Genomic DNA, 56,288 nt, shown 5'->3' with positions numbered 1-56,288 from the left:
CTCCCTCCTGCTCGGCCTGCTGCTCGGGGTGCTGCTGGGCGTGGCCGTGACGCTCGGCGTCGTCGCGCTGCTGGCCCGCCGGCGGCCGGCCGAGTCCGGGCTCGACCCGCTGCACGAGTCGCTGGACCACCTGCACCGGCTGCTCGCCGGCATGGAGCAGGCCCGGGCCGTCGCGCACGGGGAGCTGCGCGAGCAGATGGGCACGGTCGGCCAGACCAGCGCGCAGCTGCGCCAAGAGACCGCCGCGCTGGTGACCGCGCTGCGCACCCCGCACGTGCGCGGCCGCTGGGGCGAGGTGCAACTGCGCCGGGTGGTCGAGGTCGCCGGCCTCCTCGAGCACTGCGACTTCGTCGAGCAGCCGTCCTCCACCAACGACGAGGGCGCCGGGGTGCGGCCCGACCTCGTCGTCACCCTCTCCGACGGCCGGCAGGTCGTCGTCGACGCGAAGGTGCCGTTCACCGGATACATCGAGGCGGTGCAGGCCCCCGACGAGACGGTCAAGGCGCAGCGGGTCGCCGCCCACGCCCGGCAGCTGCGCGCGCACGTCGACGCGCTGGCCGCCCGCCGCTACCCCACCGCCTTCCGCCCCGCGGCGCCGTTCACGGTGCTGTTCGTGCCCTCCGACGGGTTCCTCACCACCGCGCTGGAGGCCGAGCCCGGCCTGCTGGAGTACGGCTTCGGCCGCGACGTCGTCATCGCCACGCCGAGCACCCTGCTGGCCCTGCTGCGCACGGTGGCGCACTCGTGGCGGCAGGAGCGGCTGGCCCGCGACGCCGACCAGGTCATCGAGGTCGGCCGCCGCCTGCACGCCCGCCTGACCACCCTGTCGGGCCACCTGACCCGGCTCGGGTCGGCGCTGGGCTCGACGCTGACCCGCTACAACGAGACGGTCGGCTCCTACGAGCGCTCGGTGCTCGCCGCCGCCCGCCGCTTCGACGACCTCGGCGTCGGCGAGACGCCGGTGCCCACGCCGGCGCCGGTGGAGGCGGTGGTGCGGGCGCTGCGGCCCGTCGACGACGACGCGGTCGGCGTCGACGCCGTGGTGCCGATCGACCGGCCACCCCTGCCCGACCGGGCGCTCCCGCCGAACCGGGACCTCCGCCCCGGCCACGACCTCCGGCCGGACCGCGACCCCCCACCGGACCGCGACCTCCAGCCGCAGCCGGACCTCGCCGACGACGCCGGCCCGGGCCTGCGCTGGCGGACCGGCGGGACCGCGGACGTCTGACCGGAGCGCCCGTCCCGCCGGGCACGCCCGTCACACCACTCCCGTCCCTCACAGAGAGTTGCCAAATCGAGACGGAGACGTGTCAGGGCCCGACACCGTGAACCGGTCCCGGACGGAGCCGGTCGTCGCTACGGTGAGCACCGACAGCGGCCCGTGACGGGCCGGCCGGCGAGGACGGGGAGGTGCGCCATGGCCTCGGCGAGCACAGCCGACACCTGGCGGGACAGCGGAGTGCGCCCGGAGCGCTCCTACGCCCGCCCCCAGGTCCCGCGTCCCGACGCGACCGGTCCGGACCGCTCGATGCGCATGTCCCGCCCCCCGGTGCCGCCGCCGGCGCCGCGCGGGCGTCCCGCGGGCCCCGAGCGCGGTGCCGGCCACGGCTCCGGCCGTGGCGCCGGCCGTCCGGTCGGTGACGCCCGGTTCCCCGCCCGCTCCGGGCAGCGCGCCGCCCACCCGCCGGCCGAACGCTCCGACGACGGCCGCCGCGGCAGCCGGGCGTCCGGCCGTGCCGCCGAGCGGTCCAGCAGCCGGGTCGCACCGGCCGAGGACGTGTCCGGCAGCCGGTTGCGCGGCACTCTGGCGGTGCTCGGCGTCTTCGTGATCACCCTGGCCGGCGGCGCCGTCGACTCCTTCTTCGGCGTCGGCCTCGGCACGCTCACCCTCGTCACGCTGGTCGCGGCCACCGCCGTGGCCACGCTGCTGGTCCGCAGGCGCGACCTGCTCACCGTCGTCGTCTCACCGCCGCTGGTCTTCGTCGCGGTCGCGGCGGTCAACGTGGGCCTCGCGCCGTCGGCCAGCCTCAGCCTGCCGACGATCGCCACCGTCCTCATCCGCGGCTTCCCCACCATGGCCGTCGCCACGGTCGTCGCCCTCGTGGTGGCCGTCGTCCGTCTCGCCGCCCGGCGCTGAGGGAGGACCTGCCCCAGCAGCAGGAGCAGAAGGCCCCCTCCCGGCCGGGAGGGGGCCTTCCTGCGTGCGCCCGGGTCAGCCGGCGGCGCCGCCCCGCTTGGGGCGCAGCTCGTGCGGGAGGGCGAAGACCAGCCGCTCCTCGGCGGCCTTGACCGTCTCGACGTCGGGGTAGCCGCGCTCGGCCAGCCAGTCGAGCACCTCACCGACGAGCACCTCGGGCACCGACGCGCCGCTGGTGACGCCGACGGTCTGCACCCCCTCGAGCCAGGACGGGTCGATCTCGGTGGCGTCGTCGACCAGGTGCGCGTCGCGGGCGCCGGCCTCGAGGGCCACCTCGACCAGCCGCACTGAGTTCGACGAGTTGGTCGAGCCCACGACGACCACCAGGTCGCACTCCGCGGCCATCTGCTTGACGGCCTGCTGGCGGTTCTGGGTGGCGTAGCAGATGTCGTCGCTGGGCGGCGACTGCAGGCCGGGGAACCGGGTCCGCAGCTGGTCGACCGTGGTCAGCGTCTCGTCGACCGACAGCGTCGTCTGCGACAGCCACACGACCTTCTCGGGGTCGCGCACCTGCACGGACGCCACGTCGTCGGGACCGTCGACGAGCTGGATGTGCGACGGCGCCTCGCCGGAGGTGCCCTCGACCTCCTCGTGGCCGCGGTGGCCGATCAGCAGGATGTCGTAGTCGTCGCGGGCGAAGCGCTTGGCCTCCTGGTGCACCTTGGTCACCAGCGGGCAGGTGGCGTCGATCGTCCGCAGCTGCCGCGCCGCGGCCTCCTGGTGCACGGCCGGTGAGACGCCGTGCGCGCTGAACACGACGACCGAGCCCTCGGGCACCTCGTCGGTCTCGTCGACGAAGACCGCGCCGCGCCGCTCGAGGGTGGCGACGACGTGCTTGTTGTGGACGATCTGCTTGCGGACGTAGACCGGTGCTCCGTGGATCTCCAACGCCCGCTCGACGGCCACCACCGCCCGGTCGACGCCGGCGCAGTACCCCCGGGGATCGGCCAGCAGGACCCGTCCGCGCTGATCAGCCATGCACCCATCGTATGTGGCGCGCCGTCGGCTGCCGGGGCCGCGAGGAGACCCTCGACACGCCGTGCCGCATCTTCCCCGCTCGACCGGGTGGCCGTGCGATCGGCCACGATGCCGTTCCGGGCGGCCTGCGGCAGGCTGGGGTCCATGTCGCGTGAGATCCCCGAGCCGATCCGCGCCAGCGTCGGGCTGGCCGCCACCGTCCTCGACGACGTCCGCAGCCTCCCCCGGACGCTGCCGGGTCTCCCGGTGCGCCTCGTCGGCATCGCGCTGCAGGCGGCGATGAAGCTGCAGCAGCAGTGGTCGGGTCTGGTGGCCCGCGGCGACGAGGTGCTCACCGGGCTGCGCGGTGACCGCGAGCCCGGCATGGCGACCTTCGACGACGACGAGCAGGACGCCGGTGGCAGCGCGCTGGTGGCCGAGCCGATCGACGTCCTGCGCGCCTCGGCCTTCGACCGCGCGCCCGACATCGACACCACCGACGGCGCGATCACCGACGACGAGGTCGCGGCCCTCCCCGACGACCCGGCCGCCGACGCCGTCGTCGCCGCCGTCGAGGACACCGCCGCGGCACTCGACGACACCGACGCCCACATCGGGAACACCGAGGTCGTGCTCACCGAGGTCGACGTCATGGAGATCGACATCGACACCGACGCGGCCGGCCTGGTCGACGACGAGGCCGCCGGGCTGCCGCCGGACCCCGCCCCGGCCGCGGTCGTCGCCGCGATCGAGGACATCACCGACCAGGTCCAGGGCGCCGAGGAGGTCGAGTCGGCACTCGGCGCGGCCGACACCGCGCTGACCCCCGAGGACGCCCTCGAGAGCGCGCTGCTGGAGGCCGAGGGCACCGACACCGCGCCCGCCGCCAGCGACCCGGGCGGCTCCCCCGTCGGTGAGCTCGCCGGTGCGCCCGACGTGGGCAGCGACGACGCGACGACGCCCGACGCCGCCGACTCCGGCACGCCGGACACCGAGATCGGCACCGCCGACGCCGCCGCCGGGGACGCCGCCACCGAGGTCGACGTCGTCACCTCCGACGGCGCGGTCGCCACGGTCGAGGGCACGGTCACCGACGAGGGCGTCGCCGCTCCCGAGGACGTCCTGCCCGACACCGAGATCGGCCAGGCCGTCGCCGGCGCGCTCACCGAGGACGCCCAGTCCGGTGCGGCCGGGGACGCCGCCACCGAGGTCGACATCGTCACCTCCGACGGCGCGGTCGCCACGGTCGAGGGCACGGTCACCGACGAGGGCGTCGCCGCCCCGGAGGACGTCCTGCCCGACACCGAGATCGGCCAGGCCGTCGCCGGCGCGCTCACCGAGGACGCCCAGTCCGGTGCGGCCGGGGACGCCGCCACCGAGGTCGACATCGTCACCTCCGACGGCGCGGTCGCCACGGTCGAGGGCACGGTCACCGACGAGGGCGTCGCCGCCCCGGAGGGCACCGAGGGCACTGCGGGCGGCGCCACCGAGGACGGCAGCGCGCCGACCCAGGGCACCGACACCGGACAGGGCAGCGACGTCGTCACCGACGAGCACGCCCGCGTCGACGAGGACCTGGGCGCTGAGCCGGACCCGGACAGCGCCGGCACGGGCGGCGCGGCGACCGACCTCGCCACGACCGCCGGGCCCCAGGGCACCACCACCGACGAGAGCAGCGACGTCGTCACCGACGAGCACGCCCGCGTCGACGAGGAGCTGGGCGCCGGACCGGGCCCGGACGAGGCCGGCGACACGGCCGGCGACACCACGACCGGCGACACCGCGGTCGAGGCCACCGACGAGGGCGGGACGCCGGTCGCCGCGGCCACCGGCGGGCCCACCGATGCCGCGGGCAGCGACGAACCGTCCGGCTCCCAGGCCGCGGCCACGGCACCCATCGAGGGCTACGACTCGTTCACCATCGCCCAGCTGCGCGGCCGGCTGCGCGGCTACCAGCTCGCCACGGTGCAGGACCTGCTCTCCTACGAGGAGGCCACCGGCAACCGGCCGCAGTTCGTGACGATGCTGCGCAACCGGCTGGAGAAGCTCGAGCAGCAGGCCGTCGAGGCCAGCCCGCTGCAGCCCCGGGGGCAGTAGCCCGGCGCAGCGGCGGCGTCCAGCGGCCCGGGTCCCGTCAGGGCCCGGGCCGCTGCCGTCGGTGGCCCCTGGCACGCTCGGGGCATGACCGCCCCGTCCTCCCCCGACGCGCCCTGGCCGGTGCGCACGGTGGCCCGCAAGGTCGCCGAGTGGATCGGCCGGCTCGGCGAGGTCTGGGTCGAGGGGCAGGTCGCCCAGCTGAACCGGCGCAGCGGCGCGGCGACGGTCTTCCTCACCCTGCGCGACCCGGCCGCCGACCTCTCGGTGCCGGTCACCTGCGCCCGCGACGTCGCCGACCGGCCGGGCCTGGAGCTCACCGAGGGCGCCCGCGTGATCGTGCGGGCCCGGCCCGACTACTACGTCGCCCGCGGCTCCTTCTCGCTGCGCGCCACCGAGATCCGCGCCGTCGGGCTCGGCGAGCTGCTGGCCCGCATCGAGCGGATCCGCCGCCTGCTGGCCGCCGAGGGGCTCTTCGACGCCACCCGCAAGCGCCCGCTGCCCTTCGCTCCGGCCGTCGTCGGCCTGGTCACCGGCAAGGACTCCGCCGCCGAGCGCGACGTGCTGGTCACCGCCCGCCGGCGCTGGCCGGCGGTCCGCTTCGCCGTCCACCACAGCCTGGTGCAGGGGGTGAACGCCGCCGCGTCGGTCATCGACGGGCTGCAGCGCCTCGACCGTGACCCGGAGGTCGAGGTGATCGTCGTCGCCCGCGGCGGCGGCTCGGTCGAGGACCTGCTGCCCTTCTCCGACGAGGGACTCGTGCGCGCGATCGCCGCCTGCCGCACGCCGGTGGTCACCGCCGTCGGCCACGAGACCGACACCACGCTGGTCGACCACGTCGCCGACGTGCGCGCCGCCACCCCCACCGACGCCGCGCACCGGGTGGTGCCCGAGATCGGCGAGCAGCGGCGGCTGGTCGACGGGCTGCGCGCCCGCGCCCGGCACGTCCTCACCATGCGGCTCGACCAGCAGGACCGCTGGCTGGAGGGCGTGCGCAGCCGGCCGGTGCTCGCCGACCCCCAGCGGCTGCTGCACGGCCGGGCCGACGACGTCGCCGCGCTGCGCGACCGGGCCCGGCGCACGCTCACCCACCGGGTCGAGAGCGCCGAGCGCGACCTCGAGCACGCCCGCGCCCGGGTCTCGGCCCTCTCCCCCCAGGCCACGCTGGAGCGCGGCTACGCCCTCGTGCAGCGGGCCGACGGCGCGCTGGTCCGCGACCCGGCGGAGGTCGGCGACGACGAGCGGCTGTCGGTGCGCGTGTCCGGCGGGCGGCTGCCGGTGCGCGTCGACGGGGGTGCGGGCGCCGCCGACCCGGCCGACCCCCGCGGGCAGGATGGGCAGCCGTGAGCACGCCCGAGCCGACGCCCGAGTCGACGTCCGAGTCGACGTCCGAGGCCCAGCCGACGCAGACCTACGAGCAGGCGCGCGAGGAGCTGGCCGAGGTGGTGCGCCGGCTCGAGGCCGGCGGCCTGACCCTCGAGGAGTCACTCGGGCTGTGGGAGCGCGGCGAGGCGCTGGCGGAGCTGTGCCAGCACTGGCTCGACCGCGCCCGCGAGCGCCTGGCCGCGGCCGCCCCGGGGGACCAGCCGGGCTGAGCTCAGCCGACCGCGACCGGCGCCACGGCGCCGGCCACGGTCTCCAGCTCGTCGTCGTCGGCCGACCCGGTGACCAGCAGGGTGACCCCGCCGTCCTCCCGGGACAGGACCGTCTCACCGCGCGTGCTGGTCGCGCGGGTCCACTCCTCCCCCGCCAGCTGCACGCTGCCGTCGGCCTCGGCCCCGTCGAGCACCGCGGTGAGCGCGTCGGCTCCCGGGTCGTCGCTGACGACGTAGCCGGCGTACTGCGTCGACGGCGTCACGTAACCGATCTCGAGCGTGACCGGGGCGCCCTCGACGGCGTCCCCGGCGTCGGTGCGCGCGCTGGTCGGCCGGTAGCCGTCGGGCAGCCCCGCGGGCACCTGCACCGTGTAGCTCGCGCGCGCGGCGGCCAGCTGCACGGTGCTGGTGGGGTCGATCGGGCGGACCGGGTCCGCGCCGCTCTGCCGGAACGCGATCCAGCCGACGACCAGCAGGCAGATGACCACCAGCGGCAGCAGCGACCGGATCATGTTGGCCGCGCTCATCCGGTTGGCCCGCTCGACCGCGGACGTCGGGGGCGGCGGCTGCTCGTCGGCCGGCTGCTGCACCTGCTCGCTCGGCGGACCGGGAGTGCTCATACCCCTAGGATCGCAGCACCGCTCCCCCACCCCGCCGCGCCGGCGCCGGGGGCCGACCAGGAGGTCCCGTGACCCTTCCCGTCCCCGACGGCCCGCTGACGGCGAGCACGCACACCAGCAGCAGCTTCCGCGCCGACCGCCCCGCGCCCGACCGCAACCTCGCCCTGGAGCTGGTCCGGGTCACCGAGGCCGGGGCGATGGCCGCCGGCCGCTGGGTGGGCCGGGGCGACAAGAACGGCGGCGACGGTGCGGCGGTCGACGCCATGCGCGCCCTCATCGGCACGGTGAGCATGCGGGGCGTCGTCGTCATCGGCGAGGGCGAGAAGGACCAGGCGCCGATGCTGTTCAACGGCGAGCAGGTCGGCGACGGCAACGGCCCGGAGTGCGACGTCGCCGTCGACCCGGTCGACGGCACGACGCTGATGGCCAAGGGCATGCCCAACGCGATCGCGGTCATGGCGGTGGCCGACCGCGGCGCCATGTACGACCCGTCGGCCGTGTTCTACATGGAGAAGATCGCCACCGGGCCGGCCGCCGCCGACGTCGTCGACATCACCGCGCCGGTCGCGGAGAACATCCGCCGGGTGGCCAAGGCCAAGCGCGGCCGGGTCGACGACGTCACGGTGTGCATCCTCGACCGGCCGCGGCACGAGCAGCTCGTGCACGAGGTCCGCGAGGCCGGTGCGCGGATCAAGTTCATCACCGACGGCGACGTCGCCGGCGCGATCGCCGCCGCCCGCGAGGGCACCGGCGTCGACCTGCTCATGGGCATCGGCGGCACCCCGGAGGGGATCATCGCCGCCTGCGCGCTCAAGTGCCTGGGCGGTGCGCTGCAGGGCCGGCTGTGGCCCAAGGACGACGAGGAGCGGCAGAAGGCCCTCGACGCCGGCCACGACCTCGACCGGGTCCTGCAGATCGACGACCTCGTCCGCGGCGACGTCTTCTTCGTGGCCACCGGCATCACCGACGGCGAGCTGCTGCGCGGCGTGCAGTACCGCGCCGGCGGCTGCACCACCCAGTCGCTGGTCATGCGCTCGCGCTCGGGCACCATCCGCTCGATCGACAGCCTGCACTCGCTGGAGAAGCTGCGCGCCTACTCCGCGGTGCCCTTCGACCGCTCCGACCCCGACGCCGACGCCGAGGGCTGAGCCACCTCGACGCCGGTGTCAGGAGGCGGCCGGACCCCGGGCCGCGCACCGGACCACGTCGGTCCCGGGCGGATCACTCCGGGAAGGTGACGGTGCAGAGCTGCCCGGTCCCCTCCGGCTGCCGGCCGGCGCACGTGTCGGCGTAGCTCTCGTACGCGGAATCGACGTCGGCGGCGAAGTACAGGTCGTCGCACGCCGCCATGTCCCCGTCGTAGCAGTCCTGGGCCTGGGCATCGAGGACCGGATCCGACCCGAGACCGGTGGGCGGGATGGTCGCCGGGGGGACACCTCCGGGCGCGGAGGTGGTCGAGCCCGGGGACGGCGGGGTGCTCGACGACGGCGGGCGCGACGACGAGCTGCTCGAGGTGGACGGGTCGGCGACCGTCGTCCCACCGTCGTCGCCGCGCAGGAGGAAGAACAGGCCGACGGCGAGCCCGGCGAGCAGCAGCACGCCGCCGACGGTCAGCGCGACGACCAGGTTGCGCTTGCTGCCCGGCTGCTGCGGCGGGGCGTAGCCCGGCTGGCCGTACTGCTGCGCGTACTGCTGCTGGGCGTACTGCTGCTGCCCGTACTGCTGCGGGTCGTACCCGCCCGGCTGCCCGTACTGCGGCTGCCCGTACTGAGGTGCGTACTGCTGCTGCCCGTACTGCTGCGGGTCGTACGCGCCCGGCTGGCCGTACTGCTGCCCGTACTGGGGTTGCCCGTACTGGGGTTGCCCGTACTGGGCTTGCCCGTACTGGGGTTGCCCGTACTGCGGCTGGCCGTACGGGGACTGGCCGTACTCCGGCTGCGGGTCGTGGCCGGACCGGCCGATCGGCGCGGTCCGGTCCCGCTCCGCGCCGGGCGGGCCGTACTGGCCCGGCGGGAACGGCGAGGCGGGGGGGCGCCGGCTGGCCGGACTGCGGGGTGGGGTCGTCGGACCGGCCCCAGCCGGACTGCCCGGGCTGGCGGCCCGAGGGGTCGTCGTCGCCCTGGGGCGAGTACGGCGGCTGGGACATGACGGGCGGACTCCTCGCTGGTCGTGTGCGCAGGACAGGCTAGGTGCGGGCGGCAGCGACGAGAAGCACGGCGAGGTCACGGCGCCGCCGAGGCGCCCGCGGGCGACGGGTCGCCCCCCGGAGTCCCCGGAGGGCTCCTCAGTCGAGGTCGGCGCAGAAGGGGACGTCGTAGGCCTTGACCCGGCCGCCGCAGGTGGTGGCGTACTCCTCGTAGGCCGACAGCGGCGCGGATTCGGCGAAGAGGTCGTCGCAGGCCTGCAGGTCACCGTCGAAGCAGCTCTGCGCGTAGCCGTCGAGCACCGGGTCCGAGCCGAGGTCGCCGGGCGGCACGGGGTCGGACTGCTCGACGGGCCCCAGGGCCCCGCCCGTCGCGTACGGGTCGGTGTACCACCCCAGGTCCTCGGGAACCGACGCGCTCACGCCCTCGCCGATCGCCCGCCCCACGTCGTCGGCCGCGGTGGTGAGCACCAGCGCACCGAGGACGGCCGCCAGCACCAGGCCGGCCACCCCGATGCCGGTGGCGGCGAGGACGGTCCGCAGCGGACGGCCCGCGGGGACCGTCGGCGGCGGCACCGCCGGGGCGGGACGGGGAGCACCGGCGGTGGGGTCCCACGTCCCCCACGGCGTCCAGCCGCCGGTGGGTGCGGCACCGGCCGAGGGCGGCGCCCAGGGCGGCGCGCTCCAGGTCGGTGCGTCCCAGGTCGGCGGGACGGGAGCGGGGCCGCCCGCGGGTGACGGGTGGGACACGGGTCCTCCTCGGGACGGGGAGCGTCCGGCGCACGTTAACGGCTCGACCGGCCCCATCCCGGGTCCCGCACCGGGCTGCGGGGAGTGGGGAGGACGGGGCCCTCCTAAGGTCACGCGTGCAGCACTGATCCCACCGACACCACACGGGAGCGCAGCGTGGCCACCGAGCAGGACTACCGCATCGAGCACGACTCCATGGGGGAGGTCCGCGTTCCCGCATGGGCCAAGTGGCGGGCGCAGACGCAGCGTGCCGTCGAGAACTTCCCCATCTCCGGCACACCCATCGAGCGCGAGCTCATCGCCGCCCTGGCCGCCATCAAGGGCGCGGCCGCCCGGGTGAACGCCGACCTCGGCGTCCTCGACGGCGACGTCGCGCAGGCGGTCGCCGACGCCGCCGCCGAGGTGGCCTCCGGCACGTGGGACGAGCACTTCCCCATCGACGTCTTCCAGACCGGCTCGGGCACGTCGAGCAACATGAACACCAACGAGGTCGTCGCCAGCCTGGCCACCGAGGCGCTGGGCCGGCCGGTGCACCCGAACGACCACGTCAACGCCTCGCAGTCGTCCAACGACGTCTTCCCCTCGGCCATCCACGTCGCGGCCACCCGGGCGATCGTCCGCGACCTGGTCCCGGCGCTGCAGCACCTCGAGGCCTCGCTGTCGCGCAAGGCGGCGGAGTTCGCCGAGGTCGTGAAGAGCGGCCGCACCCACCTGATGGACGCCACCCCGGTCACCCTCGGGCAGGAGTTCGGCGGCTACGCGGCCGCCGTGCGCTACGGCGTCGAGCGGCTGCAGGCCTCGCTGCCCCGCGTCGGCGAGCTGCCGCTGGGTGGCACCGCGGTGGGCACCGGCATCAACACCCCGCCCGGGTTCGCCGCCGCCATCATCGAGCGGCTCGCCGCCGAGCTGGACCTGCCGCTGACCGAGGCGCGCGACCACTTCGAGGCGCAGAGCTCGCGCGACTCGCTCGTCGAGGGCTCGGGCCAGCTCAAGACCATCGCCGTCGGTCTGGTGAAGATCGCCAACGACCTGCGGTGGATGGGCTCGGGCCCGCGCACCGGGCTGGGCGAGATCCAGCTGCCCGACCTGCAGCCGGGCAGCTCGATCATGCCGGGCAAGGTGAACCCGGTGATCCCCGAGGCGGTCATCCAGGTGGCCGCCCAGGTGATCGGCAACGACGCCGCCGTCACGTACGCCGGCACGACCGGCGTCTTCGAGCTCAACGTGACGCTGCCGCTCATGGCCCGCAACGTGCTCGAGTCGATCCGGCTGCTGGCCAACGTCAGCCGGATCCTGGCCGACCGCTGCGTCGACGGGATCGTGGCCAACGTCGACCAGTGCCGGACCTACGCCGAGTCCTCGCCCTCGATCGTCACGCCGCTGAACAAGTACATCGGCTACGAGGAGGCGGCGAAGGTGGCCAAGCAGTCGCTGGCCGAGCAGAAGACGATCCGCCAGGTCGTGGTGGAGCGCGGTTACGTCGAGCAGGGGAAGCTCACCGAGCAGCAGCTCGACGAGGCCCTCGACGTCCTCTCCATGACCCACCCGTGACCGGTGGGGGTGGACCCGGCGCGGCCGCGGCCCCCGGGTCCACCCCTCCCGGCAGGCGGCTCCCTGTCGTCTCCACGGCCCGACGCCAGTAGCGTCGGGCCACGATGACCGAGACAGCTGGCAGCCGAGCCGACACCACCCCCGAGGTATCCCTCCGGCACCCGGGAGGTGAGCTCCCGCTGCGCGTGGTGCCGGCCACGGAGGGGTCCGCCGGCCTCGACGTCTCCAAGCTGCTGGCGACGACGGGTCAGGTGGCCCTCGACATCGGCTTCGTCAACACCGCGGCGTGCACCTCGGCGATCACCTACATCGACGGCGACGCCGGGATCCTGCGCTACCGCGGCTACCCGATCGACGCACTCGCCGGCACGGCCAGCTTCCTCGAGGTGAGCTACCTGCTCATCTACGGCGAGCTGCCCACCGCCGACCAGATGGGCGAGTTCGACGACCGGCTGCGCCGGCACACCCTGCTGCACGAGGACCTCAAGCAGTTCTTCAAGGGCTTCCCGCGCGACGCGCACCCGATGCCGGTGCTCTCCTCGGCGGTCAGTGCCCTCTCGACCTTCTACCAGGACTCCCTGGACCCCTTCGACGAGCGCCACGTGGAGATCTCCACGGTGCGGCTGCTGGCCAAGCTGCCGACCATCGCCGCCTACGCGTACAAGAAGTCCGTCGGCCAGCCGTTCCTCTACCCGGACAACTCGCTGGGCCTGGTGGAGAACTTCCTGCGGATGACCTTCGGCTTCCCCGCCGAGCCCTACGAGGTCGACCCCGAGCTCGCCGCCGCGCTCGACATGCTGTTCGTCCTGCACGCCGACCACGAGCAGAACTGCTCGACGTCGACGGTGCGGCTGGTGGGCTCCTCGCACGCCAACCTCTTCGCCTCGGTCTCGGCAGGCATCAACGCCCTGTTCGGCCCGCTGCACGGCGGGGCCAACCAGTCGGTGCTGGAGATGCTGGAGTCGATCCAGCGCGAGGGCGGCGACATCCCGGCGTTCGTCGAGCGGGTCAAGAAGAAGGAGCCCGGCGTCAAGCTCATGGGCTTCGGCCACCGGGTCTACAAGAACTACGACCCGCGCGCGGCGATCGTGAAGAAGACGGCCGACCAGGTGCTCGCCAAGCTGGGCGGCAACAACCAGCTGCTGGACCTGGCCCAGCAACTCGAGGAGATCGCGCTGTCGGACGACTACTTCGTCGAGCGCAAGCTCTACCCGAACGTCGACTTCTACACCGGGCTGATCTACCGGGCGATGGGCTTCCCGACCCGGATGTTCACCGTGCTGTTCGCCCTCGGCCGGCTGCCCGGGTGGATCGCCCAGTGGCGGGAGATGATCGACGACCCGGCCACCAAGATCGGCCGGCCGCGGCAGGTCTACACCGGCGAGACCGAGCGGGCCTTCGTCCCGCTCGCCGAGCGCTGACCCGGGCGGCGATGGGCAGCGAGCCGCCCGGCGAGGACGCCCTGGTCCTGCCACCGTTGCCGTTGGCGACCGGGCGGCTGCTGCGCGGCGACGACGACCGCCCGGTGGTTATCACCGGCGTCGAGCTCGTCGTCTCCACCGAGGACGGCGCCGAGCACCGCATCCCGCTGGTCCCCCGCCACGGCGCCTGGTGGCCCCCCGACCGCTGACCGCCCCCGTCACCTGCTCCCGCCCCGCGCACGCGGGCGGGGGCCTGCCCTCCCCCGGAGGGGTGAGACCGCCTCCCCCCTCCCTCCTCCGGGTCCCCCGCCGCGTCGATCAGACGGCTGAGCGCTCCACGGCATCCCGCCGCGGAGCCGACCACGCCCGTCGAGACGCCCCGGGGGACCCGCCGTGCCCGCACCACGCACGACCACCCTCCCGCGCACGCCGTCGGCCGGCCGCCCCGTCCCGAACCAGCAGCTGACCGCCCGCGAGGCCGAGGCGCTGCGCGCCCTGCTCGCGGCGCGCGCCGCCGCCGGCGCCGCGGGCACCGGTGCCGCCGGCCGGCCGGGCACGCCCCGTCCCGGCACGCGCACCACCCGGCCCGCCGCGCGGAAGAAGGCCGCCGGCCGCAGGCGGCCCCCCGCCCGCCGCCGTCCCGCCGCCCGCCCCGCCGCGCCGCGCCGCACCGGCGAGCGCGGGCCCTGGCGCACCCGGCTGCTCGTCGTCTGCCTGGCCGTCCTGCTCGTGCCGGTCGTCACCGGGCTGCTCGCGCCCACCACCTCCGCCCCCGGCGCGGCCACCGTGCCCGGCGACCCCTCCGGGCTCGCGCTGGCCGCCCGGAGCACGCTGCTGCAGGACGCCGACACCTACCGGCGGCTGCAGACGGAGATCGCCGCACGGCGCGCCGACCTGCAGCAGGCGCTGGCCGCCGAGCAGGCCGCACGCGCGGCCGTGGCCGCCGAGCAGGTCTCCGTCGGCGCCGCCGCGGCCGACCTCTACCGCGCCTCGGCCACCACGCGGATGCCGGTGCTCGGCCTGGACGCCACGGCGCCCGGCACGACCGCCGACGTCCTGTACCGGCAGGCGCTGGCCGACCGGGCCGCCGGCGACCGGGAGGCGTCGATCGCCCGCGCCGAGCGCGCCGCGCTCGTCGTGCGGACCGCCGCCACCCGGGTGGCCGCCGCCCAGGACGCCGTCGACGCCGCCACCGCGCAGGCCCGCGGCCTGCTGGCCGGCGTCCGCGCGACCGTCGGCGACCTCGGCCTGGACGTCGCGGGGCAGCTGGCCGCACTCGGCACCGTCCCGGCCGCGGGCGAGCAGCAGGCGCGCAACACCGCTGCGCTGCAGCGCTGGCAGGGCTACCTCACCGACCTGGCCACCGCCGGGATCGAGCCGCCGTCGGCCGCCGACCTCGCCGACCCCGCGGCGCTGCCCGAGGGCCTCTCCCCCGCGCTGGACGCCGCCGGCCAGGCCGTGCCGGGCGTCGCGTGGGCCGTCGCCGGCAACCGCCCGGTGACCGTGCTGCCGGCCGAGACCGTGGCCGCCGTCAGCAGCGCCCTGTCGCAGCTGGGCCACCCCTACGTCCCGGGTGCCGCCGGTCCCGACACCTACGACTGCGGGGGGCTCGTCGCCGCCTCCTGGCTGCTGGGCGGCTACGCGCTCCCGGCCACCGCCGCCGAGCAGTGGGCCGCCGCCACCGTCGTGCCCGCCGCGCAGCTGCAGGTCGGCGACCTGGTGGTCTCCGACGGCGGTGCCGACGTCGGCATCTGGCTCGGTGCGGGCGACGTGCTCGGCGCCTCGGCGGCCACCTACCAGGTCGGCGTCCGGTCGCTGCCGGACGACGCCCGTGCCGTCCGGGTGACCCTCCCGGCCCCGGCCGAGCCGAACGCGCCGCTGCCCGCCTCGGCGTCCGGTCGTGGTGCCTGCGGTGCGCCGCCGGCGCCGGCCGGGCCGGTCAGCCCCGCCTGGGGCGGGTACGCCAACGGGCGGATCCCCGCGTCGGCGCTGTGCCCGATCGCCCGCGGCCACGCGCTGCGCTGCGACGCGGCCGCCGGCTACGCGGCGCTGGCGCAGGCCTACCAGGCGGCCTTCGGCTCCCCGCTGTGCATCACCGACTCCTACCGGTCGATGGCCGCGCAGGTCGACGCCGCCCGCCGCAAGCCGGCGCTGGCCGCGGTGCCGGGGACGTCGAACCACGGCTGGGCGCTGGCGGTGGACCTCTGCGGTGGCGTCAACGTCGCGGGCACGCCGCAGTGGACCTGGATGACCCAGCACGCCGCCGCGTTCGGGTTCCTCAACCCCGACTGGGCCCGGCCCGGCGGCGAGAAGCCCGAGCCCTGGCACTGGGAGTACGGCACGCTCACGTGAGAAAGGACCCCTCTGCCCCCCACCGCTCGCGAGCTCGCGGCGGGACCCTGCAGAGGGGCCTCAGAGCCAGCGGAGGCCCGGGAGGGCGGACCAGGGCAGGCGGACGCAGGACTCCCCGGTCTCGCCGGCCAGCCGGGCGGCCACGGCGGCCGAAGCGCAGGCCAGCGGCCGCACCGGGGTGACCACCACGTGCGGCTCCGGCAGCCGCAGGCCGGCGTCGGCGATCCGCTCGAGCAGCCGGGCGGGATCAGCGAGGGCGGCCGAGGCGAGGACCGGAGCGCCGGGGTGCGACCACAGCGCCACCGGGCCCTCCACCCGCAGCACCCCTCCGGTGTCGGCGGCGCGGGCGGCCGCGGTGGCGCGGGTGCGGGCGACGACCGCGGCGTCGGCGCGCTCTGACGGCGTCCAGGCGACGGCGCGCTCGCCCCGGCGGACGACGACCTGCCAGCCGACGGCGGTGCAGGTGGCGTCGGTCCAGTCGAGGACGGCGACGCCGGACGCGGCGGCCGCGGCATCGGGAACCGGGCGGGCAGCGACCCAGTCGGTGAGCGCGGCGGCGACCCCGGCGGCGTCGGGCACCACGCCGGCGTCGGTCATGTCCTCGGCGAGGTCGACCAGCGCGGTGCGCACGCGGCGCTCGCCCTCGGCGAGGACCAGGACCGGGCCGCGGGAGGGGTCGCGGACGACGGCGGCGCGCAGCCCGCCGGTCGCCAGGCCCGGCAGCACCGCGGCGGCCGCGGCGTGCACCTGCGCGGCGCTGACCGGCGCGGGCCGCAGCCGCTGCAGGAGGCCGGCGCGGGACCGGCCGGCGCGCGCGGTGGTCACGGGCGGCGCCCGCCGAGGACGGCGCGCAGCGGTGCCGGCAGCGCGGCCACGGTCAGGACGCTGTCGAGCTCGGCCGCCGACAGGCGCACCGGCAGCACGTCGTCGGCCCAGCCGGTCACCCGGCGCACGCGCGCGGCCGGGGCCGGCCAGACGGCGTCCCGGGCGGCGGCGACGTGCAGCTCGGTGAGCACGTCGGCGAGGTGGACGGCGGCGACCGGGTGCACCCCGGGGTCGGTGAGGGCGGCGCGGACGACGTCGGCCAGGGCGGCGCGGTCGTCCGCCGACAGCCAGTGCGGCAGCAGGACGGCGGCGGTGGGGTCGCCCGCGGGCAGGACGCTCACCGTGCACCTCCCCCCGGACGGCTCTGCGGTCGCGGTCCCCCGGCGCCGGCGGCGCGGGCGGGTCTCGCGGTTCCACCCTCCCTATCGGCAGGTGCGGGCCGGGTTCGACCCGGCGTCGCCACACCGTCCCCGTCGGCTACTCGCTGAGCTCGGTGAGCCGGTCCTTGAGGGCCCGCTCGACCCGGTCGGCGTGCACGTTCATGTTGCGCACCGAGGTGCCCAGCTCCGTCGAGACCTGCGTCTTGGTCTGCCCGCCCCAGGTGGTCAGGTACCAGGTGGCCCAGCCGAGGACGTTGGGCTGGGCGGCCCGCTGGCCGCGGGCGGCCGTCGGGTCCGGCGCGCAGGCGGCGGTGAGCGCGTGCGACAGCAGGGTCTGCTCGGCCTCGTCCATGATCTGGTCGGGCGCCTCGTCGGAGTCGGGCAGGAGCACCTCGGTGGCGTCCGGCCCGCCGTCGAGCGACTGCAGGTTGCGCAGCGAGTTGAGGGTGGCGACGGTCTGGGAGTTGCGGCGCAGCGTGGCCACGCTCTGCCCCATGAAGGCGGCCAGCTCCCGCTCGGTCGGCCGCCGCTGGTGCTCGGCCTGGAAGGCGGCGACCGCCTTCTGCTGGCGGTTCTCCGTGTCGGCCGCCGTCCGGCCGTGGGCGTTGCGGCCCAGGTCGTGCACCCACTTGGACAGCTGGGTGGCGAGGAAGGCCCCGAACGGGACGCCCTTGGTCTCGTCGTACTGGCCGACGGCCTTGAGGATCCACTCGGCCACCTGCTGCCCCAGGTCGTCGGGGTCGGGCAGGTGCAGCCGGATGGTGCTCATGTTGCGCTGCAGCCGCTTGAGGCTGACCGGCAGGTAGTGCCGGCACAGCTCGTCGAGGAAGGCCGGCGGCAGGTCGCGCGGCGCGCGGCGGCGGACGTCGGCCTCCGCGCGCAGCCCCACGGTGGTGCAGCCCTGCTCGGCGCACCAGGCGCGGATCCAGTCGGCGAGCAGCGGGCCCTGGCCGCACGGGCCGTCGACCCGGTACAGGCCCTCGCCCTCGTCGTGGCTGACGGTGACGCCGTCGGGCAGGTCGGCGCGGAAGCGTCCCAGCGGCAGCTCGCGGTCGACCCGGAAGTGCACCCGGTCGCGGGGGGTGATCGGCGTCCGCGCGAAGCCCTCGGCCTCGGGGACGCCGCCGAAGACGAGCGGCGCGCGGACGGGGGTGGCGTCGGAGGACGGGGCGGGGGCGGGCTGGTTCACCGGGACTCCAGGACGTTCGCGGGCAGGACGACAGCCGGGCTGCTCAGGAGGCGAGGACGCGCTCGCCCGCCTGCGGACGGCGGGGCGCGGGGAGCGGGGCGGCGTCGTCGTCGGCGCCCATGAGGACCGCGGCGGCGGCGCGCTCGGCGGCACGGGGCTCGGCGGCGTAGACCGGCATGTGGTCGTAGAGGACCGTGAACAGGTCGCTGACGAAGGCGTAGGCGGCCTGGGCCTGCGGGGAGAAGCGCGCGATGGCCTCGCGGGGACCGAGCTCGACGCCCACGGTCACGCGGACGACGCGCTCGTCCTTGCCCAGTCCGCTGACGGCGAAGCCGACCTCGGGGTGCACGGCGGCCAGCGCGGCCAGCTCGGCGAGGCAGCGCCGGGTCGACCCGCGCCGCGGCCGCAGCTGGACGTGCACGACGACGGTCTCGGCCTCCGGCCCGGCAACGGCCTCGGCCAGCTGGTCCGTGCTTGCTGCAACGCTCTGTCGCATCCTGATCGCCCCCTGTGACGTGCTTGGGGACAACTCTGGCGGATGAGCGGACAGTGACGGGCACATAACTCGCCGTGCCCTGCGCAATCTCGGGGCCGACCTTCGTCAGGTCTTGCCCGAGGAGGTGTGCCGGCCGGTCGGGCGGATCCGCGCCACGGCGAGAGTTGCCGAGCCGCGGACCCGCCGTCCGTGGCGAGTCGTCAGCCCGCGGCCGCCTCCGGCGAGCCCTCGCCGGCCTGCTCCGCCGGCACGGCCGGGGCGACCGGGCTCGTGGCGTCCCCGGCGGGCGTGGCAGGGGCGGTGCCGGCCGCCGGGGCGAACGCCGCGAGCGCGCCCAGCGTGTCGGCGGTGACCTGGGCGGCGAGCAGGTTGGCCTCGGCGATCTGCCGGTAGACCTCCTCGCGGTGGATGGTCACCTCGCGGGGGGCCTTGAAGCCGAGGCGGACGGTGCCGCCGCGGACCTCGACGACGTGCACCTCGATGTCGTCGCCGATGCGGATCGTCTCGCCGACGCTGCGGGTCAGTGTGAGCACGGGTACCCCTCCATGGGTGTGTGTTCGGCCTCCGTGGCGGTGCCCGCCGGAGCGGGCGGTGGCGGCGTGTGCCGCCCTCTCCTCCCCTATCGGCGCAGCAGGCGCCGGATCGGATGACGGCTGTCGGGCAGGACCACCTGGGTGGCCCGCCAGTTGGCCGGGTTGACCACGATCGGCGCGCGCAGGTTGGCCGTCGCCGCCGACGGCCCCTCCGCCGGGACGGTCACCAGGCAGTACACCCGGGCGTCGGCGGCGTCGTCCAGGTCCAGCTCGGCGAGCACGGCGCGCGGGAGGACGGGCGCGTAGTCCGGGAAGTACCGGTCCGGGGGGACGGCCAGGAACCGCGGGCCGCCGGCGTCGAGGGACTGCAGCCAGAACAGCAGGCCGTCGCCGTCGGCGGTGACGAGCACGTAGTCCCGGAACTCCGGGAAGCCGGGCAGCGGGGTCACCATGCCGAGCAGGGGCAGCGTGGCGACCGGGGCGAGCGTCATCGGAGGAAGTCCACGAGCGAGGGCTGCACGACCTGGGAGGTCGCCTGCAGCGCGGCCTGGTAGCCGGTCTGCTGGAACTGCAGCTGCATGATCGTCTTCGGCAGGTCGACGTCCTCGACCAGGGCCAGCTGCTTGGTGAGCGACAGCTGCAGGTCGGTGTTGGTCTGGGCGGCGGTGTCCACGCGCGCGGCACGGGCACCGACCGAGGAGACGGCGGTCAGCAGCCGTGCCAGCGCGACGTCGAGGTCGCCCAGGTCGTCCCCGAGGGCCTCCGGGGCGCCGGCGACGTCCGAGGCGATCCGGCCGACCAGCGCGAACAGGTCGGTGCCGGACGGGTCGCCGAACGCCTCGGGCCCGGTGACGTCGATGCGGACGTCCTCGGCGTCGGCGATCCGGCGGGTGACGCCCACGACCGGGATGCCGTAGGCACCGCCGACGCCGGTGTACTTCCCGGTCGCGTCGTAGGCGGTGTCGCCCGGGGTGATCCCGCCGAAGAGGGGCCGGCCGTCGACGCTCTGGTTGGCCAGGCCCAGCAGGCTCTCCCGGAGGGCGGCGACCTCGGTGCCGATCGCGATCCGGCCGCTCTCGGAGAGCGCACCGCCGTTGGACGCCTGGATGGTCAGGTCCCGGACCCGGTTCACCTGCGTGACCATGCTCTGCAGCGTGGTGTCGGTGAAGTCCATCCACCCCTGGGCGTCGGAGATGTTCCGCGCCTGCTGGGCGGCGGCGGCCTGGTCCTGCCGGACCTGCATGGCCCGGTTGACGCCCGACGGCGAGTCCGACGGCTTGCTGACGATCTTCCCGGAGGTGAGCTGCTGCTGCAGCTTGCCGAGGTCGGAGAGGTTCTTGTTGAGGCCCTGCAGCGCGGTCTGCGTCACGGCCTTCTGGGTGATGCGCACTCAGGTCACCGCCCCACGAGGCCGGTGCGGCTGATCAGGGTGTCCAGCGCCTCGTCGATCGTGGTGATCATCCGGGCGGCCGCGTTGTAGGCGTGCTGGAACGAGAGCATGGTGGTCATCTCCTCGTCGAGGTTGACCCCCGAGACCGACTCGCGCGCGGCGTCCACCTGGGTGGAGAGCACCGTCTGCACCTCGAGGTTGCGGGTGGCCACCGAGGACTCCACGCCGAGGCTCACCACGAGCTTGCGGTAGACGGCGTCGGTGCCGGCGGGGTCCAGGCGAGCCGGAACAGGGCGTCGGCGTTGCGCCCGTCGGCGGACGCGACGCCACCGGTCGCGGTCGGCGAGGTCGCCGCCGCGGCGATATGCGCCGGGTCGGTCACCCGCAGGGTGAGGTTGGCGGCGGTGACCGCCGTCAGGTCGACCGGGTCGGTGCCCGAGCCGTCGTCGAACAGCGGCCCGCCCTGGGCGCCGGTCGAGTCGTACCCCGCGCCGTGGGCGGCGTTCAGGCTGCCGGCGAGCGTCCGCGCGAAGGCGTCGAGCTGCGTGCGGTAGCCGGGCACGATGGTGGTCAGGGCGGTCAGCTGCCCGGCGGCGGTCCCGCCGGGGCGCAGGGTGGTGTTCCCGGGGTCGGTGACCAGGCGCGGGGCGTCGGTGCCGACCCCGTCCGGGTTGTCGGCACCGGCCAGCCGGACCCGGGTGGCGGTGCCGCCCGAGACCAGCGTCGTCCCGCCGATGGTCACGTCGACGACGCCGTCGGCCCGCGGCACCGCCGTCGCGCCGACGGACTGCGCCAGCTGCATGACCAGCGTGTCGCGCCGGTCGGAGAGCTCGTTGACCGGCAGGCCGCTGAGCGAGGCCTGCCGGATCGAGGCGTTGAGCTCGGCGATCGTGCCGGCCGTGGAGTTCACGTCAGCGGCGAGCACCGAGAGGCTGTCGCGGGTCTGGTCCCACTGCTGGTCCAGGGCGGCCCGGGTGGTGTGCAGGCCGTCGGCCAGGGTGTCCAGGCGCTCCATCACCTGGCTGCGCGGCGCGAGCTTGAGCGGGTTGTTCGCCAGGTCGCTGAAGCCGGCCCAGACGTCGGTGAGCATGCTCTGGATGCCGCTGTCACCGGGCTCGCGGAAGTTCTCCTCGACCTGGCCGAGCGCGGCGTTCTCCGCCGTCAGCCGGGCGGTGTTCGCCGTCTCCAGCTGGCCGCGGGCCTCGAGGAACGCGTCGCGGACGCGGCGGACACCGGTGACGGCGACGCCGCCGTCGCTCCCGTTGCTCACCGAGTGGATCGCCGGGACGGCGGTGCCACCCATGGCCTGCAGGTCGACCCGCTGCCGGGAGTACCCCTCGGTGTTGACGTTGGCGACGTTCTGGCCGGTGACGTCGAGGCCGCGCTGGGCGGCCCACAGCGCCGTCGTCGCCGTGTTGAGGCTGCTGAACCCGCTCACTTGTACTCCTCGCTGGCGCTCGTCGACTGCGTTCGCAGCACGCCGGCCCCTGCTGTGACCTCGAGAGCTCGGTCACAGGGCACCGTCCAGGGTGACGGCGCGGTGCGCCGAGGACTCCGAGCGGCCGGTGGCGCCGTACGTGCCGGCCGACGGGGTCCGCACCGAGAGCAGCGCGTCCCCGATGGCCGACAGGCCACCCTCGATCAGCTCGCGGTTGGCGTCGGACAGGCTGCGCAGGTCGGTGACCAGCACGAGCAGCGCCTCGTGGTGGCGCGCCAGCAGGTCGTTCCACGGCGCCGGGGCGACCTCGGCGAGCTGGCGCAGCGAGGGGTCCACCCCGACGCCGAGCCGGGTCGCCAGCGACTCGGTGACCACGGCCCGCTCCACCTCGAGCGTGCGCAGCTGGTCGAGCACGACCTCGATCTCGTGGGCGATGCGCGCCAGCCAGCGGGTCTTGCCCGAGAGGATGAGGTACTGCTTCTCCTCCGCCTTGAACAGCAGCAGGTCGAGCAGCTCCTGCTCCCGCCACAGCAGCGTCGACAGGTGCTGGAAGTCCACGTCCGCCACCGCCTCCCTCGTCCTGCCGGCGGGCGGTCCCCGTCCGGCGTTGTTCGCGGTCAGGCCATCGGCAGCGGGCGAAGGACCCTCAAGCCGAGTTCCCGGCATCGGCAGATGTTGCCCTCCCCCGGTGGTGCGGTCCGGCCGCGCGGCAGCCGAGGAGGAGGACGTGCCAGCAGCCCGCCTCCCGGTGACCGAGCGCCCCACCCACCTGCGCCCCGCCACCCCGCGCAGCGCCCTCCTGCGCGGCGCTCCCCCGCGCGCGGACGCCCCACCCGCCGCGCCGGCGAGGTCGGAGGCCGACGTCGAGGCGATCGTCACCGAGCACCTGCCCCTGTGCTCCTTCGCCGTCAACGCGGTGGCGTCGCGCATCTCGCTGCCCGGCCACGTCAGCCGCGACGACCTGCTCTCCTGCGCCCGGCTGGCGCTGGTCGAGGTCGCCCGCCGCTTCGACCCGTCGGCCGGGGCCACCTTCGCCACCTACGCCCTCCCCCGCCTGCAGGGCGCCGTCCTCGACGAGCTGCGCTCCGGGGACTGGGCGAGCCGGTCGGTGCGGGCCGCGGCCCGGCGCACCGACGCCGCCGCCGACGCCCTGACCATCCGCCTGGGCCGGCCGCCGACGCGCGAGGAGCTCGCCGAGAGCCTGGGCATGCGCCGAGGCGAGCTCGACGCGCTGCAGGTCGACGTCCACCGGGCGGTCATGGTGAGCATCGACGCCGAGAGCGGCGACGGCGGCCCGCTCGACCTGCCCGACCCCGGGGAGTCCCCGGAGCGCGCGGTGCTCCGCGGCGAGCGCTCGCGGTACCTGCAGGACGCCATCCGGGCGCTGCCCGACCGCCTCGACGAGGTCGTGGAGCGCAACTTCTTCGGCGGTGAGTCGCTGACCGACATCGCGACCGACCTCGGCGTCACGCTCTCCCGCGTCTCGCAGATGCGCGCGCGGGCGCTGACGCTGCTGCACGCGGCGATGAGCGAGGTGTGGGACGGCCGGGCGGTGGCCGCCGACGGCGGGGTGCGCGCCCGCAACCAGCAGCGCCTCTACGTCGACCGGGTCGCCGGCCGCGGCGCTCCCGACCGCAACACGCCCCCGGCCAGCACGCCTCCCGTCGGCGCACCCCCGGTCGGTGCCCCGCTCGCCCGCCGCGCGGCCTGGCAGCGGGCTTACGGGGCGGCCCGACCCGCCTGAGTGAGAAATCCGGGAGAAGATCGCCGATTCGCCTCAAGACCCGGCCCGTCCCAGCCGTAACACCATCTGCAAGCCCCGCAGCACGGATGCAGCGGGAACAGGGAAAGACCCCGTCCAAGGAGGATCACCATGGGTCTGCGCGTCAACCAGAACATCGCGGCGATCAACGCCTACCGCAACCTGTCGGCCACCGACACGCAGATGGGCAAGTCGCTGGAGAAGCTGTCCAGCGGTCTGCGCATCAACCGTGCGGCCGACGACGCGGCGGGCCTGGCCATCTCCGAGGGCCTGCGCGCCCAGGTGGGTGGCCTGAAGGTCGCCGTCCGCAACGCCCAGGACGGCGTCAGCGTCGTCCAGACCGCTGAGGGTGCCCTCACCGAGACCCACAGCATCCTGCAGCGCATGCGTGACCTCGCGGTGCAGGCGTCCAACGACGGCTCGGTGGACAACACCGCCAAGGCCGCCGCCAACGTCGAGTTCACCGAGCTGCAGAGCGAGCTGGACCGCATCGCCAGCACCACGGCGTTCGGCTCGCAGAAGCTGCTCGACGGCTCCTACACCGGCACCTTCCAGGTCGGCTCGGCCAACACGGCCAACGACCGGATCGACGTGGACCTGTCCACGGCGACCATCACCGCCAGCGGCACCGCCGACGGCAGCACCATCACCGGTCTCAACGCCGCCGGCCTCAAGGTCGACTCGACGGCCCTCGCCAACGGCATCAAGACCGAGGCCGGCGCCAACGCCGCCATCGACGCCCTCGACAAGGCGATCAAGGGCGTCTCCTCGGTGCGCGCCAACCTCGGTGCCAAGCAGAACCGGTTCGAGCACACCATCAACAACCTCAACGTCGCCGTCGAGAACGTGTCGGCGTCGGAGAGCCGGATCCGCGACACCGACATGGCCCAGGAGATGACGCAGTTCTCCCGGAGCCAGATCCTCACCCAGGCCGGCACGGCGATGCTCGCCCAGGCCAACAGCAGCTCGCAGGGTGTCCTGCAGCTGCTCCGCGGCTGATCACCGCACCGCAGCACCTGAGCACCACCCAGTAGCACCCCGGTGAGGGGGGAGGCCCCCGGGCCTCCCCCCTCACTCCACATCCGCACCCGTTCACCCCACCCGTCCCGGCACCGAGGAGATCCGCCATGGCAGGCATGAGCGTCGACGGCCTGGTGTCCGGGCTCGACACGACCAGCCTCATCACGTCGTTGCTGCAGATCGAGGCCCAGCCGCAGACGCAGCTGAAGACCCGGCTGACCACCACCCAGAACACCGCCGCGGCCTACCGGTCGATCAACACCAGGTTCGACGCCCTGCGCACCGCGGCCGAGGCGCTGACCGCCAGCAGCCTGGCGGCCGCCCGCACCGCGACCAGCAGCAGCGCCGACGTCACCAGCAGCGCCACCAGCGCGGCGGTCGACGGCAGCAGCGCCACCTTCAAGGTGACGGCGCTGGCGGCGGCGCACACCCTCACCAGCCGCCTCGAGTGGAGCTCGGCGACCGCGGCCGTGCGCTCCCCCAGCGCCGGTGGCACCGACCCCGGGTGGCCGATGCAGGTGCTCGACTCCAGAGGTGCGGTCGTCGGCTCGATCAACGTGCCCGACGACGCCACGCTCACGGACGCCGCGGCCGCCATCAACGCCAGCAGCTACGGACTGCGAGCCACCGTCGTCCAGCTCAGCCCCCAGCAGTTCCGGCTCCAGGTGACCAGCACCAGCACCGGCGCAGCCTCGAAGTTCACGCTCCGCGGCGCCGCCGAGACCGGCACGGCCGGCTCGGCCTTCACTCCCTATCCGCCCGGCACCGACGCCGTGATCGAGTTCACCAACGGCCTGACGGCACAATCGTCGACCAACACCTTCAACAACCTGCTGTCCGGCGTGTCGGTCACCGTGTCGAAGGTCGACCCCACCACCACCACGGTGACCGTGGGCAGCGACCCCGAGAGCGTGGCCACCAAGGTCCAGGCTCTGGTCGACGCGGCCAACGCCGCGCTCGGCGAGATCACCAAGTACACCGCCAGCAGCAGCACGTCGAAGAACCTGCTCACCGGCGACAGCGCCATGGCCGACCTCACCAGCCGCGTGCTCCAGGCGGTCTCGACCGCCGTCGGACGACGGGTCCGCGGTGCGGCTGGGCCTCCAGCTGACCCGCGACGGCAAGATCACCTTCAACAAGGCGACGTTCACCAGCACGCTGACCAGCAACCCGGAACTCGTCCAGCGCATGGTCAGCGGCACCCCCGCCTCGACCGCCCCCGACGGGACGGCGGTCCCGGCCGTCGCCGGCATCGCCGACCGGCTCCTGTCGCTGGCCAAGTCGGCGACGAACTCGACCACCGGCACCGTCACCATGCTCGCCAAGGGCCGCGACGCCCTGGCCAAGGACATCCAGACGCGCATCGACGACTGGGACCTCCGGCTGGCCGCCCGCAAGGCGACCCTGTCGCGCCAGTTCACCGCCATGGAGAGCGCGCTGAGCTCCCTGAAGTCACAGTCGTCCTGGCTGTCCGGCCAGCTGTCCTCGCTGTCCTCGTGATCCCCCGCCCGCCTCCCCCGATCGAGGAGCCGCCCCGATGAGTGCCGTTTCCCTCCGCACCCGTTACCTCGGTGACGCCATCAGCACCGCCTCGCCCCAGCAGGTGCTGGTCATGCTCTACGACCGGCTGACCCTCGACCTCGAGCGCGCCCAGCTGGCGCTGCGCGACGGCCGGCGCGACGACGCGGGCGGTCAGCTGCGCCACGCGCAGGAGATCGTCTTCGAGCTGCTCAGCAGCCTGCAGGTGGACGCCTGGGAGGGTGGGCCGCGCCTGGCCGCGCTCTACAACTGGCTGGTCGCCGAGCTCAACCAGGCGATGGTCAAGCACGACGCCGGCCGGGTCGCCTCCTGCCTGCAGGTCGTCGAGCCGCTGCGTGACGCGTGGCGCCAGGCCGCCGCCAGCCTCTCGGCCGGCGCCGTCGCGAGCACCGCATGACCTCCCCGCGCTCCTCCGAGGTCGACCGCCGCGCGGAGTGGACCGTCGTCCTCGAGGAGATGGAGGGCGAGGTCATCGACGCGGAGCGCTCCATCCGCGGCAACCGCGCCGAGGAGATCGCCGCCTGGGGCCGGCGCATGGAGGACTGGGTGCCGCCCAGCTCCCTCGGCCCGCTGCCGATGGACCTGCGCGAGCGCGCCGCCCGGCTGCTGCAGCACCAGCTCGCCGTCGCCGAGGAGCTCGTCGAGCGGATCACCCAGTCGCAGCGCCAGCGCGACCTGGCCGCCCGCATGGCCTACCGCCCCCGCCCGGTCGCCGCCTTCGTCGACCGCGCCCTGTAACCCGCACGCCCCCGACCCTCCGGGCCGGGCCGCCACACGACGTGGCGGCCCGGCCGTCGTCGTTCCCGGGCCCCGTTCGCCGGGCACAGGAGGTGGGTCCCGGGAGTCACAGGGGCACCGGGGAACTCGTCCGCGTCGGCGGTCCCAGCAGTCACCCGTGTGGCGGACGGCGGTCAAGCGGCCCCGGGCGGCTGCCGAGAAGACCCCTGCACGGACAGCACCACTCTCGCCACGGATCGGCGGCCCGCCCCGCGCTCGCGCGGGTGTCCCGACGTACCCGGAGGCCAGTCGTGTCCTGCCGTCCTGCCCACCGGCGGTCCGCCCGATGATCGGCGACGTCACCACCACGACCCTGCACGCGGCCCTCAGCGGGCTGGCGCAGCGCAGCCGCGTCACCGCGGACAACATCGCCAACGTCCAGACCCCGGGCTTCCTGGCCGGCCGCACCGGCTTCGAGTCCTCGCTGCGCACCGAGCTGCGCCAGGGCAGGACGCCGACGGTCTCCGGCGGCTCGATCGCCCGTTCGCTGGAGCCCACCCGGGAGGACGGCAACAACGTGAACCTCGACAGCGAGACGGTCATCGCCACCGAGACCGGCCTGCGCTACCAGCTCGCCCTCAACGCGCTCGACGGCAAGTACGGCCTCCTGCGCTCGGCCCTGCGGACGGCGTGACGTGTTCGACAGCCTCGACATCTCCGGGTCCGGCCTCTCGGTGCACCGCCGCTGGATGGACGCCGTCTCGGACAACATCGCCAACATCAACACGGTCAGCTCGACCGACGGCGAGGCGTTCAAGGAGCGCATGGTCGTCGCGCAGGCCGTCGACTACGGCTCCGGCGAGGGCGGCGTGCGCATCGCCGGCGCCGAGTTCGGCAGCGGCGAGGGCCGGCTGGTCTACGAGCCCGACCACCCGCTGGCCGACGACGAGGGCTACGTGCGCTACCCCGACATCGACCTGGGTGACCAGATGACCCAGCTGATGATGGCCCAGCGCGGCTACCAGGCGAACCTGGCGTCCATGGAGCGGGCGACCAACGCCTACCAGGCCGCCCTCCAGCTCGGGAAGGGCTGACCGTGACCTCTCCCATCGGCGGCGTCTCGCTGCCCAGCTTCCCCACCGTCGGCGGCATCGACGGCATCGGTGCGATGGCCGGCGTGGCCGACGTCGCCGGCAGCAGCGCCGCGGCCCCCGTGGGGAGCGCGTCGGACAACGGCTTCGCCGCCACCCTGGCCGGCGCGGTCGACCAGCTGCAGGGCCTGCAGTCGACGTCGGACGGCCTGGCCACCGCGGCCGCCACCGGCGACCTCAAGGACGTGCACGACTACATGATCGCGGCGCAGGAGGCCTCCCTGTCGACCGAGATGGTCGTGACCCTCAAGAACAAGGCCGTTGAGGCCTTCACCGAGATCATGAGGATGCCCATCTGATGCCCGCCGCACTCGCCGGGCCGCTGGGGAAGCTGCGCTCCGCCCTGGCCACGATCAGCCTCGGCCAGAAGGTCGTCATCGGCCTGCTCGTCGCCGCGCTGGGCCTGGGCGGCTTCTCCTTCTACAGCTGGATCACCACGCCGACGATGGCGCCGCTGTTCTCCAACCTGGCCTCGACCGACGCCTCGGCGATCGTCGACGAGCTCAACGCCGGCGGCGTCGCCTACGAGCTGGCCGACGGCGGCGCCACGATCATGGTCGCCAACGACCAGGTCTACGACCTGCGCCTGCAGATGAGCGGCAAGGGCCTGCCGGCCGGCTCCGACACCGGCTACGCCCTGCTCGACGAGTAGGCCATCACCACCAGCGAGTTCCAGCAGCAGGTGCAGTACCAGCGCGCCGTCGAGGGCGAGCTGGCCAACACCCTCGAGGCGATCGACGGCGTGCAGACCGCCGTCGTGCACGTCGTCCTCCCCAAGGACGAGGTCTTCGCCACCGACGAGAGCGACCCCACCGCCTCGGTGCTGCTCGACCTGGCGCCGGGCACCGAGCTCTCCGGCGAGCAGGTCCAGTCGATCACCAACCTGGTGTCCTCGAGCATCGAGGGGATGGACCCCGAGCAGGTCACCGTCTCCGACTCCCAGGGCCAGCTGCTCGCCGCCGCGGGCCAGGGCGCGACCGCCGCGTCGGGCGACGCGCGCTCGCAGATGGAGACCGACTACGAGACCCGGCTGGCCGCCAACGCGCGGTCGATCCTCGACACCGTCCTCGGCCCGGGCAACGCGCGGGTCTCCGTGCGCGCCGACCTGGACATGTCGCAGCGCGACAGCACCGCCACGACCTACGGCTACACCCAGGGCACCCCGCCGATCAACTCGCAGACGTCGAAGGAGACCTACACCGGCGACGGCACCGCCGTCGGCGGCGTGCTGGGCCCGGAGAACACCGCCGACGCGGCCAACGGCGGCACGGGCTCGGGTCAGGCCAACTACTCGACCGAGTCCGCGACGGACAACAACGCCGTCGACCAGACGGTCACCAACACCGTCTCCGCCCCGGGCGAGGTCAAGCGGCTCACCGTCGCCGTCGTCCTCAACGACACCGTGGCCGGCAGCCTCAACCAGAACCAGGTGCAGGACCTCGTCGGCAACGCGGTCGGCCTGGACCAGGCGCGCGGTGACGGCATCAGCGTCGCCTCGCTGGCCTTCGACACCAGCGCCGCCGACGAGGCGGCCGCCGAGATGGCCGCGGCCCGCGAGGCCGAGCAGCAGGCGCAGATGTGGTCGCTGATCAAGACCGGCGGCATCGCCCTCGGCATCGTGCTGCTGGTGCTCGTCGTGTGGCTGCGCTCGCGCCGCCGCGGCGAGGACGAGGAGGAGGAGGACGAGGACTACCCGCTCGAGCTGGACGAGGGCGTCATGGCCGAGCTGGAGCGGCTGCGGGTGGCCAGCGCGCGGGACGACACCGCCGTCCTGGACAGCCGGGCGCTGGAACTGGAGGCCGCGGAGCGGCAGCGGGTGCGGGGGGAGATCTCGACCATGGTCAGCGAGCGTCCGGACGAGGTGGCGCAGATGCTGCGCGGTTGGCTCAGTGATGTGAAGTGACACTCGCATCGGTCGAGCAGCTGGTGGGTGCGGGCGGGACCAACCTCCCCGCGCTGCCGCCGGCTCCCCCGCGCCCCGAGCTGCCGGGCCTGCGCAAGGCCGCGGTCTTCCTCGCCCAGATGACCAAGGAGGAGGCCGGCGTCCTGCTGGCCAAGCTGCGGCCCCGCGAGGTCGAGGCCCTCACCCGCGAGATCATGCGGCTCGGCTCGCTGGAGCCCGAGGACGTCGACGGCGTGCTCACCGAGTTCCACCAGATGATGAGCGCGCAGCGCTACGTCGGCCGCGGTGGCGTCGACTTCGCCCGCGAGATCCTGGCCGCGGGCCTGGGCGAGGACAAGGCCGAGGGCATCCTGGCCCGGCTCAACGTCGTCTACACCGAGGTCCCGTTCGCCTCGCTGCGCAACGCCGACGTCCGCCAGCTGGTCACCTTCCTCAAGGACGAGCACCCGCAGGTCATCGCGCTGGTCCTGGCGCACCTCAGCGCCGCGCAGTCGGCGGAGGTGCTCTCGGGCTTCAACCCCGAGCAGCAGGCCGAGGTGGCCCACCGGATCGCCACCATGGACCGCACCTCGCCGGAGATGGTCCGCCTGGTCGAGGAGGAGCTGGGCCGCCGCATGGGCTCGCTGCTCGCCCACCAGGACATGTCGACCGTCGGCGGCGTGGAGACCCTGGTGGAGATCATCAACCGCTCGCCGCGGCCGACCGAGCGCTCGATCCTCGAGTGGCTCGACAGCTCCGACCCGGAGCTGGCCGAGCAGGTGCGCGCGCAGATGTTCGTGTTCGAGGACATCGTCACGATCGACGACCGCTCCATGCAGCTGGTGCTGCGCGAGGTCGCGGGCAACGACCTGGCCACCGCGCTCAAGGGCGTGCGCCCCGACGTCCGGGACAAGGTCGTCCGCAACCTCTCCGAGCGTGCCGCCGAGAACCTCGCCGAGGAGATCGAGCTGCTGGGCCCGGTCCGTGCCCGCACGGTCGAGGAGGCCCAGGGCAAAGTCGTCGCGGTCATCCGGACGCTCGAGGAGCAGGGCGTGCTGACCATCTCGCGCGGTGGGGACGATGAGTTCGTCGCGTGAGTCGGTGCTGCTGCGCGGGGCCTCGGCCAGCGCGGCGGCCCCGTACCGGTCGGTCGCGGGAACGACGGTGCCGCCGGCGCCGCCGCGCCCGGCCCCCGTCGCCTCGCCGGTCGCCTCGCCGGTCGTCCCGGCGGCGCCCGAGGTCGTCCTCGAGCGGCGGACGGCGTCGCGCCGCGCCGCCGACGTCCCCGTGCCCAACGGCCGCGGTGTCCTGCGGCTCGGCGACGTCTACGCCGAGGAGCTGGCCCGGCTGCGCGACTTCGCCCACCGCGAGGGGTTCTCGGCCGGCCACGCCGAGGGCGTCGCGGCCGCTGCGCAGGTGGTCGCCGAGGCCGAGGCCGCCGCGGAGGTGCGCCTGGCCGACGTGCAGGCCCGCTGGGAGCGGCGGATGGCCTCGGCCACCGCCGCGCTCGGCGCCGCCGTCGCCGCGCTGGAGGCCGCCGCGGTGCCGACCGCCGACGACGTCCGCGACACCGTCCTCGACGGGGTCCTCACCCTCGTCGAGGACCTCCTCGGCCGCGAGCTGTCGGCGTCCACCACGGCCGGGGTCGACGCCCTGCGCCGCGCGCTGACCCTGGTGCCCTCCGACGCGCCGGCGGTCGTCCGGCTGCACCCCGACGACCTGGCCGAGGTCCCCCCCGCGTCGCTGGCGGCGCTGCCGCCGGCGGTCACCGTCCTCGGCGACGAGACCGTCGAGCGGGCCGGCGCCGTCGCCGAATCCGGTCCGCGCCGGGTCGACGCGCAACTGTCGACGGCGCTGGCCCGGGTGCGGTCGGTGCTGACGGGCGGGGGCACGGCGTGAGCGCCGCCGCCGTCCTCGCCCGCGCCCGCCGCGCCGCGCGCCCGGAGCTCACCGGCTCCGTCGTCGGCGCCATGGGCCTGACCCTCACCGTCGAGGGCGTCGTCGCCGCCGTCGGCGACCTGGTCGAGGTCGGCTCCGGCCTGCTGGCCGAGGTCGTCGCCGTCTCCCGCGACCGGCTGACCTGCATGCCGCTGGGCGAGCTCGGCGGCGTCCACTCCGGCGCGCCGGTCCGCACCACCGGCATGCCGCTGCAGGTGCCGGTCGGCGAGGCGCTGCTCGGCCGGGTGCTCGACGGCCTGGGCCGGCCGGTCGACGGCGGCCCGGCCCTCGGCGCCGGGGTCGACTGGGTCGACCTGGCCAGCGAGACGCCGCACGCGCTGTCGCGCCGCCGCGTCGAGGACCCGCTGCCGGTCGGCGTCCGCGCGCTGGACACCCTCGTCCCGGTCGGCAAGGGGCAGCGGCTGGGCATCTTCGCCGGCTCCGGCGTCGGCAAGTCCACCCTGCTCGCGCAGATCACCCGCGGCACCGAGGCCGACGTCCGGGTCATCGGGCTGATCGGCGAGCGCGGCCGCGAGGTCAAGGAGTTCCTCGAGGAGAACCTCGGGCCCGAGGGCATGGCGCGCACGGTCGTCGTCGTCGCCACCTCCGACGAGCCGCCGCTGGTGCGGCTCAAGGCCGCGTTCGTGGCCACCCGGATCGCCGAGGGCTTCCGCGACCAGGGCCGCGACGTGCTGCTGCTCATGGACTCCATCACCCGCACCGCCATGGCCCAGCGCGAGGTCGGCCTCTCGGCCGGCGAGCCCCCCGCCACCCGCGGTTACCCGCCGAGTGTCTTCGCGATGATGCCCAGGCTGCTGGAGAAGGCCGGGCCGGGCGCGGTCGGGTCGATCACCGGCCTCTACACCGTGCTGGTCGAGGGCGACGACCACAACGAGCCGATCGCCGACACCGCCCGCTCGATCCTCGACGGGCACGTCGTGCTCACCCGCAGGCTGGCCACCACCGGCCACTTCCCCGCCATCGACGTCCTGGAGTCGATCTCCCGCGTCGCCGGCGCGGTGACCGCCCCCGCGCGCATGGCCGACGCGCGCGAGGCCCGGCGGCTGCTCGGCGCGCTGCGCGACGTCAAGGAGCTGGTCGAGATCGGCGCCTACCAGCCCGGCAGCGACCCGCTGGTCGACCGCGCCCGCCTGCTCTCCCCCGCGCTCGACGCGTTCCTGCGCCAGCCGCTGGAGGACACCACCTCCCCCGAGGACGCCTGGTCGATGCTGCACCGGCTCGTGACGGCGGGCTGAGGTGGGCAAGCGGGCCGGGTTCCGGCTCGAGCCGGTGCTGCGCGTCCGCCGGGCCGCCGAGCAGGCCGCCGAGCGGGCCGCCGCCGAGGCCACCGCCGAGGCCACCGCGGCGCAGCGCCGCGCCGAGGAGCAGGCCGCCGCCCTGACCTCCCGGGTGCCGCCCGCCTCGGCCCCCGCGCACGTCTTCCTCGCCGCGATGGTCGCATCGGGCGCCGCGGCTGCCGATGTGACAGCTGCACGGGCGACGGCGCAGGCCTCGGCCGAGCAGGCCGAGCTCATGCGCGCGCGCTGGACCGCGGCCGCCCAGCAGACCAAGGCACTGGAGAAGCTGCGCGAGCGGCACCTCCTGGCGCTGCGGGCCGCCGAGGCCTCCGCCGAGGAGCGGGCGGTCGACGACCTGGTCACCGCCCGGCACGCCGCAACCGACCCCGAGGGAGAGGAGGAGCCGTGGAGGGGCTGACCGCGGTGCACAGCCGCATCGCCGAGATCCAGAACCGGATCCTCACCTTCGCCTCGGCGTCGTCGACCTCGACCGCGGCCGCCCGGTCGGCGGCGTGGGCCGGCGCCGCGTCCGCCGCCGGGCTCACCGGCACCACGGGCACGGCGGCGGCCGGCGCGATGGCAACCGGTGCGACGGCGACCGCCGGCAGCGGCCTCGAGGGGCAGGTGGTGGCCGCGGCGCAGCGCTACCTCGGCGTCCCCTACGCCTGGGGCGGCACCGACCCGTCGGTCGGGCTGGACTGCTCGGGCCTGGTGCAGCGGGTCTACGGCGACCTCGGCATCGACCTGCCCCGCACCAGCTCCCAGCAGGCCACCGCCGGGACTCCGGTCGCCGGCCTCGGCGAGGCCCGCCCCGGCGACCTCGTCTTCTTCGACAACTCCTCCGCGCGGCCGGGCATCGACCACGTCGGCATCTACGTCGGCGACGGGAAGATGATCGCCGCCCCGCAGGAGGGCGACGTCGTCAAGGTGCAGGACGTCGGCACCCCGACGCTCATCCGGCGGGTGCTGCCCGCCTCGGCGTCGGCCGCCTCGTCCGCGGCGACCGGCGGGGCGGGCCTGGCCGGCGTCCCCTACGCCGACCTGTTCGCCGCCGCCGGCGCCCGCCGCGGCGTCGACCCGGCACTGCTGGCCGCGATGGCGAAGGTGGAGTCGGGATTCGACTCCACCGCCGTCTCCTCCGCGGGCGCCACCGGGCTCATGCAGTTCATGCCGGCCACCGCCCGCGGCCTGGGCGTCGACCCCTCCGACCCGGCGTCGTCGATCGACGGCGCGGCGCGCTACCTGCGCCAGCTCACCGACCGCTTCGGCTCGACCGACCTGGCGCTGGCCGCCTACAACGCCGGCCCCGGCGCCGTCGCCCGCGCCGGCGGCATCCCGCCCTACGCCGAGACCCAGTCCTACGTCCGGAAGGTCACCAGCGCCGCGGAGGCGTACTCATGACAGCTGCCCTCACCGCCGCCCTCCCCGCGCCCGCTCCGGCCGCGGCCCCGGCGCCCGCCGACCCCGGCTCGGCCGCCGGCTTCGCCTCCGCGCTCGGCAGCGCGGTCGCCGACAGCACCTCCGCCGACGCCGGCACCGGCCGCGCCGCGGCCGACGACGACGCCCCGGCCGACGACGGGACGACGCCGGCCGATCCCCCCGCCGACGCCCCCGGCCCGCCCGCGGACGCGGCCCCGGTCGGCGGCCTGCCCGCCGGGTGGGCGCTCGCCCTCGCGCTGGGCACCGCGGTCCCGCGCGGCGCCGGCCCGGGCTCGGAGGCCACGCACGGCGCCGTGGTCTCCGGCGGCGCGGCCGTCCCGGGAGTGGCCGCCGACCTCGCCCGCGCCGGGGACGTCCCCGCCGCCGTCCCGGCCGTGCCGGCGGTCCCCGCGACCGGCGCCGCCCTGCCCGGCGACCCGGGCGGTCCCGTCCCGGCCCCGGCCGTCCCGGCCGACCTCCCGCCCGCCGCGCCGGCTCCCGCCGCGTCCACCGCCGGGTCCACCACCGCGTCCACCGCGGCGACCCCGGCCGTCCCGGCGGTCGCGCCGTCCACCGGGCTGCCCGAGGGCCTGGTCGTCGTCCCGGCCGCGGACCCAGTCCCAGCCGCCGCGGCGCCCACCGGTCCCGATGCCGGCGCCGCGTCGTCCCCCGTCGGCACGGCTGCCGCACCCGTCCCGGCCGAGGCCGCCGGCGGGGGCGCGCAGCCGGGCGCCGGCGACCCGCAGGACCGCCCCGGCGACTCCCCGGCCACCGCCCCGCAGACGCCGGCGGCCCCCGCACCGGCCCCCGCGGCACCGGCCGCCGCGGCACCGGTCGCCGCAGCCCCGGCCGCCCCGGCACAGGCCGACGCGCCCGCCCCGCCGGTCGCCGGCCAGGTCGCGCCCGCCGTCGCCACGCTGGCCTCCGGGCCCGACGGCACGCACACCATGACCCTGGTGCTCACGCCCGAGACGCTGGGCCAGGTCGAGGTCCGGGTGACCGTCACCGCGGGCACCGTCGACCTCTCCCTGCGCGGCGCCTCCGAGCACGGGCGCGCCGCCCTGTTCGACGCCCTGCCCGACCTGCGCCGCGACCTGGAGTCCGCCGGCCTCACCTGCTCGCGCCTGCAGGTCGACCGCGACCCCGCCGGATCGGCGCACTCCCAGGCGCAACAGGCCTGGCAGCACGCCCAGCAGCAGGCCGGCGGCCACTCCCGGGGCCAGGGCGGGGCAGACGACCGGGCCCGCCCGTGGCTGCGCGGCGCCGACCCCGACGGGAGCCGCCCGGCTCCCGTCGCCACCCACCCCGCGTCGACCGCCCTCGACGTCCGGGTCTGACAGCGGTGTGCTGGTTGCTTGGTGGAGTAGGCCTGAGGCATGCGGGCGTACTCGATGGATCTGCGTGAGCGGGTCGTTGCCGCAGTCGATGGCGGGATGACCCAGGAGCAGGCGGCAGTGACCTTCCGGGTGTCGGTGAACACCGTGGGCCGATACCTGGCCCGGCGGCGGAACATCGGCAGTCTGGCCCCGACCGCGCAGCGGCACGGGCCGGTGCCGGAGAAGAGGCAGCAGCTGCAGGCCTGGCTGCCGGATAGGCTGGGCGCGGCGGCCGATGCCACCCTGGCCGAGCATGTCAGCGCCTTCGCCAGCCAGCGGGGCGTGGTGGTGTCGGCGGCGACGATGTCGCGGGCGATCGCCGCCCTGCCGGCCGACGATCCCGATCAGGCGCTGACGCCGCGCGGACGGCGGCGGCGGCCGGGCCGGCCGCTGAAGTCAAAAGCCTGAGCGCCACCGAGCGCGACGAGACCGCGCGCGCCCGGTGGCATCGCGAGGTGGCTACCACCGACGCGGCCCGGCTGGTGTTCGTCGATGAGTGCGGCACGCACATTTCGATGACCCGCCGCCGGGCCCGCGCTCCGCGGGGCACCCGGGCGGTCGGGGCGGTGCCGCGCAACCGCGGGCCGGTGACCACGTTGATCACCGGGCTGGCGCTGTCGGGCATGAGCCCGGCGATGACGGTGGAGGGCGGCACGACCGCGGCGGTGTTCGCCGCCTATCTGCAGCAGGTGCTGCTGCCGGCGCTGCGGCCCGGGCAGGTGGTGGTGGTCGACAACGTCGGCGCGCACAAGCCTGAGCGGATGCGCGCGCTGGTCGAGGCCGCGGGATGCCGGCTGGTGTTCCTGCCGGCCTACTCGCCGGACTTCTCTCCGGTGGAGGAGGCTTTCAGCAAGATCAAGGCCCTGGTGAAAGCCGCCGGCGCGCGCACCCGCGCGGCCCTGGACGCGGCCATCGCCGTGGCGCTGGCCGCGGTCACCGCCACCGACGCCGCTGGCTGGTTCGCCCATGCCGGCTACTCCACCCACCAAGCCACCTGAAGACCGCTGTGAGAGGAGCCGACCATGACGGAGACGCAGCGATGACCGGGCCCGTGAGCGGGGTGGGCGCCAGCCAGGCCGCCGCCGCGGCCGCCGCGACCGCCACCGCCACGTCCTCGGTGGACCGGTCCGACCAGATGGGCAAGGACACGTTCCTGCAGCTGCTGGTCGCCCAAATGCGCTACCAGGACCCGGGCAACCCCACGAGCACGACCGAGTTCATGTCGCAGACGGCGACGTTCAGCCAGGTCGAGAAGCTCGAGGAGATCGCCTCGCAGAACGCCTCGCTGCTGTCCCTGCAGCGCTCCCTATCCGCCGGCGCGCTCGTCGGCCACACCGTGAGCTGGACCGGCGAGGACGGCACCACCCGGACCGGGTCGGTCTCCTCCGTCCGCTTCAGCGGCAACGAGCCCACCGCCGTCGTCGCCGGCACCGAGGTGCCCCTCGGCCGGCTCACCGAGATCTCCCTCCCGGCCTGAGAAAGGACCCCCTGCCCCCCGCCGCTCGCACGCTCGCGGCGGGGCCCTGCAAGGGGGCCATCCCCTCCTCCGCTCCCCCCTCCTGAGAGGACCTCCCCGTGCTCCGTTCGATGTTCTCGGCCATCTCCGGCCTGCGCGCCCACCAGACCAAGCTCGACGTCACCGGCAACAACATCGCCAACGTCAACACGGTGGGCTACAAGTCGAGCCAGACCGTCTTCGAGGACACCCTGTCCCAGGTCATGCGCAACGGCTCGGCGCCGACCGACCAGGCCGGTGGCACCAACCCCGCGCAGGTCGGCCTCGGCGTCAAGGTCGCCGGCATCACCACCAACTTCGGCCAGGGCTCGACGCAGAACACCGGCCGCGCGACCGACTTCATGATCAGCGGCGACGGCTTCTTCGTGACCAGTTCGGGCAACGAGACGCTGTTCACCCGCGCCGGGTCCTTCGACTACGACGGCCTGGGCAACCTGGTCACCCCCGACGGCGCGAAGCTGCAGGGCTGGACGGCCCAGGACGGCACCGTCAACCCCAACGGCCCGATCGGCCCGCTCACCATCCCGTTCGGCCAGGTCATGGCCCCGGTGCGCACCGACTCGGGCACCGTCGTCGGCAACCTGTCGACGGCGTCCACCGCGGCCGACCCGCTGGCCACGCCGCCGGTCGCGGCCACCGCGGTGCAGACGCAGATCACCGCCTACGACTCGCTGGGCACCGCACACCAGATCGCCCTGACGTTCACCAAGGCCGGCGACAACCAGTGGGACGTGGCCGCCAGCGAGGGCGGGACCCCCATCGGCGGCGCCCAGCGGCTGGCCTTCAGCCCGTCGTCGGGCCTGCCGGTCTCCGGCACCACGTTCACCGTCCCGGTGACCGGGGCCAACTGGCCCGGCGGCGGCATCGCCATCGACCTGGGCGGGATGACCGAGTTCGGCGGCAAGACCTCGCTCACCCCGGACGACGTCGACGGCAACGCCATGGGCACGCTGCAGTCGATCTCGCTCAGCAACGACGGCACGATCATGGGCGTCTACTCCAACAGCCTGCGCGAGCCGATCGGCAAGCTGGCGCTGGCCACCTTCGCCAACCCCAGCGGCCTGTCCAAGGCCGGCAACACCAGCTACCGGGTGGGCGACAACTCCGGCCAGGCGGTCATCGGCGAGGCCGGCGCCGGCGGACGCGGCTCGCTGACGGCGGGGGCGCTGGAGATGTCCAACGTCGACCTCGCCGAGGAGTTCACCGGCCTGATCGTCGCCCAGCGCGGCTTCCAGGCCAACAGCCGCGTCATCACCAGCTCCGACGAGATCCTCCAGGACCTGGTCAACCTCAAGCGCTGACAGGAGGACCCCGCGCCTGCGGCCCGGCACCCGTTTCCCCGGGGTGCCGGGCCGCGCCTCGTCGGCCCGGGGCCAGGGTGCCGCGACCGGCCTCCCGCTGCACCGGCTCGTTCCGTGTCACGCGGGTCCGATCGGGCCGGCAGGACCCGGAACGAGCCGGGGGAGCGACCCCGCCTCCCCGCCCGCGGGACGCGTGTGACGTGCGGGAACGCGGTGCCGTGTCACCCGCGCGGGGGAGGCGGCCGGCCCGGTTCGGCTCAAGCCGCCCGGGCGCCGGGCCGATGGTCTGTGCAACCGCCACCGCACCACCGCGGCCGCCCCCGCCCACCGAGCAAGAGGACCCACCCGTGATCCGTGTGACGCGCCTGAACGGGGAGCACTTCGCGCTCAACCCCGACCTCATCGAGCGGGTCGAGGGCCATCCCGACACCGTCCTGTTCCTCGTCGACGGCACCAAGTACATCGTCCAGGAGAACGTCGAGGACGTGCTCGACGAGATCCGCGAGTACCGGGCCAGCATCCTCGCCACCGCCTACGCGATGGACCGCGGCACCTACCGCACCCCCGACCAGCCCGCCGACGACGCGCCACGCGCCTCCGTCGTGCCCTTCCCGGCCCGCGAGGAGCGCTGACCCGTGGACCCCGCCACCCTGATCGGGTTCGCCGTCTCCGTCATCGCCCTGCTGGTCTTCATGACCCTCGAGGGCGTCGCCCCGACAGCGCTGATCTTCCTGCCGGCGATCGTCCTGGTCATCATCGCGACCTTCGGTGCGGCGGCGGCCAGCCAGACGCTGGACGACCTCAAGAACCTGCCGAAGTGGTTCAAGATGGCCTTGGTGCCGGCCAAGGTGCCGCCGCCGACCGAGCAGATCCAGACGCTGGTGACCCTCGCGGAGAAGGCCCGCAAGGAGGGCCTCCTCGCGCTCGAGTCGCAGGTCAAGCAGCTCGAGGACCCGTTCCTCAAGCGGGGCCTGCAGATGGGCATCGACGGCACCGACCCCGAGGAGCTGCGCGCGGTCCTGGAGAGCGAGATCGCCGCCAAGAAGGCCGAGGACAAGGTCGCCGCCAAGTTCATGAACGCCATGGGCGGCTACGCGCCGACCATCGGCATCCTGGGCTGCATCGTCGGCCTGATGAACGTGATGGCCAACCTGAACACCCCGGAGACGCTCGGCCCGATGGTCTCCGCGGCGTTCATCGCCACGCTCTGGGGCGTCATGGCGGCCAACTTCTGGTTCCTGCCGATGGGCGCCAAGATCCTCCGGGTCAGCGAGCTGCAGGCCGCGCAGATGGAGCTGCTCGTCGAGGGCATCACCGAGATCCAGGCCGGCACCAGCCCCCGCGCCGTCCGGCTCAAGCTGACCTCCCTCGTGCCGCCGAGCTCCCTGGCCAAGGAAGCGGCGTGACCTGGTGAGCACCGGTCACGGCCGCCGTCACGGCAAGAAGCACGAGGAGCACGAGGAGCACGAGAACCACGAACGGTGGCTGGTGTCCGCCTTCGACATGATGACCCTGCTGTTCGTGCTGTTCGTGGTGCTCTTCGCGATGAGCAAGGTGGACGAGCAGAAGTTCGCGGCCCTCGCCAGCGGCATGTCCGAGGCCTTCGGCGCCCCGGTCAGCGCCATGCAGGGGTCCGCGAGCAACCCGGATGCCTCGGTCCTGGACTCCCTCGACGCCGCCGTCGACGTGCAGATCCCGCCGGCCCCGGCCGCGCAGGAGTCGGTCGACGCCGCGGCCGCCCAGGCCGCCGCGCAGGAGGCCGCGCGGGTGGCCGCCGAGGCGAAGGCCGAGTACGACGAGCTGGCCGCCGCGCGCGACGCCATCGACGCCGCACTCGCCGCGGCCGGGTACGCCGACACGGCCCGCTACGAGATCGACGAGCGCGGCCTGGTCGTGCACATCGTGTCCGACCCCGTCCTCTTCGGTCCCGAGGAGGCCGACCTGCGGCCGCAGGGCCGCGACATCCTCGACGCGGTCGCCCCGACGCTGGCGGGGCTGTCCAACCGGATCGGCGTCGAGGGGCACGCCAACCACCTCCCGGTCACCCCCGGCGGGCGGTGGCCGTCGAACTGGGAGCTGTCGGCCTACCGGGCGACCACCGTCGTCCGGTACCTGGCCGCCGCCGGCATCCCGCAGGACCGGCTGTCCGGCACGGGCTACTCCGACACCCGCCCGCTGGTGCCGAGGACCGACCCGACCGCCGTCACCGTCAACCGCCGCGTCGACATCGTCGTGGTGTCGAACGCCTCCGCCGAGGCCACCGAGCTGCTACCCGGCCTCGACGCCCCCGCTCAGGCCGCCGCCGCACCGGCCGCGCCCGCACAGGAAGGCACCCACGAGTGAGCACCAAGAGCAAGGCGAAGGACGCCCCCACCGAGGGCGAGGAGGCCGCGGGCGGCGGCAAGAAGAAGCTGCTCGTCGTCCTGGCCGCGCTGCTGGTCGCAGCCGGCGCCGGCGCCTACTTCTTCCTGTTCGCGGGCAGCGGCGAGGCAGCGGCCGAGGAGCCGGTCGCCGGAGAGGTGCTCGCGCTCGATCCGGTGACGGTCAACCTGGCCGGCGGCGGGTACCTCAAGATCGGCATCAGCCTGCAGACGACCGAGGACGCCGCCTCCGGCGGTCACGGCGGCGGCGGGGTCGACGGGTCCAAGGCCCTCGACCTCCTCATCTCCACCTACTCGCAGGCCCAGCCGGCCGACGTCACCGGCGCCCGCGAGGCGCTCAAGGAGTCCCTCGAGCACCAGATCGTCGAGGCCTACACCGACGAGGGCGTCGAGATGGTCATGGGCGTCTACCTCACCGAGTACGTCACCCAGTAACCCCAGGCCCCACCGGCCACACCCCAGTGGCACCCCGGCGCACCACGCGTCACACCCTCCCCGGCTGACCGGCGGCGCACCGCGCCGCCGGTCAGTTCACGTTCGGGCCCCGCCGATGAGGGGACCGTGACCCGCCCCGACACCGCGCCCCCCGGGCCCGGTCCGCAGTCGCCGGCCGTGGGCGGCCGCAGCCGGCGTGGTGCGCCCCGCACCTACGATTTCCGCCGCCCGACCAAGCTCTCCCGTGAGCACGTCCGGGTGCTGCAGATCGCCCTGGAGGCCTTCGCCCGCCAGGCGACGACGGTCCTCACCACGCTGCTGCGCACCGGCGCCCGGATGGAGCTGCTCGGCATCGAGCAGCACTCCTACGACGACTACGTCGCCACGCTGCCCAAGCCGAGCTTCCTGTCGACGTTCACCCTCGAGCCGCTCGCCGGCAAGGGCCTGCTAGCCTACCCGCTCGACATCGCGATGGCCAGCGTCGACCACATGCTGGGCGGCTCGGGGGCCGCCCAGCAGCCCGAGCGGCCGATGACGGCGATGGAGACCACCATCACCGAGCAGCTGCTCACCCGGCTGCTGCAGGAGTTCACCGCGGCCTTCGCCCACGTCGTCGAGCTGCAGCCGGAGTCCGACGGGATCGAGTACGACCCGGCGCTCGCCCAGGCCGCCGCAGGCTCCGACACGGTGATGGTCGCCCGCCTGACCATGTCGATCGGCACCCGCGAGGGCGACGCCTCGCTGGTGCTGCCGTTCTCCTCCTTCGCGCAGGCCCTGAACAACGCCGCCTCGCCGCAGCTGTCGGAGTCCGCGCAGCGGGAGCGGCAGCGCGCCGCGGAGGCCCTGGCCGAGCGCCTGGAGCTGGTGCCGGTGGACGTCAGCGTGCGGTTCACGCCGCTGGAGGTCTCCTCCGAGGACCTACTCTCCCTCGCCGTCGGTGACGTCCTGCTGCTGCGCCACCCGCGCGACGCCCCGCTGGAGGTCACCACGAACGACGTCACGTTCGCCCACGCGATCGCCAGCAACCACCGGCGTCGGCTGGCCGCCGCCATCGTCCCCACCCCGTCGGCCGCGAAGGACCCCGCATGACCGCCACGCTCGACCCCACCCAGGCCCACTCGCAGGCGTCGGAGACCATCACCGCCGTCGTGGTCGCCGCCGCGCGCGCCGCGGCCGTCCTCGTGCCGGCCAGCACCGAGCTGGCCCCGGGCGCCGCGGTGACCGACCCCGACGCGGTGCCGATGCCGCCGTCCGCGGCCGCCGCGGTCGGCGCCCGGCTCTCCGGCGAGGTCACCGGCGACGTCGTCCTGGTGCTCTCCGCCGAGGTCGTCGAGGCGCTGGACAACTCCCCCGTCGGCCCGATGGACGTCGCCACGGCGCTGCGCCCGGCGCTGGAGGCGGCCGCGGCCACCCTCGGCCGGGTCCGGGTCGACGCCGAGCGGACCGAGGACCCGGTCACCGCCCTCGACGGGCTGCGGGACAAGGGGATGTTCGTCGCCGTCCCGCTCGTCGCCGGCGACGACCACCAGGCGACCCTCGCCCTGCAGGTGACGCTGCCGACGGCGGCGCGCACGCAGCGCGGCAGCCTCGACCTGCTGCGCCACGTGGCCATGGAGGTCACCGTCGAGATCGGCCGCACCCGGATGACCGTGGGCGAGCTGCTCTCCCTGCACCCCGGCGAGGTGGTCGAGCTCGACCGCGCCGCCAGCGCCCCGGCCGACCTGCTGGTCAACGGCACCCTCATCGCCCGCGGCGAGGTCGTCGTCGTCGACGAGGACTTCGGCCTGCGGATCCGCGAGATCGTCACCGACGCCGCCACCGAGCTCGGGCAGGCGACGTCATGACGTGGATGGTCATCCGGCTGCTGCTGTCGCTGGCCTTCGTCGGCGGCGTGCTGTGGTTCGCCGCCCGGCTGGCGCAGAAGCGCGGGCTCGGGCAGTCCGGCGGCATGGTCGACGTCGTCGCCCGCCAGCGCCTGGGCCGCACCAGCACCGTGAACGTGGTGCGCATCGCCGACCGCGTGCTCGTCGTCGGCGCCACCGAGGAGCAGGTGACCCTGCTGGCCGAGCTCGACGGCGACGCCGTGGAGGCGACGCTCGCCGAGCGCGCGGCCACCTCGCCGGCCGGTGCGGACGGCGAGCCGCTGCCGGCCGCCCGTCCCGGCGGGCGGGTGGGCGGCGCGCTGGCCGGCTCGGTCCTCGACCGCAACGGCTGGGCGGGCTTCGTCACGCAGCTGCGCGACCGGACGGTCCGCCGCTGATGCGCCCCTCCCCCGCCGCCGCCCGCGGGTTGCCCCGCCGGGTCGCCGTCCTGCTGCTGGCCCTCCTCGGCTGCGCCGTCGCCGGCGTGCTGCTGGCCGGGCCCGCCGCGGCCGCCCCGACCGCGCCCACCGCGCCGACCGCACCGACGGTGCCCGCCGTCGACGGCGGCGTGGACATCTCCGTCGGCAACGGCAGCCCGAGCACCCCGATCACCCTGATCCTGGCGGTCACCGTGCTGTCGGTGGCGCCGTCGGTGCTGCTGCTGTGCACCTCGTTCACCAAGATCGCCGTCGTCCTGTCGCTGACCCGCAACGCGCTGGGGCTGCAGTCCTCCCCGCCGAACTCGGTGCTCACCGGCATCGCGCTGTTCCTCACGCTGTTCGTGATGGGCCCGGTCATCAGCGACGTCAACGAGGTCGCTGTCCAGCCCTACATGGACGTGACGATGACCGTCTCGCAGGCCTACGACGCCGGCGTGGTGCCGCTCAAGGAGTTCCTGCTCGACAACACCCGCGACGACGAGCTCGAGCTCATGGTCGGCCTGTCGGATGAGGAGCAGCCCGAGGACCGCTCGGCGGTGACCATGACGACGCTGGTGCCGGCGTTCGTGCTCTCCGAGCTCAAGACCGCCTTCATCATCGGGCTGGTCGTGTTCATCCCGTTCCTGGTGCTGGACATGCTGGTCAGCGCCGCGCTCATGGCGATGGGCATGATGATGGTGCCGCCGTCGATCGTGTCGCTGCCGTTCAAGCTGCTGCTGTTCGTGGTCGTCGACGGCTGGGCGCTCATCACCACCGCGCTGGTGGGGAGCTACACGTGAGCGAGCTCGCGAGCTCACGCGTGAGCACGGCAGCGCCGCGAACGACGGCGACGAGCGCCAGCGAGGAGTCGTCGTGAGCGACGCCGACGTCACCGAGATCGCCGTCCAGACGATGATGGTGGCCGCCAAGGTCGCCGCCCCCGTCCTGCTGACGGCGCTGCTGGTCGGCTTCCTGATCTCGCTGTTCCAGGCGGCGACCCAGATCCAGGAACCGACGCTGTCCTTCGTGCCGAAGATGATCGCGGTCGCCATCGCGCTGCTGGTCACGGGCAACTGGGTCCTCGCGGAGCTGGTCAGCTTCACCCAGACCCTGTTCGACTCGCTGCCGCGGCTGCTCGGGCGGACCTGACCGGCATGGACCTCGAGGTCCCGGCGGTCACCCTCGCGGCGCTGCTGCTGGCCACGGCGCGGGCGGCCGGCTTCGTCCTGCTGGCCCCGCCGTTCAACACCCGCGCCGTCCCGGCGCCGGTCAAGGGGGCGCTGGCCCTCGCCCTGGCGGTCGCCCTGGTCGACCGCGTGGCGCCCGGGCTGCCCGAGCCGACGACGGGCTTCCTCGTCGTCACCGCGGTCAGCGAGGTCGCGATCGGCGCGGCCCTGGGCTTCGTCGTCCAGCTGTTCTTCACCGCCGTGCAGTTCGCCGGCGAGCTGCTCGACGTCACCGGCGGGTTCACGCTGCAGCCGGCCTACGACCCGCTGGCCATGACGATGAACTCCGTCGTCGGCAAGCTGCACTCCCTGCTGGCGACGACGCTGCTGTTCACCAGCAGCGGGCACCTGCTCATCGTGCGCGGGTTCGCCACCTCCTACGAGGGGCTGCCGGTGTCCGGCGGGTTCCCGGCCGAGTCGGTGGCCTCCGTGGTCATGACGGCGTTCTCGATGATGTTCCTGGCCGCGCTGCAGATCGCCGGGCCGATGGTGGCGGTGCTGCTGCTGGCCGACGTCGCCCTGGCGCTGCTGTCGCGGGCCGCCCCGGCGCTGAACATCTTCGCGATCGGCTTCCCGGTCAAGATCATGCTGACCCTCGCCCTGCTCGGGCTGACCTTCCCGCTGCTGCCGCCGGCCCTCGACGCCCTGCTCGAGCAGGCCACCCGCGCGGTCGTCGGGTTCCGGAGCGGGTGAGGGCGGGTGGCCAAGGACGGCCCGGGTGGTGAGAAGACCGAGAAGCCCACTCCCCAGCGCATCAAGAAGGCGCGCAAGGACGGGCAGATCCCGCGGACCCAGGAGCTGGGCACCTGGGCGGGCGTGGCGGTGGCCAGCGCGCTGCTGCCGATGCTGGTCGGCAACGCGTTCGACGCGGTGGGCCGGCTGTTCGTGCAGATCGGCTCGGTGGCCGAGCACCCGGAGCCAGAGGCGCTCTCGGCGCTGCTCGGTCAGGCGCTGTCGGCGTTCCTCGGCACGCTGCTGCCCACCGCGATCGGCCTGATGCTCGTCGGCGCGCTGGCCTCGGCGGCCCAGGGCGGGGTCACCGTGTCGGCCAAGGGCATGAAGCCGACGCTGCAGAAGCTCAACCCGCTGCCCGGGATGAAGCGCATGTTCGGCACACACGGCCTCTGGGAGGCGGTGAAGGCGGTCCTGAAGACCGCGGCGCTGGGCACGGTCGTCGTCGTCACCAGCTCCCGGGCGCAGGCGCTGGTGTCGGCGTCGGGCGCGCTGCCGCTGTCGGCGGTGGTCGCCGGCTTCACCAGCAGCGCCGTCCTCATGTTCCGCGTCGTCGCCGTCACCGGCCTGGTCATCGCGATCGCCGACTACGTGATCGTGCGCATGCAGATCATGAAGAAGCTGAAGATGAGCAAGTACGAGATCCAGCAGGAGCACAAGCAGTCCGAGGGCGACCCGCACGTCAAGGCCCAGCGCCGCGCGGCCGCGCTGGCCATGGCGCGCAACCGGATGATGAGCGACGTCGCCACCGCCGACGTCCTGCTGGTCAACCCGACCCACGTCGCGGTCGCCCTCAAGTACGAGCCCGAGCGCGGCGCGCCCCGGGTGGTGGCCAAGGGCGCCGACGAGATCGCCGCGACGCTCCGCGAGAAGGCCGCCGAGGCGTGGGTGCCGCTGGTGCAGGACGTGCCGCTGGCGCGCGCCCTGCACGCCTCCTGCGAGATCGGCCAGGAGGTGCCCCCGCAGCTGTTCACGGCCGTGGCCCGGGTGCTGGCCTTCGTTCTGCAGCTGGGCAACCGGGGGGTGCGCGGCGGCTTCCACCGGCCCGGCTTCGAGGCCCCCGACGTCGCCGGGCTGCCGAAGGCCGGCCGCAGGCGGGTGCCGATCGCCTCCTGACCGACCGAGGCACAGGGAGCTCTCCCCACGTCCGGGACGCCCGGGACGTGGGGATCGCCTCCCGTGCCTGCACTCCTGGGGTGGGTGGGGCGCGTGGGGCGCGCTGCGACCGGAGCGGTGCCGCGCTCGACTGGACCTGCCGATGCAGGACCCGTGCGAGGGATGACGAAGGCCGCCGTGCCGATCGGCGTGGTCGCCATCGTCCTGATGCTGGTCGTGCCGCTGCCGGCCGCCGTGCTGGACATGCTGCTGGGCTTCAACGTCACCGCGTCGCTGCTGATCCTGCTGGTGTCGATGCAGATCAGGCGCCCGCTGGACTTCGCGGTCTTCCCGTCGCTGATCCTCATCGCGACGCTGTTCCGGCTGGCGCTCAACGTCTCCTCGACCCGGCTGGTGCTCACCGACGGCTACGCCGGCAAGGTCATCGAGGCCTTCGGGCACTTCGTCATCGGCGGCTCGCTGGTCGTCGGCCTGGTGATCTTCGTGATCCTCACGATCATCCAGTTCGTCGTCATCACCAACGGTGCCGGGCGCGTGGCCGAGGTCGGCGCCCGCTTCACCCTCGACGCCATGCCCGGCAAGCAGATGGCGATCGACGCCGACCTCAACGCCGGACTGATCAACGAGAAGCAGGCCCGCAAGCGCCGCAGCGAGGTCACCGCCGAGGCCGACTTCTACGGCTCGATGGACGGCGCGTCGAAGTTCGTCAAGGGCGACGCGATCGCCGGCATCATCGTCACGCTGATCAACCTGATCGGCGGCTTCGCCATCGGCGTCATGAGCAAGGGCATGGCCCCCGCCGACGCCGTCTCCACCTACTCCCTGCTGACCGTCGGCGACGGCCTGGTCTCGCAGATTCCGGCGCTGCTGCTGTCCACCGCGACCGGCATCATCGTCACCCGCTCGGCCACCGAGGGCGACATGGGCAGCGACCTGCTCGCCCAGCTCGGCCGGTTCAAGCAGCCGGTGCGCATCGCCGGCGGCGCGGCCCTGGCGCTGTGCCTCATCCCGGGCCTGCCCAAGCTGCCGTTCCTGGTCATCGGCGGGTTCTTCCTCGTCATGGCCGCGCGGATGAAGGAGGCCCAGCCCGAGGACGACGAGGCCGCCACCCCGGCCACGTCCGACGAGCCGGCCCCGGACTCCCCCGAGGCGATCGCCGAGAAGATGCGGGTCGACCCGCTCGAGCTCGAGGTGGCCTTCGACCTGGTCGACCTGGTCGACACCAACCGCGGCGGGGACCTGCTCGACCGGGTCAAGGCGCTGCGCCGGAAGGTCGCGATGGAGACCGGCCTGGTCATCCCGCTGGTCCGCACCCGCGACAACCTCGACCTGCCGGCGTCGCAGTACGTCATCTGGCTCAACGGCGTCCCGGCCGCGAAGGGCTCCTCTCCCGCCGGCACCGTGCTGGCCATCGGCGACTCCCTCGACGGGCTGCCCGGCCGGCCCACCCGCGAGCCGGTGTTCGGCCTGCCCGCCAAGTGGGTGCCGGTCGAGCTGCAGCGGCAGGCGGAGATGGCCGGCGCGACCGTCGTCGACCGCTCCTCGGTCATCACCACCCACCTGGCCGAGGTGGTCCGCCAGAACGCCGCCGAGCTGCTCGGTCGCGAGGACGTGCGGCTGCTGGTGGAGATGGTGCGCCGCTCTCACCCGGTCGTCGTCGAGGAGCTCACCCCGTCGCTGCTCACCCTCGGCGAGGTCCAGCGGGTGCTGCACGCGCTGCTGGCCGAGAACGTCTCCATCCGCGACCTGGTGCGCATCTTCGAGGCGCTGTCGGTCCGGGCGAAGGTGTCCACCGACGTCGACGGCCTGGTCGAGGCGGTGCGGTCGGCGCTCGGCTCGGCGATCAGCCACCCCTACGTCACCCCCGACGAGCGGCTGCACGTGCTCACGCTGGAGCCGGCGTTCGAGCAGCGGCTGCTCGAGGCGGTGCGCCAGAGCGACGGCGGGCAGGTGCTGGCGCTCGACGCCGGCTCGGTCGACGCGCTGGTCACCGGCTGCAGCGGGCTGCTCGAGGACGCCGAGAGCCACGGCCTGGCGCCCGTGCTCGTCTGCTCTCCCCAGGTCCGGGCCGCGCTGTCCCGCCTGATGCGCCAGGTCCTGCCCCGCCTTCCGGTGATCTCCTACTCGGAGGTCTCCCGGACGGCACAGATCGAGTCACTGGGAGTGGTGAACGGTGCCGTTGCCATCCGTTGAGGCGCCCACGCCCGAGGCGGCCGTCGCCGCGGCGCGCGAGCGCTACGGCCACGCGGTGCGGATCACCGGCATCCGCCGCATCCGCTCCGGCGGGGTGCTGGGCTTCTTCGCCACCGAGCGCTACGTCGCCGAGGTGGAGGACGTCGAGCCGGCGCCCGCGGTCCACCGCCGGGCCGCCGCGCACGGGGCTCCCCGTCGCGACCCGGCTCCGCTGTCGGAGTCGGCCCGCCGGATCGAGGCCGCGCTGAGCCGCGACGCCGGCCCGCTGGCCGACTCCGACATCCGGCCGCTGTCCGGGCCGCGACGGGCGGCTCCCCGTCCCGCCGCGGCCCGCCCGGCTCCCCGGCCGGCCGCGTCCCGTCCGGCCGGCCGCGCCGCCGAGCTGCCCGACCCGGTCGCGGAGCTGGCCGGCCTGTTCGGCACGGACGGCGACCAGCCCGAGGTGGACCTCTACTCCCGAGCCGCGTTCCCCACGGCCGCCCGGCGTCCCGCCGCTGCCCGTCCCGCCGCCGTCCCTGCCGCCGCCGTCCCTGCCGGTGCTGGCCGGACTGCCGGTTCGTCGCGGGCCGCCACCGGCGGCTGGGCCGCCGTCGCGGACGCCCCTGCGGTCGCCGCCCCGGCCGCGTCCGGGCGGACGGCGGCCGCCGCCGCGCGCCGCCCCGGTCGCGCGCCGGTGCGTCCGCCGGTGACGCCGGCCGACGACGCCGCGGGTCCCTCGCTGTTCACCGCCGCGCTGGCGCAGGTCGTCGCCGGGGACCGCGAGGTCCGCGAAGCCGTCGACGACGCCGTCGCCTCGGCGGCGGCCGCCTCCGCCGCTGCCGCGCTGCGCTCCGGCGCCGCCCTGGTCGAGGAGCCCGCTGCCCCGTCGGTCGTGCGGACGTCGGCCCCCGCACCGGCGGCTCCCGCGATGCCACTGGCGGCCGCGCTGGCCGCGGTCGCCGCGTCGGCACCCGCTCCGGCTGTCGCACCGGCCCCCGCGCCGGCCGCCGTCCCCCCGCCGGTCGAGGTCGCCGAGCCCGTCCCGGCCGCCGCACCGACTCCTGCCCCGGTCCCGGTGGCCGAGCAGCCCGCCCCGGCCCCGGTCGTCGAGGCCCCCGCCGTCAAGGCCCCGGTGGTCGAGGCCCCGGTGGTCGAGGCCCCGGTGGTCGAGGCCCCGGTGGTCGAGGCGCCCGTGACCGAGGCCCCCGCCGTCGCGCCCGAGGTGGACATGTGGGCCGAGCCGGTCCCGGTCGTCCGCGCGTCGGCGCCCACGCGGCCGGTCGCGCCCCGGCCGGCCGCCGCCGCGCCCGCCGTCGCCACGACCCCCGTCGATGAGGCGCCCGTCGATGAGGCGCCCGAGCCGGCTGCGGCCGACGAGCGCACCGCCCACGAGATCGCCGACGAGGACGCCGACGACGAGTCCCTCCTGGCCGAGCTCCTGGGCGACCCCGTCCAGGACGAGCAGCCGATCGAGACCGCCGCCGAGACCGCCGCCGAGACCATCGCCGAGACCATCGCCGAGACCATCGCCGAGACCATCGCCGAGACCATCGCCGAGACCGCCGCCGGCAGCGTCGTCGCCACCGTCCAGAGCCGTGCCGTCCCCGAGGTCACCGTCGCCGACGAGCCGGCCACCGACGTGCTGCCGGCCGTCGTCGTGGAGCCGATCGAGGTCCCCGCGCCGCAGCCGGTCGCCCCTGAGTGGGCCGCCGAGGACCTGTCGGCCGGGCCGGCCACCGGGCGCGAGGAGGCCATCGCCGAGGTGCTGCGCGCCGCGCTCGCCCACGACACCCCCGACGACGCGCTCACCGACATCCTCCGCGGCGTCCTCCCCAGCGCGTCCACCCAGGGCGGCGTGCACCGCGGCCGCCCGCCGGTCCCCGCGAGCTCGCGCCGCGTCGACCGGGAGCCGGCCTGGGTCGACGCCTCGGCCGAGTCCGACGAGTGGGAGGTCGCGACCGCGGCCGAGCCGCTGGCCCTCGCCCCGACGGCGAGCGACCCGGCACCGCTGCCGCTCGACGCCACCGCCGTCCTGCCCCCGCTGTCGCTGCTGCCCCCGCCCGGCCCGGGCGCCCAGCTGGCGGTGCCGCCGCTGCTGGGCCGCCCGCCCGTCCCGCCGGCGCGGCGGCTGCCGCCCGTGCCCGGCCAGGCCGTCGCGCGGGTGGCCGCGCCCCGGCCGGCCCCGGGTCTGGCCACGGTGACCCGGCTGCCGGTCGACGCCCGCGCCGCCCGCGGCTGGTCCTCCGGCCGCGTCGTCGTCCCGTCCGTGCGCGAGCAGGCCGGCCCGTCGGGCCGCGACCTGATCGACCCGCGGATGGTCGAGGCCGCCGGCACCGTCGCCCGGCTGCGCGCGCTCGGCCTGCCCGAGGAGCTCATCGGCGCCGGCTTCACCGCCGAGGTCGCCGCGCACGGCACCTACGCCGCCCTCACCCGCGCGCTGGGTGCGGCGCTGCCCGCGGCGCCGGCGGCCCCGGGGGGTGCCGGCGAGGTGCTGCTGGTGGTCGGCCCCGGCGTCGAGACGCTGGCCGCGGCCCGCTCGCTGGCCGTCTCGATGCGCCTGGACGCCGACCGGCTGCAGTGGGCCACCCGCGGCGACCTCGCCGCCCTGGCCGCCGAGGGCAGCCGGATCACCTCGGTCGACACCGCGATCGAGCGCAAGCAGGACGCCGGCCGCGCCGGGACGCCGACCGTCGTCGCCGTCGACGCCCCGATGCGTGCCGGTGGCCGCACCTGGCTCGAGCAGGTCATGGCGATCTTCTCCCCGACGGCCGTGTGGGCCGTGGTCGAGGCGACCCGCAAGCCCGAGGACGTCGGCCCGTGGCTGGACGCCCTCCCCCGCGTCGACGCGCTCGTCGTCCAGGACACCGACCTGACCGCCGACCCCGCCGCCGTGCTGGGCCGGACGGCGGTGCCCGTGGCCCTCCTCGACGGCACGCGGGCGACCGCGCACCGCTGGGCCTCCCTGCTGTGCGAGCGGCTGGAGGACCCGGGGGCATGAGCCCGCTGCGCTGGGACGTCCTCGCTGTGGGGCTCGTGCTCGCCCTGCTGGTGCTCGCCCTCGGCCTGCGCGGCGACTTCTCCGCCGACGAGGTCGCCGTCCGGTTGCCGTGGTGCCTGCTCGCGGGCTGGGGCGCGGTGGCGCTGCTGCGGTTCGCCGCGACGCCATCCCGGCCGCCCGACGCCGGACCGGGGTCGGCCACCCCGGACCAGGACCCCACCCCGACGTCCTGACCGCTCCTGGGGTCTTCACTGCCGGTGTTCCTCGCGCACTGCCGGTCCTGCAGCACCCGCCCAGCACGAGGAACACCGGCAGTGCGGCTTTCCACAGGGAGTGCACGTCTCCACCGCCCTGCTCCGGACGTGCCGGCCAGACGCAGGTCGCGCGACGGTCGGCGCGTGGACCCCTGGGAGCTGCCGCCACCCGTGCTGCGTCGAGCCCTCGTCTCCGCCGGCTGGAGCGACGACGAGCTGGCTCGCGCACGCCGTGCCGGCGACCTGTCGCGGGTGCGTCGCGGCGCCTACGTCGACGGGCACCTGCCGCCTGCGGTCACCGACCGGTACCGGCTCCTGGTGCGGGCGACCGTCGCCGGCCTGCGCCGAGACGCCGTGGTCAGTCACGAGTCCGCCGCCGTCCTGCACGGCCTCCCGACCTGGGGGCTCCGGCTGGGCCAGGTGCACGTCACCCGCCGACCACCCGCGTCCAGCGACGTCACCCGCACCCTGCGGTGCCACGTCGCGCGTCTCGCGGACGACGAGGTCGTCGTGCTCGGCGGGCTCCCCGTCACCGACCTGGCGCGGACGGCACTCGACCTCGCCCGCTGCCTGCCGTTCGAGGTCGCCGTGGTCCTGCTCGACGACGTCCTGGCCCGCAGACCGGCAGGCCGGGATGAGCTCTCCGAGCGACTCGCGCGCATGGTCGGCACCCGTGGCAGCCGCAGGGCCGCCCGCGCCGTGTCCTTCGCCGACGGCCGGAGCGAGAGCGTCGGGGAGAGCCGCAGCCGGGTCCTGCTGCACCGGCTGGGCGTGCCTCCCAGCGCACTGCAGCACCGGGTCCACACCCCCGAGGGGCTCCTGCTGGGTCGGGCCGACTTCGCGTGGGAGGCCGAGCGGGTGCTCGGGGAGTTCGACGGGCGCGTGAAGTACGGCCGGCTGCTCGAGCCGGGTCAGGAGCCGGGTGACGTCGTCTTCGCGGAGAAGCGTCGGGAGGACGCCATGCGCGCCGAGGACTGGGGCGTCGTGCGGTGGACCTGGCATGACCTCGACCGCGACGCGGTGCTGGCCGAGCGGATCGGCCGGGCCCTCCGCGCTCGCCGACGGCGCGGGGCCTGACCAATGCCGGTGTTCCTCGCGCGGTGCCGGTCCTGCAGCACCCGCACAGCACGAGGAACACCGGCAACGGCGCCCCGGCGGCCGGCGGCCGGCGGTCAGAGGGAGAGGTCCTCCAGCATCTCGGTGACCAGCGCGGCGATCGGCGAGCGCTCGGAGCGGGTCAGCGTCACGTGCGCGAACAGCGGGTGGCCCTTGAGCTGCTCGACCACCGCGGCGACGCCGTCGTGCCGGCCGACCCGCAGGTTGTCCCGCTGGGCGACGTCGTGGGTGAGCACCACCCGCGAGCCCGAGCCCAGCCGCGACAGCACGGTCAGCAGCACGCCGCGCTCCAGCGACTGTGCCTCGTCGACGATCACGAACGAGTCGTGCAGCGACCGCCCGCGGATGTGGGTCAGCGGCAGCACCTCGATCAGCTCCCGGGAGGCGATCTCGTCGAGCACGTCCCTGGAGACCAGCGCGCCGAGGGTGTCGTAGACCGCCTGCGCCCAGGGCGACATCTTGTCGCCCTCGCTGCCGGGCAGGTACCCGAGCTCCTGCCCGCCGACGGCGTACAGCGGCCGGAAGACGACGACCTTCGCGTGCGCCCGCCGCTCCATCACCGACTCCAGGCCCGCGCACAGCGCCAGCGCCGACTTGCCGGTGCCGGCCCGCCCGCCGAGGGAGACGATGCCGATCTCCGGGTCGAGCAGCAGGTCCAGCGCGATCCGCTGCTCCGCCGAGCGCCCGTGCAGCCCGAACGCCTCGCGGTCGCCGCGCACCAGCTTCACCTGCTTGTCCGGCATCACCCGGCCCAGCGCCGACCCGCGCGAGGACAGCAGCACCAGCCCGGTGTGCGCCGGCAGGTCGGCGGCGGCCGGCACGAAGGCCTGCCCGCCGTCGTAGAGGCCGTCGATCTCGGCGTCGTCGACCGAGAGCTCGGCCAGACCGGTCCAGCCGGCGTCGACGGCGTCGTGCACGCGGTACTCGTCGGTGGCCAGGCCGACGGCGGCGGCCTTGACCCGCAGCGGCACGTCCTTGGTGACCAGGCAGACGTCGCGGCCCTCGGCGCGCAGGTTGAGCGCCACCACCATGATCCGGCTGTCGTTGCCGTCTGAGCGGAAGCCGGCCGGCAGCACGCCCGGGTCGCTGTGGTTGAGCTCCACGTGCACGGTGCCGCCGTCCTCCCCCACCGGCACCGGCGCGTCGAGCCGGCCGTGCGCCACCCGCAGCTCGTCGAGGATGCGCAGTGCCTGCCGCGCGAACCAGCCCAGCTCGGGGTGGTGCCGCTTGTCCTCGAGCTCCCCGATCACCACGAGCGGGAGCACCACGTCGGCGTCGCCGAAGCGCAGCAGCGCGCCGGGGTCGGAGAGCAGGACGGAGGTGTCGAGGACGTACGTGCGACGAACGGTCACGAGGCAGCTCCCGTGGGGCGCGGCGCGGCGCGCCCCGGCTCGAGGGGAACCGGGGCCCCGGCACAGGGGCCGGGCACCGGCCCCCTGGTCGACGGACTCGTCAGCACCAACCGGGCCTCCCGTGGACGGCGGGACGGGCCCGCCTTCCACCCCGGACGCTAGAGCCGGGAGGTGACAGGAGCACGACGCTCAGGTGGCGTGTCCCTCCTCCGGGGCACGCTCCCGCCCCGGCCGTCCCACCGGACGGGGTCAGCCGCTGCGGCCGCGCCCCGGGAGGTCGGGCGGCCAGGACTGCTGCCACGAGGCCGGCAGCTCCCGGGTCGGCGGCACGTCCCGTGCCGGCGGGCCGCCCCGCGGCGGCCGGTCCGCGCGCGGCGGCCAGTCGTCCAGCCGGTCCGGACGGCTGTCGGGACGGCGGTCGGCACGGCGGTCGGCACGGCGGTCGGGACGGCGGTCGGCACGGCGGCGCGCCGACCCCCGCCGCGGCCGCAGCGCCACCAGCGCCCAGAGCGCGGGCACCAGCAGCACCGGCCACTGCACCCGCAGGTCGCCGACCCACAGCAGCCCGGCGAGCAGCAGGACGAACAGCCAGCCCGCCGTCCACAGGCCCAGGGCCCGGGCCTCCTCCGGGTCGCGGCGGGACACGGCTCAGGCGGCCGGCAGCTCGGCGGTGACGACGGCCGGCGTCAGCGGCTCGTCGAGCAGGCGGACGAAGCGGTCGGCGACGTCCTGACCCTCGGGACGGGCCGCCAGCCAGCGGTGCAGCAGGTCGTAGCCCTCCACGTAGGTGGTGATGTAGGCCCGCCACAGCGGGTGGGTGAGGAAGCGCAGCTGCTGACGGGCGCGCTCGGCGCTCACCAGCGACCAGCGCTGGATGTAGGCGGCCACCTCGTCGGCGTCGGCGCCGCGGTCGTGCAGCAGGACGGCGGCGTCCTGGCGCACCCGGTTCAGCGGCGCGGCGGCCTCGGCGATCCGCTCGGCGAGGTGGCCGTCGAAGCGCAGGCCTAGGTCGCCGAGCACCTCGGCGGTCCACGGCCCCCAGCCGGCACCGACCGAGGCGTCGACGCCGAGGTCGGCCAGCCCCTCGGCCATCAGGCACTCGGGGGTGTTGACCAGGAAGACGGTGTGCTCGAGGTGCCCGGCGCGCTTCACCAGGCCGCGCTCCTTGCGACAGTGCTCGGTGTGGTGGCCCGGGTAGGACTCGTGCGCCACCAGGTGGGCGAGCTGGCTGAGCCGGTGCGGCAGGTCGGCGTTGACCGCCACCCGTGAGCGGTAGTCGCCCTCGTAGTAGTTGAAGCCCGACCACGGCTTGTCGGTGACGATCTCGTAGCGCACCGTCTCGACCTCCGGCAGGCCGTAGCGGCCGCGGACCCGG

At 75.1% G+C, this 56,288-nt stretch carries 60 protein-coding genes and 2 pseudogenes (2 of these 62 cut by a window edge); 45 read left to right on the top strand and 17 right to left on the bottom strand.

What is annotated here, in order from left to right; all coding sequences use genetic code 11:
* Both ACU616_RS12680 and ACU616_RS12675 read left to right on the top strand, forming a co-directional pair.
* Positions 1–1,228, top strand: the 3' portion of a protein-coding gene (locus ACU616_RS12680) for a DNA recombination protein RmuC (RefSeq protein ID WP_446758818.1). It extends 11 nt beyond the left edge of the window; only the last 1,228 of its 1,239 coding nucleotides appear in the window; the start codon falls outside the window, past its left edge; it ends in the stop codon at positions 1,226–1,228.
* A gap of 189 nt (positions 1,229–1,417) precedes the next feature.
* A complete protein-coding gene (locus tag ACU616_RS12675) occupies positions 1,418–2,137 on the top strand; it encodes a DUF6542 domain-containing protein (RefSeq protein ID WP_446758817.1) in 720 nt (239 codons plus the stop codon).
* Between the two features lie 75 nt (positions 2,138–2,212).
* Here ACU616_RS12675 and ACU616_RS12670 read toward each other — a convergent pair whose 3' ends face one another.
* A complete protein-coding gene (locus tag ACU616_RS12670; RefSeq protein ID WP_446758816.1) occupies positions 2,213–3,175 on the bottom strand; it encodes a 4-hydroxy-3-methylbut-2-enyl diphosphate reductase in 963 nt (320 codons plus the stop codon).
* A 144-nt stretch (positions 3,176–3,319) separates the two neighbouring features.
* Between ACU616_RS12670 and ACU616_RS12665 the strand changes: the two genes are divergently transcribed.
* The 3 genes from ACU616_RS12665 to ACU616_RS12655 all read left to right on the top strand — a co-directional run bounded on the left by ACU616_RS12665 (position 3,320) and on the right by ACU616_RS12655 (position 6,843).
* Positions 3,320–5,251: a hypothetical protein gene (locus tag ACU616_RS12665; RefSeq protein ID WP_446758815.1), complete on the top strand. Its 1,932-nt coding sequence runs from the start codon at positions 3,320–3,322 to the stop codon at positions 5,249–5,251.
* Between the two features lie 84 nt (positions 5,252–5,335).
* Complete coding sequence (gene xseA / locus ACU616_RS12660; protein ID WP_446758814.1) at positions 5,336–6,595, top strand: exodeoxyribonuclease VII large subunit; 1,260 nt, start codon at positions 5,336–5,338, stop codon at positions 6,593–6,595.
* Positions 6,592–6,843: an exodeoxyribonuclease VII small subunit gene (locus ACU616_RS12655; RefSeq protein WP_446758813.1), complete on the top strand. Its 252-nt coding sequence runs from the start codon at positions 6,592–6,594 to the stop codon at positions 6,841–6,843. The genes xseA and ACU616_RS12655 overlap by 4 nt, the downstream gene beginning before the upstream one ends.
* 2 nt (positions 6,844–6,845) lie before the next feature.
* Here ACU616_RS12655 and ACU616_RS12650 read toward each other — a convergent pair whose 3' ends face one another.
* Positions 6,846–7,463, bottom strand: a complete 618-nt coding sequence (locus ACU616_RS12650; RefSeq protein WP_446758812.1) for a DUF4245 domain-containing protein — start codon at positions 7,461–7,463, stop codon at positions 6,846–6,848.
* 68 nt (positions 7,464–7,531) lie between these two features.
* Between ACU616_RS12650 and glpX the strand changes: the two genes are divergently transcribed.
* On the top strand, positions 7,532–8,611 hold the full coding sequence (glpX, locus tag ACU616_RS12645) for a class II fructose-bisphosphatase (RefSeq protein WP_446758811.1): 1,080 nt from the start codon (positions 7,532–7,534) through the stop codon (positions 8,609–8,611).
* Between the two features lie 73 nt (positions 8,612–8,684).
* On the opposite strand, the gene ACU616_RS12640 is transcribed toward glpX, so the two are convergent.
* A complete protein-coding gene (locus tag ACU616_RS12640; protein WP_446758810.1) occupies positions 8,685–9,689 on the bottom strand; it encodes a hypothetical protein in 1,005 nt (334 codons plus the stop codon).
* A gap of 58 nt (positions 9,690–9,747) precedes the next feature.
* A complete protein-coding gene (locus ACU616_RS12635; protein ID WP_446758809.1) occupies positions 9,748–10,356 on the bottom strand; it encodes a hypothetical protein in 609 nt (202 codons plus the stop codon).
* A 156-nt stretch (positions 10,357–10,512) separates the two neighbouring features.
* On the opposite strand from ACU616_RS12635, the gene ACU616_RS12630 reads away from it, so the two are divergent.
* From ACU616_RS12630 to ACU616_RS12615, 4 genes are all read left to right on the top strand, one after another.
* On the top strand, positions 10,513–11,907 hold the full coding sequence (locus ACU616_RS12630) for a class II fumarate hydratase (RefSeq protein WP_446758808.1): 1,395 nt from the start codon (positions 10,513–10,515) through the stop codon (positions 11,905–11,907).
* A gap of 104 nt (positions 11,908–12,011) precedes the next feature.
* On the top strand, positions 12,012–13,328 hold the full coding sequence (locus ACU616_RS12625; RefSeq protein ID WP_446758807.1) for a citrate synthase: 1,317 nt from the start codon (positions 12,012–12,014) through the stop codon (positions 13,326–13,328).
* 11 nt (positions 13,329–13,339) lie between these two features.
* Positions 13,340–13,537 (top strand): hypothetical protein, encoded by a 198-nt coding sequence (locus ACU616_RS12620; protein ID WP_446758806.1) that lies wholly within the window; start codon positions 13,340–13,342, stop codon positions 13,535–13,537.
* A 184-nt stretch (positions 13,538–13,721) separates the two neighbouring features.
* Positions 13,722–15,680: an NlpC/P60 family protein gene (locus tag ACU616_RS12615; protein WP_446758805.1), complete on the top strand. Its 1,959-nt coding sequence runs from the start codon at positions 13,722–13,724 to the stop codon at positions 15,678–15,680.
* A gap of 60 nt (positions 15,681–15,740) precedes the next feature.
* Here the strand turns inward: ACU616_RS12615 and ACU616_RS12610 are convergent, their stop codons facing one another.
* From ACU616_RS12610 to ACU616_RS12565, 10 genes are all read right to left on the bottom strand, one after another.
* Positions 15,741–16,505 carry a hypothetical protein gene (locus ACU616_RS12610; RefSeq protein WP_446758804.1) on the bottom strand — a complete coding sequence of 255 codons (765 nt, stop codon included), beginning with the start codon at positions 16,503–16,505 and terminating at the stop codon, positions 15,741–15,743.
* Positions 16,502–16,846, bottom strand: coding sequence for a hypothetical protein (locus tag ACU616_RS12605; protein ID WP_446758803.1), 345 nt, complete (start codon positions 16,844–16,846; stop codon positions 16,502–16,504). Before ACU616_RS12605 ends, ACU616_RS12610 begins: the two co-directional genes overlap by 4 nt.
* Before the next feature lie 136 nt (positions 16,847–16,982).
* Complete coding sequence (locus ACU616_RS12600; RefSeq protein WP_446758802.1) at positions 16,983–18,074, bottom strand: flagellar biosynthesis protein FliA; 1,092 nt, start codon at positions 18,072–18,074, stop codon at positions 16,983–16,985.
* 43 nt (positions 18,075–18,117) lie between these two features.
* A complete protein-coding gene (locus ACU616_RS12595) occupies positions 18,118–18,570 on the bottom strand; it encodes a hypothetical protein (RefSeq protein WP_446758801.1) in 453 nt (150 codons plus the stop codon).
* 200 nt (positions 18,571–18,770) lie between these two features.
* Entirely contained in the window at positions 18,771–19,103 is a 333-nt protein-coding gene (gene csrA, locus ACU616_RS12590; protein ID WP_446758800.1) for a carbon storage regulator CsrA, read from the bottom strand.
* A gap of 86 nt (positions 19,104–19,189) precedes the next feature.
* Positions 19,190–19,594 (bottom strand): flagellar assembly protein FliW, encoded by a 405-nt coding sequence (gene fliW, locus ACU616_RS12585; protein ID WP_446758799.1) that lies wholly within the window; start codon positions 19,592–19,594, stop codon positions 19,190–19,192.
* Positions 19,591–20,493: a flagellar hook-associated protein FlgL gene (gene flgL, locus ACU616_RS12580; RefSeq protein ID WP_446758798.1), complete on the bottom strand. Its 903-nt coding sequence runs from the start codon at positions 20,491–20,493 to the stop codon at positions 19,591–19,593. The genes fliW and flgL overlap by 4 nt, the downstream gene beginning before the upstream one ends.
* A gap of 5 nt (positions 20,494–20,498) precedes the next feature.
* On the bottom strand, positions 20,499–20,732 hold the full coding sequence (locus ACU616_RS12575; RefSeq protein WP_446758797.1) for a flagellar basal body rod C-terminal domain-containing protein: 234 nt from the start codon (positions 20,730–20,732) through the stop codon (positions 20,499–20,501).
* Entirely contained in the window at positions 20,726–21,931 is a 1,206-nt protein-coding gene (gene flgK / locus ACU616_RS12570) for a flagellar hook-associated protein FlgK (RefSeq protein ID WP_446758796.1), read from the bottom strand. The genes ACU616_RS12575 and flgK overlap by 7 nt, the downstream gene beginning before the upstream one ends.
* Positions 21,932–22,003: 72 nt before the next feature.
* Positions 22,004–22,498, bottom strand: coding sequence for a flagellar protein FlgN (locus ACU616_RS12565; RefSeq protein WP_446758795.1), 495 nt, complete (start codon positions 22,496–22,498; stop codon positions 22,004–22,006).
* Between the two features lie 160 nt (positions 22,499–22,658).
* Here ACU616_RS12565 and ACU616_RS12560 point away from each other — a divergent pair, with 160 nt between their 5' ends.
* From ACU616_RS12560 to ACU616_RS12390, 35 genes and pseudogenes are all read left to right on the top strand, one after another.
* On the top strand, positions 22,659–23,675 hold the full coding sequence (locus ACU616_RS12560) for a sigma-70 family RNA polymerase sigma factor (RefSeq protein WP_446758794.1): 1,017 nt from the start codon (positions 22,659–22,661) through the stop codon (positions 23,673–23,675).
* 129 nt (positions 23,676–23,804) lie between these two features.
* Positions 23,805–24,692, top strand: a complete 888-nt coding sequence (locus ACU616_RS12555; protein ID WP_446758793.1) for a flagellin N-terminal helical domain-containing protein — start codon at positions 23,805–23,807, stop codon at positions 24,690–24,692.
* Positions 24,693–24,820: 128 nt separating this feature from the next.
* Positions 24,821–25,726 (top strand): annotated as a pseudogene (gene fliD / locus ACU616_RS12550) (flagellar filament capping protein FliD); the annotation flags it as partial.
* 76 nt (positions 25,727–25,802) lie between these two features.
* Positions 25,803–26,213, top strand: coding sequence for a flagellar filament capping protein FliD (gene fliD / locus ACU616_RS12545; protein ID WP_446758792.1), 411 nt, complete (start codon positions 25,803–25,805; stop codon positions 26,211–26,213).
* Between the two features lie 37 nt (positions 26,214–26,250).
* On the top strand, positions 26,251–26,649 hold the full coding sequence (gene fliS, locus ACU616_RS12540) for a flagellar export chaperone FliS (RefSeq protein ID WP_446758791.1): 399 nt from the start codon (positions 26,251–26,253) through the stop codon (positions 26,647–26,649).
* Positions 26,646–26,990: a hypothetical protein gene (locus ACU616_RS12535; RefSeq protein ID WP_446758790.1), complete on the top strand. Its 345-nt coding sequence runs from the start codon at positions 26,646–26,648 to the stop codon at positions 26,988–26,990. The genes fliS and ACU616_RS12535 overlap by 4 nt, the downstream gene beginning before the upstream one ends.
* A gap of 325 nt (positions 26,991–27,315) precedes the next feature.
* Positions 27,316–27,663: a flagellar basal body rod protein FlgB gene (gene flgB, locus ACU616_RS12530; RefSeq protein WP_446758789.1), complete on the top strand. Its 348-nt coding sequence runs from the start codon at positions 27,316–27,318 to the stop codon at positions 27,661–27,663.
* Position 27,664: 1 nt separating this feature from the next.
* Positions 27,665–28,063, top strand: coding sequence for a flagellar basal body rod protein FlgC (flgC, locus tag ACU616_RS12525; protein ID WP_446758788.1), 399 nt, complete (start codon positions 27,665–27,667; stop codon positions 28,061–28,063).
* Between the two features lie 2 nt (positions 28,064–28,065).
* On the top strand, positions 28,066–28,419 hold the full coding sequence (gene fliE / locus ACU616_RS12520; protein ID WP_446758787.1) for a flagellar hook-basal body complex protein FliE: 354 nt from the start codon (positions 28,066–28,068) through the stop codon (positions 28,417–28,419).
* Positions 28,419–30,023, top strand: a pseudogene (fliF, locus tag ACU616_RS12515) (flagellar basal-body MS-ring/collar protein FliF). The gene fliE and the pseudogene fliF overlap by 1 nt, the downstream one beginning before the upstream one ends.
* A complete protein-coding gene (fliG, locus tag ACU616_RS12510) occupies positions 30,020–31,099 on the top strand; it encodes a flagellar motor switch protein FliG (RefSeq protein ID WP_446758786.1) in 1,080 nt (359 codons plus the stop codon). The pseudogene fliF and the gene fliG overlap by 4 nt, the downstream one beginning before the upstream one ends.
* A complete protein-coding gene (locus ACU616_RS12505; RefSeq protein ID WP_446758785.1) occupies positions 31,083–31,901 on the top strand; it encodes a FliH/SctL family protein in 819 nt (272 codons plus the stop codon). Before fliG ends, ACU616_RS12505 begins: the two co-directional genes overlap by 17 nt.
* Positions 31,898–33,196 (top strand): FliI/YscN family ATPase, encoded by a 1,299-nt coding sequence (locus ACU616_RS12500; RefSeq protein ID WP_446758784.1) that lies wholly within the window; start codon positions 31,898–31,900, stop codon positions 33,194–33,196. The genes ACU616_RS12505 and ACU616_RS12500 overlap by 4 nt, the downstream gene beginning before the upstream one ends.
* Before the next feature lies 1 nt (position 33,197).
* Positions 33,198–33,656, top strand: coding sequence for a flagellar FliJ family protein (locus ACU616_RS12495; protein WP_446758783.1), 459 nt, complete (start codon positions 33,198–33,200; stop codon positions 33,654–33,656).
* Positions 33,644–34,639: a transglycosylase SLT domain-containing protein gene (locus ACU616_RS12490; RefSeq protein WP_446758782.1), complete on the top strand. Its 996-nt coding sequence runs from the start codon at positions 33,644–33,646 to the stop codon at positions 34,637–34,639. The genes ACU616_RS12495 and ACU616_RS12490 overlap by 13 nt, the downstream gene beginning before the upstream one ends.
* Positions 34,636–35,994, top strand: coding sequence for a flagellar hook-length control protein FliK (locus tag ACU616_RS12485; protein WP_446758781.1), 1,359 nt, complete (start codon positions 34,636–34,638; stop codon positions 35,992–35,994). Before ACU616_RS12490 ends, ACU616_RS12485 begins: the two co-directional genes overlap by 4 nt.
* A gap of 39 nt (positions 35,995–36,033) precedes the next feature.
* Entirely contained in the window at positions 36,034–36,441 is a 408-nt protein-coding gene (locus ACU616_RS12480) for an IS630 transposase-related protein (RefSeq protein WP_446757795.1), read from the top strand.
* A complete protein-coding gene (locus ACU616_RS12475; RefSeq protein ID WP_446761457.1) occupies positions 36,438–37,031 on the top strand; it encodes an IS630 family transposase in 594 nt (197 codons plus the stop codon). Before ACU616_RS12480 ends, ACU616_RS12475 begins: the two co-directional genes overlap by 4 nt.
* A 41-nt stretch (positions 37,032–37,072) precedes the next feature.
* Positions 37,073–37,510, top strand: a complete 438-nt coding sequence (locus ACU616_RS12470; protein WP_446758780.1) for a flagellar hook capping FlgD N-terminal domain-containing protein — start codon at positions 37,073–37,075, stop codon at positions 37,508–37,510.
* A 98-nt stretch (positions 37,511–37,608) separates the two neighbouring features.
* On the top strand, positions 37,609–38,850 hold the full coding sequence (locus ACU616_RS12465) for a flagellar hook protein FlgE (protein ID WP_446758779.1): 1,242 nt from the start codon (positions 37,609–37,611) through the stop codon (positions 38,848–38,850).
* Between the two features lie 347 nt (positions 38,851–39,197).
* Positions 39,198–39,482 carry a flagellar FlbD family protein gene (locus tag ACU616_RS12460; protein ID WP_446758778.1) on the top strand — a complete coding sequence of 95 codons (285 nt, stop codon included), beginning with the start codon at positions 39,198–39,200 and terminating at the stop codon, positions 39,480–39,482.
* 3 nt (positions 39,483–39,485) lie between these two features.
* Complete coding sequence (locus ACU616_RS12455) at positions 39,486–40,256, top strand: motility protein A (RefSeq protein WP_446758777.1); 771 nt, start codon at positions 39,486–39,488, stop codon at positions 40,254–40,256.
* Positions 40,257–40,260: 4 nt separating this feature from the next.
* The gene (locus tag ACU616_RS12450; RefSeq protein WP_446758776.1) at positions 40,261–41,193 is read left to right on the top strand and encodes a flagellar motor protein MotB; all 933 of its coding nucleotides are present in this window, start codon (positions 40,261–40,263) and stop codon (positions 41,191–41,193) included.
* Positions 41,190–41,666 carry a flagellar basal body-associated FliL family protein gene (locus tag ACU616_RS12445; RefSeq protein ID WP_446758775.1) on the top strand — a complete coding sequence of 159 codons (477 nt, stop codon included), beginning with the start codon at positions 41,190–41,192 and terminating at the stop codon, positions 41,664–41,666. Before ACU616_RS12450 ends, ACU616_RS12445 begins: the two co-directional genes overlap by 4 nt.
* A gap of 126 nt (positions 41,667–41,792) precedes the next feature.
* Positions 41,793–42,755 carry a flagellar motor switch protein FliM gene (locus tag ACU616_RS12440; RefSeq protein ID WP_446758774.1) on the top strand — a complete coding sequence of 321 codons (963 nt, stop codon included), beginning with the start codon at positions 41,793–41,795 and terminating at the stop codon, positions 42,753–42,755.
* Positions 42,752–43,510: a flagellar motor switch protein FliN gene (gene fliN / locus ACU616_RS12435; RefSeq protein WP_446758773.1), complete on the top strand. Its 759-nt coding sequence runs from the start codon at positions 42,752–42,754 to the stop codon at positions 43,508–43,510. The genes ACU616_RS12440 and fliN overlap by 4 nt, the downstream gene beginning before the upstream one ends.
* Positions 43,507–43,926 carry a FliO/MopB family protein gene (locus ACU616_RS12430; protein WP_446758772.1) on the top strand — a complete coding sequence of 140 codons (420 nt, stop codon included), beginning with the start codon at positions 43,507–43,509 and terminating at the stop codon, positions 43,924–43,926. The genes fliN and ACU616_RS12430 overlap by 4 nt, the downstream gene beginning before the upstream one ends.
* Positions 43,926–44,747 (top strand): flagellar type III secretion system pore protein FliP, encoded by an 822-nt coding sequence (gene fliP / locus ACU616_RS12425; protein WP_446758771.1) that lies wholly within the window; start codon positions 43,926–43,928, stop codon positions 44,745–44,747. Before ACU616_RS12430 ends, fliP begins: the two co-directional genes overlap by 1 nt.
* Before the next feature lie 73 nt (positions 44,748–44,820).
* Positions 44,821–45,096, top strand: a complete 276-nt coding sequence (gene fliQ, locus ACU616_RS12420) for a flagellar biosynthesis protein FliQ (RefSeq protein WP_446758770.1) — start codon at positions 44,821–44,823, stop codon at positions 45,094–45,096.
* 5 nt (positions 45,097–45,101) lie between these two features.
* Positions 45,102–45,866, top strand: a complete 765-nt coding sequence (fliR, locus tag ACU616_RS12415; RefSeq protein ID WP_446758769.1) for a flagellar biosynthetic protein FliR — start codon at positions 45,102–45,104, stop codon at positions 45,864–45,866.
* Between the two features lie 6 nt (positions 45,867–45,872).
* Positions 45,873–47,021, top strand: a complete 1,149-nt coding sequence (locus tag ACU616_RS12410; protein WP_446758768.1) for an EscU/YscU/HrcU family type III secretion system export apparatus switch protein — start codon at positions 45,873–45,875, stop codon at positions 47,019–47,021.
* Between the two features lie 162 nt (positions 47,022–47,183).
* Entirely contained in the window at positions 47,184–49,214 is a 2,031-nt protein-coding gene (gene flhA / locus ACU616_RS12405) for a flagellar biosynthesis protein FlhA (RefSeq protein ID WP_446758767.1), read from the top strand.
* Positions 49,195–52,191 carry a hypothetical protein gene (locus ACU616_RS12400; RefSeq protein WP_446758766.1) on the top strand — a complete coding sequence of 999 codons (2,997 nt, stop codon included), beginning with the start codon at positions 49,195–49,197 and terminating at the stop codon, positions 52,189–52,191. The genes flhA and ACU616_RS12400 overlap by 20 nt, the downstream gene beginning before the upstream one ends.
* Entirely contained in the window at positions 52,188–52,424 is a 237-nt protein-coding gene (locus tag ACU616_RS12395) for a hypothetical protein (protein ID WP_446758765.1), read from the top strand. Before ACU616_RS12400 ends, ACU616_RS12395 begins: the two co-directional genes overlap by 4 nt.
* A 165-nt stretch (positions 52,425–52,589) precedes the next feature.
* Positions 52,590–53,522 carry a type IV toxin-antitoxin system AbiEi family antitoxin domain-containing protein gene (locus tag ACU616_RS12390; RefSeq protein ID WP_446758764.1) on the top strand — a complete coding sequence of 311 codons (933 nt, stop codon included), beginning with the start codon at positions 52,590–52,592 and terminating at the stop codon, positions 53,520–53,522.
* A 95-nt stretch (positions 53,523–53,617) separates the two neighbouring features.
* Here ACU616_RS12390 and ACU616_RS12385 read toward each other — a convergent pair whose 3' ends face one another.
* The 3 genes from ACU616_RS12385 to ACU616_RS12375 all read right to left on the bottom strand — a co-directional run.
* Positions 53,618–54,913 carry a PhoH family protein gene (locus tag ACU616_RS12385; RefSeq protein WP_446758763.1) on the bottom strand — a complete coding sequence of 432 codons (1,296 nt, stop codon included), beginning with the start codon at positions 54,911–54,913 and terminating at the stop codon, positions 53,618–53,620.
* A gap of 249 nt (positions 54,914–55,162) precedes the next feature.
* The gene (locus ACU616_RS12380; RefSeq protein WP_446758762.1) at positions 55,163–55,558 is read right to left on the bottom strand and encodes a hypothetical protein; all 396 of its coding nucleotides are present in this window, start codon (positions 55,556–55,558) and stop codon (positions 55,163–55,165) included.
* A 3-nt stretch (positions 55,559–55,561) separates the two neighbouring features.
* Positions 55,562–56,288 carry the 3' portion of a DUF885 domain-containing protein gene (locus tag ACU616_RS12375; protein WP_446758761.1) on the bottom strand. The gene runs 491 nt beyond the window's last position, so the window shows 727 of its 1,218 coding nt (coding positions 492–1,218); its start codon lies off the right edge, out of view; the stop codon is at positions 55,562–55,564.

It is taken from the genome of Geodermatophilus sp. URMC 62 (assembly GCF_052931475.1).
Note: the sequence above shows the minus strand (reverse complement) of the source record. Positions and strands in the feature narration are given on the sequence as shown.

Excerpts from the sequence above, each read along its gene's own strand:
- ACU616_RS12675 (WP_446758817.1), top strand. The coding sequence starts at position 1,418 with ATGGCCTCGGCGAGCACAGCCGACACCTGGCGGGACAGCGGAGTGCGC.
- ACU616_RS12670 (WP_446758816.1), bottom strand. The coding sequence starts at position 3,175 with ATGGCTGATCAGCGCGGACGGGTCCTGCTGGCCGATCCCCGGGGGTAC.
- ACU616_RS12665 (WP_446758815.1), top strand. The coding sequence starts at position 3,320 with ATGTCGCGTGAGATCCCCGAGCCGATCCGCGCCAGCGTCGGGCTGGCC.
- xseA (WP_446758814.1), top strand. The coding sequence starts at position 5,336 with ATGACCGCCCCGTCCTCCCCCGACGCGCCCTGGCCGGTGCGCACGGTG.
- ACU616_RS12650 (WP_446758812.1), bottom strand. The coding sequence starts at position 7,463 with ATGAGCACTCCCGGTCCGCCGAGCGAGCAGGTGCAGCAGCCGGCCGAC.
- ACU616_RS12625 (WP_446758807.1), top strand. The coding sequence starts at position 12,012 with ATGACCGAGACAGCTGGCAGCCGAGCCGACACCACCCCCGAGGTATCC.
- ACU616_RS12620 (WP_446758806.1), top strand. The coding sequence starts at position 13,340 with ATGGGCAGCGAGCCGCCCGGCGAGGACGCCCTGGTCCTGCCACCGTTG.
- ACU616_RS12595 (WP_446758801.1), bottom strand. The coding sequence starts at position 18,570 with ATGCGACAGAGCGTTGCAGCAAGCACGGACCAGCTGGCCGAGGCCGTT.
- fliW (WP_446758799.1), bottom strand. The coding sequence starts at position 19,594 with ATGACGCTCGCCCCGGTCGCCACGCTGCCCCTGCTCGGCATGGTGACC.
- ACU616_RS12555 (WP_446758793.1), top strand. The coding sequence starts at position 23,805 with ATGGGTCTGCGCGTCAACCAGAACATCGCGGCGATCAACGCCTACCGC.
- fliS (WP_446758791.1), top strand. The coding sequence starts at position 26,251 with ATGAGTGCCGTTTCCCTCCGCACCCGTTACCTCGGTGACGCCATCAGC.
- ACU616_RS12535 (WP_446758790.1), top strand. The coding sequence starts at position 26,646 with ATGACCTCCCCGCGCTCCTCCGAGGTCGACCGCCGCGCGGAGTGGACC.
- flgB (WP_446758789.1), top strand. The coding sequence starts at position 27,316 with ATGATCGGCGACGTCACCACCACGACCCTGCACGCGGCCCTCAGCGGG.
- ACU616_RS12505 (WP_446758785.1), top strand. The coding sequence starts at position 31,083 with ATGAGTTCGTCGCGTGAGTCGGTGCTGCTGCGCGGGGCCTCGGCCAGC.
- ACU616_RS12485 (WP_446758781.1), top strand. The coding sequence starts at position 34,636 with ATGACAGCTGCCCTCACCGCCGCCCTCCCCGCGCCCGCTCCGGCCGCG.
- ACU616_RS12480 (WP_446757795.1), top strand. The coding sequence starts at position 36,034 with ATGCGGGCGTACTCGATGGATCTGCGTGAGCGGGTCGTTGCCGCAGTC.
- ACU616_RS12470 (WP_446758780.1), top strand. The coding sequence starts at position 37,073 with ATGACCGGGCCCGTGAGCGGGGTGGGCGCCAGCCAGGCCGCCGCCGCG.
- fliN (WP_446758773.1), top strand. The coding sequence starts at position 42,752 with ATGACCGCCACGCTCGACCCCACCCAGGCCCACTCGCAGGCGTCGGAG.
- ACU616_RS12430 (WP_446758772.1), top strand. The coding sequence starts at position 43,507 with ATGACGTGGATGGTCATCCGGCTGCTGCTGTCGCTGGCCTTCGTCGGC.
- fliP (WP_446758771.1), top strand. The coding sequence starts at position 43,926 with ATGCGCCCCTCCCCCGCCGCCGCCCGCGGGTTGCCCCGCCGGGTCGCC.
- fliR (WP_446758769.1), top strand. The coding sequence starts at position 45,102 with ATGGACCTCGAGGTCCCGGCGGTCACCCTCGCGGCGCTGCTGCTGGCC.
- flhA (WP_446758767.1), top strand. The coding sequence starts at position 47,184 with ATGACGAAGGCCGCCGTGCCGATCGGCGTGGTCGCCATCGTCCTGATG.
- ACU616_RS12395 (WP_446758765.1), top strand. The coding sequence starts at position 52,188 with ATGAGCCCGCTGCGCTGGGACGTCCTCGCTGTGGGGCTCGTGCTCGCC.